49 protein-coding genes and 2 pseudogenes (2 of these 51 only partly in view) are annotated in these 56343 nt (G+C 72.6%); 31 read left to right on the forward strand and 20 right to left on the reverse strand.

Translation table 11 applies throughout. From position 1 onward, the window contains the following. Positions 1–346, forward strand: the 3' portion of a protein-coding gene (gene bioD / locus ACWCXC_RS05335; protein ID WP_450886724.1) for a dethiobiotin synthase. It extends 344 nt beyond the left edge of the window; the window shows 346 of its 690 coding nt (coding positions 345–690); its start codon lies off the left edge, out of view; its stop codon occupies positions 344–346. Between the two features lie 140 nt (positions 347–486). Then, positions 487–1185: a class I SAM-dependent methyltransferase gene (locus tag ACWCXC_RS05340; RefSeq protein ID WP_450680059.1), complete on the forward strand. Its 699-nt coding sequence runs from the start codon at positions 487–489 to the stop codon at positions 1183–1185. A 49-nt stretch (positions 1186–1234) separates the two neighbouring features. Here the strand turns inward: ACWCXC_RS05340 and ACWCXC_RS05345 are convergent, their stop codons facing one another. Both ACWCXC_RS05345 and ACWCXC_RS05350 read right to left on the reverse strand, forming a co-directional pair. After that, the gene (locus tag ACWCXC_RS05345; protein ID WP_450680058.1) at positions 1235–1606 is read right to left on the reverse strand and encodes a fic family toxin-antitoxin system, toxin component; all 372 of its coding nucleotides are present in this window, start codon (positions 1604–1606) and stop codon (positions 1235–1237) included. Beyond that, positions 1603–1830, reverse strand: a complete 228-nt coding sequence (locus ACWCXC_RS05350; protein WP_450680057.1) for an antitoxin — start codon at positions 1828–1830, stop codon at positions 1603–1605. The genes ACWCXC_RS05345 and ACWCXC_RS05350 overlap by 4 nt, the downstream gene beginning before the upstream one ends. 187 nt (positions 1831–2017) lie before the next feature. Between ACWCXC_RS05350 and ACWCXC_RS05355 the strand changes: the two genes are divergently transcribed. From ACWCXC_RS05355 to mug, 7 genes and pseudogenes are all read left to right on the forward strand, one after another. Beyond that, positions 2018–3346, forward strand: a complete 1329-nt coding sequence (locus ACWCXC_RS05355; protein ID WP_450886727.1) for a cytochrome P450 — start codon at positions 2018–2020, stop codon at positions 3344–3346. 42 nt (positions 3347–3388) lie between these two features. Further along, positions 3389–3808: a GNAT family N-acetyltransferase gene (locus ACWCXC_RS05360; protein ID WP_450680055.1), complete on the forward strand. Its 420-nt coding sequence runs from the start codon at positions 3389–3391 to the stop codon at positions 3806–3808. A 222-nt stretch (positions 3809–4030) separates the two neighbouring features. After that, on the forward strand, positions 4031–5368 hold the full coding sequence (locus tag ACWCXC_RS05365; RefSeq protein WP_450886730.1) for a hemolysin family protein: 1338 nt from the start codon (positions 4031–4033) through the stop codon (positions 5366–5368). Continuing rightward, on the forward strand, positions 5365–6384 hold the full coding sequence (locus ACWCXC_RS05370; protein WP_450886734.1) for a hemolysin family protein: 1020 nt from the start codon (positions 5365–5367) through the stop codon (positions 6382–6384). The genes ACWCXC_RS05365 and ACWCXC_RS05370 overlap by 4 nt, the downstream gene beginning before the upstream one ends. A 163-nt stretch (positions 6385–6547) precedes the next feature. Then, positions 6548–7390 carry an SGNH/GDSL hydrolase family protein gene (locus ACWCXC_RS05375; RefSeq protein WP_450886736.1) on the forward strand — a complete coding sequence of 281 codons (843 nt, stop codon included), beginning with the start codon at positions 6548–6550 and terminating at the stop codon, positions 7388–7390. A 158-nt stretch (positions 7391–7548) separates the two neighbouring features. Continuing rightward, positions 7549–8991 carry an adenylosuccinate lyase gene (gene purB / locus ACWCXC_RS05380; RefSeq protein ID WP_450680051.1) on the forward strand — a complete coding sequence of 481 codons (1443 nt, stop codon included), beginning with the start codon at positions 7549–7551 and terminating at the stop codon, positions 8989–8991. Positions 8992–9010: 19 nt separating this feature from the next. Further along, positions 9011–9553: pseudogene (gene mug / locus ACWCXC_RS05385) on the forward strand (G/U mismatch-specific DNA glycosylase); the annotation flags it as partial. Between the two features lie 232 nt (positions 9554–9785). Here the strand turns inward: mug and ACWCXC_RS05390 are convergent. Then, positions 9786–10223, reverse strand: a complete 438-nt coding sequence (locus tag ACWCXC_RS05390) for a hypothetical protein (protein ID WP_450680050.1) — start codon at positions 10221–10223, stop codon at positions 9786–9788. Between the two features lie 473 nt (positions 10224–10696). Between ACWCXC_RS05390 and ACWCXC_RS05395 the strand changes: the two genes are divergently transcribed. Next, positions 10697–11245, forward strand: coding sequence for a DUF1062 domain-containing protein (locus ACWCXC_RS05395; protein WP_450886739.1), 549 nt, complete (start codon positions 10697–10699; stop codon positions 11243–11245). A gap of 316 nt (positions 11246–11561) precedes the next feature. Continuing rightward, entirely contained in the window at positions 11562–12749 is a 1188-nt protein-coding gene (locus ACWCXC_RS05400; RefSeq protein ID WP_450886741.1) for a serine hydrolase domain-containing protein, read from the forward strand. Between the two features lie 405 nt (positions 12750–13154). Here ACWCXC_RS05400 and ACWCXC_RS05405 read toward each other — a convergent pair whose 3' ends face one another. Both ACWCXC_RS05405 and ACWCXC_RS05410 read right to left on the reverse strand, forming a co-directional pair. Beyond that, positions 13155–13895, reverse strand: a complete 741-nt coding sequence (locus ACWCXC_RS05405; RefSeq protein WP_450886743.1) for an ABC transporter permease — start codon at positions 13893–13895, stop codon at positions 13155–13157. A 2-nt stretch (positions 13896–13897) separates the two neighbouring features. Continuing rightward, a complete protein-coding gene (locus tag ACWCXC_RS05410) occupies positions 13898–14836 on the reverse strand; it encodes an ATP-binding cassette domain-containing protein (protein ID WP_450886745.1) in 939 nt (312 codons plus the stop codon). A gap of 107 nt (positions 14837–14943) precedes the next feature. Between ACWCXC_RS05410 and ACWCXC_RS05415 the strand changes: the two genes are divergently transcribed. The 3 genes from ACWCXC_RS05415 to ACWCXC_RS05425 all read left to right on the forward strand — a co-directional run bounded on the left by ACWCXC_RS05415 (position 14944) and on the right by ACWCXC_RS05425 (position 18031). After that, entirely contained in the window at positions 14944–16119 is a 1176-nt protein-coding gene (locus tag ACWCXC_RS05415; RefSeq protein WP_450886747.1) for a sensor histidine kinase, read from the forward strand. Positions 16120–16123: 4 nt separating this feature from the next. Beyond that, a complete protein-coding gene (locus tag ACWCXC_RS05420) occupies positions 16124–16774 on the forward strand; it encodes a response regulator (RefSeq protein ID WP_450680044.1) in 651 nt (216 codons plus the stop codon). Positions 16775–16873: 99 nt separating this feature from the next. Then, the gene (locus ACWCXC_RS05425; protein ID WP_450680043.1) at positions 16874–18031 is read left to right on the forward strand and encodes an ROK family protein; all 1158 of its coding nucleotides are present in this window, start codon (positions 16874–16876) and stop codon (positions 18029–18031) included. A gap of 54 nt (positions 18032–18085) precedes the next feature. Here the strand turns inward: ACWCXC_RS05425 and ACWCXC_RS05430 are convergent, their stop codons facing one another. Then, positions 18086–18853, reverse strand: coding sequence for a GntR family transcriptional regulator (locus ACWCXC_RS05430; RefSeq protein WP_450680042.1), 768 nt, complete (start codon positions 18851–18853; stop codon positions 18086–18088). Between the two features lie 356 nt (positions 18854–19209). Beyond that, on the reverse strand, positions 19210–20094 hold the full coding sequence (gene sigJ, locus ACWCXC_RS05435) for an RNA polymerase sigma factor SigJ (protein ID WP_450886750.1): 885 nt from the start codon (positions 20092–20094) through the stop codon (positions 19210–19212). Between the two features lie 149 nt (positions 20095–20243). Here sigJ and ACWCXC_RS05440 point away from each other — a divergent pair, with 149 nt between their 5' ends. After that, positions 20244–21071, forward strand: coding sequence for an alpha/beta fold hydrolase (locus ACWCXC_RS05440; protein ID WP_450680040.1), 828 nt, complete (start codon positions 20244–20246; stop codon positions 21069–21071). 489 nt (positions 21072–21560) lie between these two features. Here the strand turns inward: ACWCXC_RS05440 and ACWCXC_RS05445 are convergent. After that, a pseudogene (locus tag ACWCXC_RS05445) lies at positions 21561–22022 on the reverse strand (EamA family transporter); the annotation flags it as partial. A 2-nt stretch (positions 22023–22024) separates the two neighbouring features. Here ACWCXC_RS05445 and pdxR point away from each other — a divergent pair. From pdxR to ACWCXC_RS05470, 5 genes are all read left to right on the forward strand, one after another. Then, positions 22025–23482: a MocR-like pyridoxine biosynthesis transcription factor PdxR gene (gene pdxR / locus ACWCXC_RS05450; protein ID WP_450886752.1), complete on the forward strand. Its 1458-nt coding sequence runs from the start codon at positions 22025–22027 to the stop codon at positions 23480–23482. 119 nt (positions 23483–23601) lie between these two features. Further along, complete coding sequence (locus tag ACWCXC_RS05455) at positions 23602–25182, forward strand: alkaline phosphatase D family protein (protein ID WP_450886754.1); 1581 nt, start codon at positions 23602–23604, stop codon at positions 25180–25182. 104 nt (positions 25183–25286) lie between these two features. Continuing rightward, the gene (locus ACWCXC_RS05460; protein ID WP_450886756.1) at positions 25287–26660 is read left to right on the forward strand and encodes an SWIM zinc finger family protein; all 1374 of its coding nucleotides are present in this window, start codon (positions 25287–25289) and stop codon (positions 26658–26660) included. Next, positions 26657–29335, forward strand: a complete 2679-nt coding sequence (locus ACWCXC_RS05465; RefSeq protein ID WP_450886758.1) for a DUF7824 domain-containing protein — start codon at positions 26657–26659, stop codon at positions 29333–29335. Before ACWCXC_RS05460 ends, ACWCXC_RS05465 begins: the two co-directional genes overlap by 4 nt. Positions 29336–29732: 397 nt before the next feature. Then, positions 29733–31157: a GNAT family N-acetyltransferase gene (locus ACWCXC_RS05470; protein WP_450887016.1), complete on the forward strand. Its 1425-nt coding sequence runs from the start codon at positions 29733–29735 to the stop codon at positions 31155–31157. 176 nt (positions 31158–31333) lie between these two features. Here ACWCXC_RS05470 and ACWCXC_RS05475 read toward each other — a convergent pair whose 3' ends face one another. Continuing rightward, positions 31334–32566, reverse strand: coding sequence for a trans-sulfuration enzyme family protein (locus tag ACWCXC_RS05475; protein ID WP_450886760.1), 1233 nt, complete (start codon positions 32564–32566; stop codon positions 31334–31336). A gap of 60 nt (positions 32567–32626) precedes the next feature. Here ACWCXC_RS05475 and ACWCXC_RS05480 point away from each other — a divergent pair, with 60 nt between their 5' ends. After that, entirely contained in the window at positions 32627–33124 is a 498-nt protein-coding gene (locus tag ACWCXC_RS05480; protein WP_450680034.1) for an Lrp/AsnC family transcriptional regulator, read from the forward strand. Between the two features lie 83 nt (positions 33125–33207). After that, positions 33208–34893, forward strand: coding sequence for a DUF885 domain-containing protein (locus ACWCXC_RS05485; RefSeq protein WP_450886762.1), 1686 nt, complete (start codon positions 33208–33210; stop codon positions 34891–34893). Between the two features lie 209 nt (positions 34894–35102). Here the strand turns inward: ACWCXC_RS05485 and ACWCXC_RS05490 are convergent, their stop codons facing one another. The 4 genes from ACWCXC_RS05490 to ACWCXC_RS05505 all read right to left on the reverse strand — a co-directional run bounded on the left by ACWCXC_RS05490 (position 35103) and on the right by ACWCXC_RS05505 (position 42290). After that, on the reverse strand, positions 35103–38279 hold the full coding sequence (locus ACWCXC_RS05490; protein ID WP_450886764.1) for an AAA family ATPase: 3177 nt from the start codon (positions 38277–38279) through the stop codon (positions 35103–35105). After that, on the reverse strand, positions 38276–39442 hold the full coding sequence (locus ACWCXC_RS05495; protein WP_450886766.1) for an exonuclease SbcCD subunit D: 1167 nt from the start codon (positions 39440–39442) through the stop codon (positions 38276–38278). The genes ACWCXC_RS05490 and ACWCXC_RS05495 overlap by 4 nt, the downstream gene beginning before the upstream one ends. A gap of 293 nt (positions 39443–39735) precedes the next feature. Next, positions 39736–41412 (reverse strand): sigma-70 family RNA polymerase sigma factor, encoded by a 1677-nt coding sequence (locus tag ACWCXC_RS05500; RefSeq protein WP_450680030.1) that lies wholly within the window; start codon positions 41410–41412, stop codon positions 39736–39738. A gap of 251 nt (positions 41413–41663) precedes the next feature. Further along, positions 41664–42290 carry a YigZ family protein gene (locus tag ACWCXC_RS05505; RefSeq protein ID WP_450886768.1) on the reverse strand — a complete coding sequence of 209 codons (627 nt, stop codon included), beginning with the start codon at positions 42288–42290 and terminating at the stop codon, positions 41664–41666. Between the two features lie 59 nt (positions 42291–42349). On the opposite strand from ACWCXC_RS05505, the gene ACWCXC_RS05510 reads away from it, so the two are divergent. Together ACWCXC_RS05510 and ACWCXC_RS05515 are read left to right on the forward strand one after the other, a co-directional pair. Continuing rightward, positions 42350–42760 (forward strand): CoA-binding protein, encoded by a 411-nt coding sequence (locus tag ACWCXC_RS05510; protein WP_450680028.1) that lies wholly within the window; start codon positions 42350–42352, stop codon positions 42758–42760. Between the two features lie 175 nt (positions 42761–42935). Next, positions 42936–43763, forward strand: a complete 828-nt coding sequence (locus ACWCXC_RS05515; RefSeq protein ID WP_450886770.1) for an aminoglycoside N(3)-acetyltransferase — start codon at positions 42936–42938, stop codon at positions 43761–43763. Between the two features lie 18 nt (positions 43764–43781). Here the strand turns inward: ACWCXC_RS05515 and ACWCXC_RS05520 are convergent, their stop codons facing one another. Both ACWCXC_RS05520 and ACWCXC_RS05525 read right to left on the reverse strand, forming a co-directional pair. Further along, the gene (locus tag ACWCXC_RS05520) at positions 43782–44342 is read right to left on the reverse strand and encodes a YbaK/EbsC family protein (protein WP_450886772.1); all 561 of its coding nucleotides are present in this window, start codon (positions 44340–44342) and stop codon (positions 43782–43784) included. A 78-nt stretch (positions 44343–44420) separates the two neighbouring features. After that, complete coding sequence (locus ACWCXC_RS05525; RefSeq protein ID WP_450680025.1) at positions 44421–44993, reverse strand: helix-turn-helix domain-containing protein; 573 nt, start codon at positions 44991–44993, stop codon at positions 44421–44423. A gap of 94 nt (positions 44994–45087) precedes the next feature. Here ACWCXC_RS05525 and ACWCXC_RS05530 point away from each other — a divergent pair, with 94 nt between their 5' ends. Then, positions 45088–45954 carry an EamA family transporter gene (locus tag ACWCXC_RS05530; protein WP_450886775.1) on the forward strand — a complete coding sequence of 289 codons (867 nt, stop codon included), beginning with the start codon at positions 45088–45090 and terminating at the stop codon, positions 45952–45954. A gap of 29 nt (positions 45955–45983) precedes the next feature. On the opposite strand, the gene ACWCXC_RS05535 is transcribed toward ACWCXC_RS05530, so the two are convergent. Then, positions 45984–46721: an acyltransferase gene (locus ACWCXC_RS05535; protein WP_450680023.1), complete on the reverse strand. Its 738-nt coding sequence runs from the start codon at positions 46719–46721 to the stop codon at positions 45984–45986. Between the two features lie 171 nt (positions 46722–46892). Here ACWCXC_RS05535 and ACWCXC_RS05540 point away from each other — a divergent pair, with 171 nt between their 5' ends. Further along, positions 46893–47441 (forward strand): gamma carbonic anhydrase family protein, encoded by a 549-nt coding sequence (locus ACWCXC_RS05540; RefSeq protein WP_450680022.1) that lies wholly within the window; start codon positions 46893–46895, stop codon positions 47439–47441. Positions 47442–47494: 53 nt separating this feature from the next. Here ACWCXC_RS05540 and ACWCXC_RS05545 read toward each other — a convergent pair whose 3' ends face one another. Continuing rightward, the gene (locus ACWCXC_RS05545) at positions 47495–48154 is read right to left on the reverse strand and encodes a DedA family protein (RefSeq protein WP_450680021.1); all 660 of its coding nucleotides are present in this window, start codon (positions 48152–48154) and stop codon (positions 47495–47497) included. Positions 48155–48308: 154 nt separating this feature from the next. Next, entirely contained in the window at positions 48309–48746 is a 438-nt protein-coding gene (locus tag ACWCXC_RS05550; RefSeq protein ID WP_450680100.1) for a DUF4442 domain-containing protein, read from the reverse strand. A gap of 153 nt (positions 48747–48899) precedes the next feature. Here ACWCXC_RS05550 and ACWCXC_RS05555 point away from each other — a divergent pair, with 153 nt between their 5' ends. Together ACWCXC_RS05555 and ACWCXC_RS05560 are read left to right on the forward strand one after the other, a co-directional pair. Then, positions 48900–49979 carry a hypothetical protein gene (locus ACWCXC_RS05555; protein WP_450886778.1) on the forward strand — a complete coding sequence of 360 codons (1080 nt, stop codon included), beginning with the start codon at positions 48900–48902 and terminating at the stop codon, positions 49977–49979. Between the two features lie 79 nt (positions 49980–50058). Next, positions 50059–51366 (forward strand): MFS transporter, encoded by a 1308-nt coding sequence (locus ACWCXC_RS05560; protein WP_450886780.1) that lies wholly within the window; start codon positions 50059–50061, stop codon positions 51364–51366. On the opposite strand, the gene ACWCXC_RS05565 is transcribed toward ACWCXC_RS05560, so the two are convergent. Beyond that, a complete protein-coding gene (locus tag ACWCXC_RS05565) occupies positions 51328–52173 on the reverse strand; it encodes a spermidine synthase (RefSeq protein WP_450886782.1) in 846 nt (281 codons plus the stop codon). The two genes, ACWCXC_RS05560 and ACWCXC_RS05565, sit on opposite strands and share 39 nt — an antisense overlap. Before the next feature lie 206 nt (positions 52174–52379). Further along, a complete protein-coding gene (tuf, locus tag ACWCXC_RS05570; protein ID WP_450886784.1) occupies positions 52380–53549 on the reverse strand; it encodes an elongation factor Tu in 1170 nt (389 codons plus the stop codon). 513 nt (positions 53550–54062) lie between these two features. On the opposite strand from tuf, the gene ACWCXC_RS05575 reads away from it, so the two are divergent. The 3 genes from ACWCXC_RS05575 to ACWCXC_RS05585 form a co-directional block, all read left to right on the forward strand. Beyond that, entirely contained in the window at positions 54063–54776 is a 714-nt protein-coding gene (locus ACWCXC_RS05575; RefSeq protein ID WP_450680016.1) for a TVP38/TMEM64 family protein, read from the forward strand. A 188-nt stretch (positions 54777–54964) separates the two neighbouring features. Then, entirely contained in the window at positions 54965–55837 is an 873-nt protein-coding gene (locus tag ACWCXC_RS05580) for an undecaprenyl-diphosphate phosphatase (RefSeq protein ID WP_450680015.1), read from the forward strand. A 70-nt stretch (positions 55838–55907) separates the two neighbouring features. Beyond that, positions 55908–56343, forward strand: the 5' portion of a protein-coding gene (locus ACWCXC_RS05585) for a phosphotransferase enzyme family protein (protein ID WP_450886786.1). The gene runs 431 nt beyond the window's last position; only the first 436 of its 867 coding nucleotides appear in the window; the start codon lies at positions 55908–55910; its stop codon lies beyond the right edge, outside the window.

Below are 56343 nucleotides of genomic sequence, written 5' to 3' on the forward strand. Positions count from 1 at the left end.
GCGCTTCGACGACGAGGGCGCCACGCTCGCCGACGCCGCCCGGCTGCTGGGGGCGCCCGTGCTGGTGGTGGCCCCGGCCGGGCTCGGCACCCTCAACTCCACGGCGCTGACGGCGGAGGCGCTGCGCGCGCGGGCACTGGAGTGCGCGGGCGTGGTGATCGGCAGCATGCCCGGGACGCCCGGTCTGGCGGAGCGCTGCAATGTGGCGGACCTCCCCGTGGCGGCGGGAGCGCCGCTGCTGGGCGCGGTGCCCGCGGGTGCGGGGGCGCTGGCCCCGGCGGACTTCCGGGTCCGGGCCCCGAGTTGGCTGGACGCGCGGCTGGGCGGAAGCCGGGCCCCGGAGTAGAACGCGAACCGATGGTGCGCGGCGCAGGACGGGGCCGTGCGAACGGGGCAGAATCGAGGTAGCCGAACCTTTCCGGCCGTACGGGGCGCGCGGTACGCCGCCCGGCCCGCGCCGGCCGGTGCCCGTCGAGGAGGTCCGTCATGCGACTGCGCAGCACGAAGATTCCGAGGGACGCGGTCCACCATCCCGTGTTCGCCCGCTGCTACGCCCGGCTGAGCGTGGCGGCGGAATCCGCCGCGGGTCTGGCGGCCCTCCGGTCCGAGCTGCTGACCGGGATGTCGGGGCGGGTGATCGAGATCGGCGCGGGCAACGGGCTGAACTTCGCGCACTACCCGCCGGCCGTCGCGGAGGTGGTGGCCATTGAACCGGAGCGCACGCTGCGTCAGTTGGCGGTCCGGGCGGCGCTGCGCTCCGGTGTTCCGGTGGACGTGGTGCCGGGCACGGCGGAGGCGCTTCCGGTGAAGAGCGAGGCATTCGACGGGGCGGTCGCCTCCCTGGTGCTGTGCACCGTACGCGAGGTGCGGCGGTCGCTCGCGGAGATCGGGCGGGTGCTGCGGCCGGGTGGGGAACTGCGGTTCTTCGAGCACGTACGGGCCGAGGGCCGGGCCATGGCGGCGACGCAGCGGGCCCTGGACCGGACGGTCTGGCCCCTGCTGGCCGGGGGCTGCCACACCTCGCGGGACACGCTCGCCGCGATCGAGGAGGCGGGGTTCGAGATGGTGGCCTACCGGCGTGTCCGCCTCCCGGAGCGCGGTGTCCCGCTCCCCACGTCCTCGTGTGTCCTGGGTGTGGCCCGGAGGCCGGCCGTGGTGGACCGGGGACGGTCCGGGCTCGGCTGAACCGTGGGACGGGCCGCGCCGGTCGGTCCTCGGCCCGCCCCGTCGCCGGTCACAGGCTCCACTGGCGCAGCTCGTCGGCGATGGCCCGCACGTCCGCCTTGCCCTCCTTGACCAGCAGCGCCAGATCGCGCACCTGTTCCGGCGAGGTGACGAGCTTCAGCCCGGAGGCGACGAGATAGGCGTAGGCGACGGCGGAGGCGAACATCGCGTTCGAACGCTCCAGCGCGGGGACGTGGAGCAGCAGTTGCAGCAGGGAAGCGGCCCGGGAATGCGGGTCGCTGTAGACCGGGCTGCCGAAGATCTCCGCTTCGTGGCGCGCGACCGCAGCCACGAGTGCGCCCCAGTCGGTCACCTGCGGATCGCCGGGCGTGTGGTGTTCGGCGACCATGAGCAGCCAGGAGAGGTGGATCCGCAGGTTCAACGGGTGCCTTTGCGCTCCGGGCCGAACTCCTCGGCGAACACCGAGGCGTACTGCTTCATGAAGTCGGCCGCGGCTTCGACGAAGGTGTGGCCCACCTCGCCCGCGTCCCGCATGACCAGTTCCTCTATGTAGCGGTTCACGCTCATCCCCCTCTGGAGCGCGCGTTGCCGCGCGGCCTCGGCGGTTGCCTCGTCCACTCGAACGTTCAGCTGCGTCTTGGGCACCCGCTCACGCTAGCGCGGGTCCGCTAGCACCGGCAAGGGGACCGGGACGCGGGTGCCGGATCCCGGACCCGGTCCTCCGGAGCGCCGGAAACCTGGTCATAATTCCTGGCCTGGCAGCCGTGGTGGGCGCGTCAGGCCATGTTCCGGCGGCAACGGCCCGCCATTCGACCGGTTCTCGCGACGACCCATGGGGTGCACATTGAGTACGACGTTCCGTTCCCGCATCACCGCCCGGCTCGGGCGCACCTATCTGGCCAGGATCCAGCGGCACGGACTCGGCTCCTCCACGGTCCGGCTGCTGCCCGAGGACCTGCTCATGCTGCTGCGCCGGGACGGCCTCGATCCGGTGCGCCGGGTGGCCGCCACCCGGGCGAAGGCGCCGGTGAGCCGGGTCGCCCTGCCCTTCGGCATGGACGCCTGGGTGGTCACCGGGTACGAGGAGTCGAAGGCCGTGCTCGGCTCCGCCGACGGCTTCAGCACCGATTTCGCGCATCTCGCGGGCAACGCCGGAATAGGCGCCGAGCAGAGCCCCGGTGGCCTCGGTTTCAGCGACCCGCCGGTGCACACACGGCTGCGGCGCATCCTCACCCCGGAGTTCACCATGCGCCGGCTGCGCCGGCTGACGCCCCGGATCGAGGCGATCGTCGAGGAGCGGCTGGACGCGATGGCGGCGGCCCCCGGCCCGGTCGACCTGGTGCACGCCTTCGCCCTGCCCGTGCCCTCGCTGACCATCTGCGAGCTCCTCGGCGTGCCGTACGGGGACCGGGAGGACTTCCAGCGGCTGGCGATGGACCGCTTCGACCTGTTCGGCGGGACGAGCGCCCCGTTCGGTGCCATGTCCGCGTCGCTCGACTACTTCCGCGGGGTCGTGCGGGCTCAGCGGCGCAGCCCCGGCGACGGCCTGCTCGGCATGATCGTGCGGGAGCACGGGGACAGCGTCGACGACGAGGAGCTGGCGGGTCTGGCCGACGGGGTGCTCACCGGCGGTTTCGAGACGACGGCCAGCACGATCGCGCTGGGTGCCCTCGTCCTGCTGCGCGATCCCGAGGTCGCGGAGCGGCTGCGTACGGACGACGCGGCCGCCGCGCCGTTCGTGGAGGAGGTGCTGCGCTACGTCTCGGCGGTCCAGACGGCCTTCCCCCGGTTCGCCCGCCGCGACATAGAGATAGCCGGGGTGACCATTCCGGCCGGCGACATGGTGCTCTGCTCGCTGAGCGGCGCCAACCGCGATCCCGCGTACGTCTCGGACGACGGGGGATTCGCTCCGGGGCGCACGACACCGGCCGGGCATCTCGCCTTCGGTCACGGCATCCACCGCTGCATCGGCGCCGAACTGGCCCGGATGGAACTGCGCGTGGCCTTTCCCGCCCTGGCGCGGCGCTTTCCGGCGATGCGGCTCGCGGTCCGCCCGCAGGACCTCGCCTTCCGGAAGCTGTCGATCGTGTACGGCGTCGAGTCGCTGCCCGTGGTCCCGGGTCGGGCGGCGGGCGGTGTCCCGCGCGCGACCGCATCCTGAAATCCTTCGCGCCGGGGGGCGGGCGTCTGCTTGGCTCGCCGCATGAACGATCTCCGCATCCGCCCTGCCGCCTTCTCCGACATCGACGCCGTCCTGCGCTTCTGGCGCGAGGCGGCGGAGGGCACGAGTGTCAGCGACGACCACGACGGGGTCACCCGGCTGATCGAACGCGACCCCGAGGCGCTGCTGCTCGCCGAGCGCGACGGTGTGCTCGTGGGCAGCGTCATAGCGGGCTTCGACGGGTGGCGCTGTTCGGTGTACCGCCTGGCCGTGCATCCGGGGTTCCGGCGGCAGGGAATCGCCACCGCATTGCTGGACGCGGTGGAGAAGCGTTTCTCCGCGCTCGGCGGACGCCGGGTCGACGCCATGGTCCTGGAGGTCAACGAGCGGGCGCACCACACCTGGGCGGCGAGCGGCTACGAGCGCCAGGACCGGTGGCGGCGCTGGGTGAAATCGCTCTAGCCCCTCCGGGCACCTCGCCTCCCGGCCGCGTGGGGCGCACGCGCGTGAGCGTGCGCCCCACGCCCACCACGCAACTTTGCCGATCCTTTACTATGGATGCTCCACTGCCGATCCTTACGAAAGGTGTGAGCGTCCGCCGATGGGCGAGCCTCCGAGTAGCCGATATCGCCGACACCGCGCGATCCTCCTGCCCCTGCCCGATCATGGGACGGAGGTGAACCGATGACCGAAGTGCTTCTGCTCCTCGTGGCGGTCCTGCTCTCCCTGGCCTGCGGCGCCTTCGTCGCGGCCGAATTCTCGCTGACCACGGTCGAACGCGGACAGCTGGAGCGGGCCGTGGAGCGGGGGGAGCGCGGCGCGCCCGGCGCCATGAAGGCCGTACGCAGCCTGACGTTCCAGCTCTCCGGCGCCCAGCTGGGCATCACCGTCACCAATCTGGTCGTCGGCATGCTCTCCGAACCCTCGATCGCCAAACTCATCCGGGGCCCCGTCGAAGCCGTCGGACTCTCCCCGAGCGTGGCCTCCTCCCTGGCTCTGGTCATCGGAACGGCCCTGTCCACGGTGTTCCTGATGGTCGTCGGCGAGCTGGTCCCGAAGAACTGGGCGATCTCCTCGCCGCTCGCCGTCGCCAAGGCGGTGGCGACCCCGCAGCGGGCCTTCACGGCGGTGTTCCGGCCCTTCATCAGCCACCTCAACAACACGGCCAACCGGATCGTGCGCCGGTTCGGGCTCGAACCGGCGGAGGAGCTGGCCTCGGCCCGCAGCCCGCAGGAGCTGGTCGCTCTGGCCCGCCACTCCGCCAAGGAGGGCGCCCTGGAGGCCGACACCGCGGAGCTGTTCGTCCGCACCCTCAATCTGGCGGAGCTGACCGCGGAGAACGTCATGACCCCGCGCGTCCAGGTCACCGCCCTGGACGTCCGGGCCACCGCCGAGGACGTCGCCAACGCCACCCGCGCGACCGGACTGTCCCGTTTCCCGGTGTACCGGGGCAGCCTGGACACCGTCGTCGGCGTCGCCCACATCAAGGACGTCCTGGCGATCCCCGCCGAGCGCCGCCCGCGCACCCGCGTCTCCGAGATGCTGCGCGAACCGCTGCTCGTTCCCGAGACCCTGACCGTCGACCGGCTGCTGGACCGGCTGTCCGGCAAGCTCGCGATGGCGGTCGTCATCGACGAGTACGGCGGCACGGCGGGCGTCGTGACCCTGGAGGACATCGTCGAGGAGGTCGTCGGCGAAGTGCGCGACGAGCACGATCCGCACGAGACGCCGGACCTCGCCCCGGCGGGCGAGGACGCGGACGGCAGGACCCTGTGGTCGGCCGACGGCGCCGCCCGCACGGACCAGCTGGAGAGGATCGGTCTGCGGGTGCCGGACGGACCCTACGAGACCCTGGCCGGGCTGGTCGCCACATCGGTGGGCCGCATCCCCGCCGTGGGCGACACCATCGAGCTGGCCGGCTGGCGCGTGGACGTCGTGGACGCCGCCGGGCGCCGCGCGGCACGGGTGCTGCTGCACGCCCCGCTGCCGGGTGCCGACGACTCCGCGGAGGACGAGCGATGACCGCCGTACAGCTGTTCATCGGTCTGCTGACCCTCGTGGTGAACGCGTTCTTCGTGGGCGCGGAATTCGCGCTCATCTCGGTCCGGCGCAGCCAGATCGAACCGCAGGCCGAACAGGGGAACCGGCGGGCCCGGAGCGTGATCTGGGGCCTGGAGCACGTGTCGGCCCTGCTCGCCGCGGCTCAGCTCGGCATCACCCTGTGCACCCTGGTGCTGGGTATCGTCGCCGAGCCCGCCATCGCGCACCTGCTGGAGCCGGTCTTCGACGCCGTGGGCGTGCCGCACGGGCTGGTCCATCCGATCTCGTTCGTGATCGCCCTGACGGTGGCGACGTATCTGCACATGCTGCTGGGCGAGATGGTGCCGAAGAACATCGCGCTGGCCGAACCGGTGCGGACCGCGCTGCTCCTCGGTCCGCCCCTGGTCACGCTGGCACGGGCCCTGCGTCCGGTGATCTTCGCGATCAACGCCTTCGCCAACGCGCTGCTGAAGCTGTTGCGCGTGGAGACCAAGGACGAGGTCTCGGCCACGTTCTCCGACGACGAGCTGGCCCGTCTGGTCAAGGACGCGGGCGACGCGGGACTCGTCGACGACCGTGCCGCCGAGCGGCTGCACCACGCGCTGGAGCTGGGCCGCAGGCCGGTGCGGGACGTGGTGCTGCCGGTGGACCGGGTCATGTACACGCGGGTCGGGACGACCCCGGAGGAGCTGGAGCGGCTGTCGTCGCAGACCGGGTTCTCCCGTTTCCCGGTGATGGACAGCGAGCAGCGCATCCTGGGCTACCTCCATGTGAAGGACGCCCTCGACGTCACCCCCCGGGACATGCCCTTCCCGGTGACGGCGATGCGGCCCATCGCCCGGGTCCGCGCGGCGACGCCGCTGGACGACGTGCTCACCGCCCTCCGGCGCAGCCGAACGCACCTGGCGGCGGTCCTGGACGAGGACGACCGGCTGGCCGGCATGGTGACCATGGAGGACGTCCTCAGGGAACTGGTCGGACGGCCGCAGGCGCGCTGACCGGTGCCCGGCCCCGGGGTGGGATTCCCGCCCGGGGCCGGGCGCGTCCGCGCTCGCGGTGGGGGCAGACCACGGCGGTCGCGGCCGACGGCCCCGTGCTTCCGGGGGGCGCACAGCGGACCACGGCAGAGGCCGCCCCCACCGCGATACGATCGGCGGCGCCATGGAATTGAATGCCGAATACACCAGTCTTGTCGCGGTCGGCGACTCGTTCACCGAGGGCATGTCCGACCTGCTGCCCGACGGCTCGTACCGGGGCTGGGCCGATGTCCTCGCCGCCCGTCTCGCGGCCCGCACCCCCGGCTTCCGCTACGCCAATCTCGCGGTGCGCGGCAAGCTCATCGGCCAGATCGTGGACGAGCAGGTCGACGCGGCGGCCGCGCTGCGGCCGGACGTGGTGACCCTGGTCGGCGGTCTCAACGACACCCTGCGCCCCAAGTGCGACATGGGCATGGTCCGGGGACGGCTGGAGGAAGCCGTGGAACGCCTGGCGCCCTCGTGCAAGAAGCTGGTGCTGATGCGCAGCCCGGGACGCAACGGACCGGTGCTGGAGAGGTTCCGGCCGCGCATGGAGGACCTGTTCTCCCTGGTGGACGATCTGGCGGCGCGGCACGGCGCGGAGGTCGTCGATCTGTACGGCGCTCCGTCGCTGGCCGACCCCAGGATGTGGGACGTCGACCGGCTCCACCTCACCGCCGAGGGCCACCGCCGGGTCGCCGAGGCCGTCTGGCAGCAGCTGGGGCTCCCCGCGGAGAGCGACTGGCGGACGCCGCTGCCCCCGTCGGCCCCGCCGCGCTGGGCCGCTCGGCGCGTGGAGGACGTGCGGTTCGCCCGCCGGCACCTCCTGCCGTGGATCGGCCGGCGTCTGACCGGCCGCTCGTCGGGCGACGGCCGGGCGGGGGCGCAGTTCAACGCCGAACTGGGACGCGCCTTCTGGGTGACCCCTGCCGACGCGGGAAACCCCGGGCCGGTGACGGGATGGCTCAGGGCGGACGCCGACTTCTGAGCGGCTGCCGCAGGCCGCCGCCGCGGACCTCGGCCGGCCGCGCGCCCCGGCGCGCACCGTCCAGCAGATGAGACGGGCGCCCGCGCCGCTCTGACCTGGGCCTTACGGCCCCTGTCCGCGCCACGGAGCACCCGGGCCGCCAGGTAAGCTCTGGACACGTGACTGCTGTGTCTGCGAAGCCTCGCATCCCCAATGTCCTTGCCGGCCGCTACGCCTCCACGGAGCTGGCCGTCCTCTGGTCCCCCGAGCACAAGGTGAAGCTGGAACGCCGGCTCTGGCTGGCGGTGCTGCGCGCCCAGAAGGACCTCGGGATCGAGGTGCCGGATGCCGCTCTCGCCGACTACGAGCGCGTGCTCGACCAGGTCGACCTGGTCTCGATCGCCGAGCGCGAGAAGGTGACCCGGCACGACGTCAAGGCCCGCATCGAGGAGTTCAACGCCCTCGCCGGCCATGAGCAGGTCCACAAGGGCATGACGTCCCGCGACCTGACGGAGAACGTCGAGCAGCTCCAGATCCGGCTGTCCCTGGAACTCATGCGCGACCGCACCGTCGCCGTCCTGGCACGGCTGGGCCGGCTCGCGGGCGAGTACGGCGAGCTGGTCATGGCCGGACGCTCCCACAACGTCGCCGCGCAGGCCACCACGCTCGGCAAGCGCTTCGCCACGGCGGCCGACGAGCTGCTGGTCGCCTACGGGCGGCTGGAGGACCTGCTGGACCGCTACCCGCTGCGCGGGATCAAGGGTCCGGTCGGCACGGCCCAGGACATGCTCGACCTGCTCGGCGGCGACGCCGCGAAGCTGGCGGAGCTGGAGCAGCGCATCGCGCGGCACCTGGGCTTCGCCCACGCCTTCACCTCGGTCGGCCAGGTCTACCCGCGCTCCCTCGACTACGACGTGGTGACGGCCCTGGTGCAGCTGGCCGCCGCACCGTCCTCGGTCGCCAAGACCATCCGGCTGATGGCGGGCCACGAGCTGGTCACGGAGGGCTTCAAGCCCGGCCAGGTCGGCTCGTCCGCGATGCCGCACAAGATGAACACCCGCTCCTGCGAGCGCGTGAACGGCCTGATGGTCATCCTGCGGGGCTACGCCTCGATGACGGGCGAGCTCGCGGGCGACCAGTGGAACGAGGGCGACGTCTCCTGCTCCGTGGTGCGCCGCGTCGCGCTGCCCGACGCGTTCTTCGCCTTCGACGGCCTGCTGGAGACCTTCCTGACGGTCCTCGACGAATTCGGCGCCTTCCCGGCGGTCGTCGCCCGCGAGCTGGACCGCTACCTGCCGTTCCTCGCCACCACCAAGGTGCTCATGGGCGCCGTCCGCGCCGGCGTCGGCCGTGAGGTCGCCCACGAGGCCATCAAGGAGAACGCCGTCGCCTCCGCGCTGGCCATGCGCGAGCAGGGTACGGAGCGCAACGAGCTGCTGGACAAGCTGGCCGCCGACGAGCGCATTCCGCTCGACCGCGCCCAGCTCGACGAGCTGATGGCCGACAAGCTCTCGTTCACCGGTGCCGCCGGCGACCAGGTCACGACCCTCGTCGCCCGGATCGAGGAGATCACCAAGCAGCACCCCGAGGCTGCCGGCTACACGCCCGGGTCGATCCTCTGACCCCCGGCGCGTCCGGCCGATGACACCCGAGGAACTCCGGGCCGCCCGTGACCGCATCGTCCCCGATGTGGTCACGGGCGGTCTGCGTGTCCTGTTCTGCGGCATCAACCCGAGCCTCACCACAGCCGCCACGGGCCACCACTTCGCGTTCCCCGGCAACCGTTTCTGGCCCGTGCTCCACCGGTCGGGGTTCACCCCGAGGCAGCTGAAACCCAGCGAGCAGTCGGAGCTGCTGCACTACGGTCTCGGCATCACGAACGTCGTCGCCCGTGCCACCGCCCGAGCCGACGAACTCTCCGCCGAGGAGTTCCGCGCCGGCGGCCGCATCCTCACGGCCAAGGTGGAGAGGCTCCACCCCCGCCTGCTGGCCGTCGTCGGCATCACGGCCTACCGAACGGCCTTCGGCGCACGCACGGCGCGGATCGGACGCCAGGACCGCACCATCGGCGGCGCCCAGGTCTGGGTCCTGCCCAACCCCAGCGGCCTGAACGCCCACTGGACCCTCGACTCCATGGCCGAGGAGTACGCCCGCCTCCGCGCGGCTCTCGCGGACCCTGCTGGTGCGGATGACACCACAGCCCCCGCCTCGGACGCGGCGACCGGAGCCCCCGGAGCCCCCGGAGCCCCCGGAGCCCCCGGAGCCGCGGAACTCCCTGTGCCGGGGCCCGGTTCCCTGCGCCGGGGACCCAGCTGAGCCGGCACGCCCCCTCGTTCCTCCGCCCCGCGGTCTGACGACGCCCCTGTCCCGCCCAACCGTTCTGCCCGCCCGCACCGTCCGGATGGCTTCGAGCGCCTCATGGCGGGTCGATCTCGGTCACCACGACGCCGAGCTCGCAGCCCAGTCCGTCCTCCTCCAGGTACAGCGCGAGGGCGATCCAGCGCTGCTCCTGACGCCATAGCCGCAGATACTCACACCCCGCCACGGTCTCCGCCCACGGGTCGGGAATCTCCTCACCCGCCATCATCCGCTCCTGCGTGCTCCACAGACTGACCTTCTGCGGGTCGCCCCACCGCGCCTCCAGCAGGGTGATCAGCGCCTCGTGCTCGGCCAGGCACTGCGCACGGTGGTCGAACCTCGTGGCTTCGTCGTCGTCCCAGTGGTCGACGTCGGCGTGCAGGAACGCCGTGTGGTAACCGGGCCCGCTGACGCCCGAACCCGATCGAACGCGCTCCGCGGGGAAATCTCGGGTGCGCATCCCGTCGATGAGGCGGAGGTGATGTGCGGTCGTCATGCCGTCAGTAAACCGTCCTGCACTGACAATGCGGCATCCGCCCTCCCCTTTTGCTGCTGTATGAGCCTGTCTGCCCTTCCTGGCACCGCTCACGGGCGTGGCGCACCGGGACGCTCGGCAGCGCACTTCTGGCGCCGCACTTCGGGCGTCGGGCGTCGGGCGTCGGGCACCTGACCAGAGGCGTGCAACAGGTTCGGGCGGCTGTCCGGGAGTTGGAACCGGCATCCCGGCAGACGCGGATCGAGGATCGCCGCCGGGCGGTGTTGGGCCCGGGAAGCCCAAGGTCCGCCGCCCCGGAATCCGGTGGCTGCCCACCGCGCACGCAGCTACCGTGCTCTCCAACTCGTCGTCCAGCCAAAGGCGTGCCGTTGTACACCGTGTGAGACCTCCCAAGCGCTGACTCGTCGCGCGTCGTATCCGTGCGCCGCGCCCCTTTCCGCTGCGGATTTCTCACGGGAAACCGGTGTATCCACATGCTCAACACCTGGGTCGTCACGCCCACCTGCCTTCCTCTCGTCGCCCGCCGCTGCCACACATGCGGCTCCGACCGGTTCCGGCCCGACGGCAAGTTCCGCGTCAACGCGAACCACAAACTCCTCGACGTCTGGATTCTCGTGCTCTGCACAGGATGCGGTGAGACCGCGAAGCTCACCATCCTGGAACGCACCCACATACGGTCCATCCGCCCCGAGTTCCTGGACCGCGTCCACCACAACGACTGTGCCCTGACCCGTGAACTGCTTGAGGACCCCCTCATCCAGCACCGCAACCGCCTCACGCTCGACTGGAGCACCAACTGGCGGCTCGACACCGGTGGATCGGACCACCTGGACAGCACCGTGATCGACGTCGCCGTGCGCTTCGCCGCGCGGATCCCGATCCGTCCGACCCGGCTCATCGCCCAGGGTTGCGCCCTCTCACGCGCAGAGGTCGAGCGCCTGCTCGCCAAGGGAAACGTCGTCTCGGCAGTCCGGCTGAGCAGCAAGCTCGCCGCAGACTTCACGTTCATCCTCAAGCGCTGAGCAATCCCCCGCGGGGCCGGTCGGCCCGAGAGCTCTCGCATTCCCCCGGAACCGGCCCCGCTCTCACCTCCCTCGTCTCCCCCATCCCTCTCACGATTCCCTCCGGTTCTCTCCTGCGCGAAACAGTGACCACCGGCTCCTCCCACGGATGAGGCCCCGCCCGGGGCGGGGTGGGGTTGCCCTCACCCCGCCCAGGAGGCCAGCAGGGCCCCAAAGCAGGGGGACATCCGGCTGGGCCGGCCCCCTGCGCCACTGATGCCATGGACACCCGTCGCCCAACGGCCCGTGCAGTGGCCCCGGTCGTAGCTCCCCAGCCATGCCAGATCTCAGGAAGGACGAGTCCGCCATGCGTCTCTTAGCCCGTGCCCGCCGAAGTGCCGTCACACTCACCGTCACAGCCTCCGCCCTCCTCGCCGCCTCTGCGGTTCTGCCCGCCGCCGCATCGCCCCGCCCGACCGGCCAGCTCCAGAACGAGGTGGACGCCGTCCACCGGACCGGGACCGTGGGTGTGTCCGCCGAGGTGACCTCCCCCGGCAGGCGGGAGGTCGCACGAGCCGGCACCGCGGTGCAGGGCGGCAACGCCCCCATGCCTCATGACGGTCGGTTCCGAGTCGGCAGTGTCACCAAGACCTTCACCGCCACCGTGATCCTGCAACTCGTCGGCGAAGGACGCATCGCGCTGGACGACACCGTCGACCATTGGCTGCCCGGCATCGTTCACGGAAACGGCAACGACGGCCGCCTCGTCACCGTGCGCCAGCTCCTCCAGCACACCAGCGGTATCCCTGACGCCCTCCCCGACATCCCTTCCCTCGCCGACGCGGACGGCTATCGCACGCAGCGCTTCCGCACCTACGCGCCCTCGCAGGTGGTCGCCCTGGCCATGCGACGCACCCCGACCTTTCCACCGGGCAGGGACTGGTCGTACTCCAACACCAACTACGTTCTGGCAGCGATGATCATCGAAAGGGCCACCGGCCGGACCTGGGACCACGAAGTAACGGACCGGATCATCCGCCCCTTGGGCCTGCGTGGCACCAGCATCCCCGGCACGTCCTCCTCCGTCCCCGGCCCGCATGCTCGTAGCTACTCCACTTTCGGCGACGCCACAGGACCCGCCCTCGATGTAACCGCTCTCGACACGACCATGGCCACCGGCTCGGGCTCGATCATCAGCACCACCCACGACCTCTCCCTCTTCTACTCCGCTCTTCTCGACGGCCGTCTCATCGCGCCCGCCCAGTTCGACGACATGACGACCACCGTGCCGGCACCCGCGCTCGGGGTGCGTTACGGACTCGGAATCGGTTCGATCCCGCTCTCTTGCGGTGGCACCTACTTCGGCCACCCCGGCGAACTCCTCGGCTACCGCACCTGGATCGGCATCACCCCCGACGGAACCCGGACCGCTGTCGTGTACGCCACCAGCGAGGGCGACGAGGCCACCCAGGCCGCGATGAGCACACTTGTGGACCGGGAGCTCTGCCGCGGCCGCGACGCGTAAGCCGCTGGACGAAGAGCCCGTTTCGCGTCGCCGGGACGTGGGTGGGGCCAGCCGATCCCTCGTGGGCCCGCGCCACGCTGAGTCCTGGCGGTAGCAGCACGGTCGAGGTACCGCGAAACGGTATGTGGGCAGCGTTGCCCCAGAGCATCCGCGCGGCAGGACGGCCCGTGCCTCGATCCGTACCCGACCGGTACCACCGCCGGAAATCGACCAGCGGCCAGTCGGACCATGCGGAACACTCGCCGCGTGAGCGTGATGCAGCCAGTCGTGGAGGCCCACAATCTTGAGGACTTCGTGGCCCACAGCCCTGATCGATCCATCCGGCTTCCTGCCGCTCCACCGTGCACTCTCGTCCGCCGAGGTCGGATCCGTGGTGATGTGCATCGCCGCGTGCAATGACATCGCTCAGACGTCCCGACGTCGTATCGCCCAGCATCCGCCCAGCAGGGCAGCCGCAGTCCACCCGGCCGTGACGGCCAGCCCCGCCCAAGGCCCCAGGCTGCCGCTCTCCTGCTGCTGGTGGACTACCAACTGACCGGCACGGTCGGGCAGGTAGTCGGCTGCCCCGCCCGCAACATCGCCCACGACGAACGAGGCGATCAGAATGAAGGGGATCAACACCCCGAGCACAGCTGCGGCACTCCGGAGGAGGACGGCCAGACCGGCCGCGAGGAGGGCCATCAGTGCCAGGTATATGCCGCTGCCGAAGGCCGCACGCAGTGCGCCGGGCTCTCCGAGGCCGATGGCGTGGTCGCCCATGAACAGTTGGCCGACCAGAAAGCTGCTGAAGGCGGTGAACAGCCCGGCCGCCAACGCCGTGCTCCCGATGAGGGACATCTTGACGGCGAAGAGCCGCGTGCGGCGTGGGACGGCGGTCAGCGAGATCCGGAGGCCGTCGTTGACGTACTCCGTGGAGATCGCCATCGCGCCGAAGCTGATGGCTGCGATCTGGGCGAAGTTCAGGGCGTAGAAGGCGCCGAACACCAGATCGGCGCCGTCCTTTTCCGCCTCGGCCTGCCCGATGGTTGCGGAGACCAGGACGGTGATGGCCAGGGTGGCCAGGAAGATCGCGGCCAGGGATCCGGTAACGGATCGCACCGATCTCATCTTGATCCACTCGGAACGCAGGATCGCGGTGGTCGTCATGGTCAGGCCTCCTGACAGGAAGGGTTGAGGTATGCGGCCGAGGCGAACTCCGCAGCCTCTGAGGTGAGGTCGATGTATGCCTGTTCGAGCGTGGTCCGCTCGTCGACGAGTTGGAGCAACGGGATGCCTTCCGCCGCCGCAAGGCCCCCGATCTCCTCGGCCCGCGCACCATCGACGGTCCACAGCCCGTCTGCGCCCTGCTGGGCGTGGAATCCCGCGCGATCCAGCGCCTCGCCGAACCGCACCGGCTCCGTCGTGCGCACTCGCACCCGTGGCCGGCTACGGGAGTCCAGGAACTCCTGCATCGGGAGGTCGGCAAGGAGTCGGCCTCCGCCCAGGACGATCAGATGGTCGGCGAACGAGGAGGTCTCGTTCATCAGATGGCTGGAGACCAGTACGGTCCGGCCCTCCCGGGCCAGTCGCCTCATCAACTCCCGGATCCAGATGATGCCTTCCGGGTCCAGGCCGTTCGACGGCTCGTCGAGCATGACGACATCGGGGTCTCCGAGGAGGGCAGCGGCTATGCCCAGGCGCTGGCGCATGCCGAGTGAGAACGTTCTGATGCGCCGGCCTCCGACAGGCCCGAGTCCTGCTTCCTCCAGTACGGCCTCGACGCGTGACTTCCCAACCCCGTTGCTCGTCGCCAGCGCCAGGAGGTGGTCGCGCGCGGTGCGGGAGCCGTGAGCGGCCTGGGCGTCGAGGAGCGCTCCTACGCGGCGCAGCGGGTGGCTGAGGCCGACGTACGGCTGCCCGTCGAAGGTCGCCGTACCGGCGGTGGGGCGGATCAAGCCGAGCACCAATCGCATGGTGGTCGACTTTCCCGCTCCGTTCGGCCCCAGGAACCCGGTGACGCTGCCCGGCCGCACGCTGAACGTGAGTCGGTCGACAGCGCGGGTGCTGCCGTAGTCCTTGGTGAGTTCGTGGACGTCGATGCTGGTCATGTGCTTAGCGTCGCCGCCGCGCCCCGGGTCGGGCCTCCCCCGCAGGGGTAGGTCATCTCCCTCGCTCGGGGGAGCCGCCGGGTGAGCCACGCTGGCACGATGGCGGCATGCACAGCTTCGTCCGCCGGTTGGCCGACCCCGTCACCTACACCCGATGGTTGCACCTGCTCCTGCCGGGCGCCGTCGTGAGCGTATGGCTGTACATCTCGACGGACCTGCCGTGCGTGCCTGTTGCGCTGGCCGCGGCCGTGGGTCTGATACCGGGCATGCGACTCGCGGAAGGCGTCCAGGCCCAGCTGCTGCTCACGCCTCGCGAGCGCGGTGATCCCGAGTCGTCCATCTCCGTCGCCTCTTCGTCCTCCTGGTCCGAGCGCTGGCGCACCGCCCTCTGGCTGGAGGTCCGGTTGGTCTGCTCCGGGCTGGCCGGGATGAGCACGGTGTGGCTGCTGGCCACGACGGTCGACCTCATCAGGTCGTCGGCGGGATTCGAGACCAGTGACGCCTGGCTCGTTTCCGGTCTCGGCGCGCGGTGGTGGTCGGCGATCCTGGCACCCATCCCCCTCGCGGTGCTGCTCGCCGTCGTCGTGGTCTGTGGTGACCTGATCACTGCGGCTGCCCGATGGCTGCTCGGACCGACGCCCGCGCAGCGGCTGACCGCATTGGAGGCACGCACAGAACAACTCCTCGAACGGAACCGCATCGCGCGCGAACTGCACGACTCGATCGGACATGCCCTGACGGTCGCGGTGGTCCAGGCTGGCGCTGCCCGCACAGCGGGCGATCCGGTCTTCACCGAACGTGCGCTGGCGGCGATCGAGGAGACGGGACGCAACGCGCTGGACGATCTGGAACGGGTGCTGAGGATCCTGCGCGAGACGGACGTGCCGCCGGGGCGGCGGCCGTCGCTGAGCGAGGCCGACCGGCTGCTGGACTCGGCACGCGGTTCAGGCGCCGAGGTGGACGCTCATGTCTCCGGTCCACTGGACCGGGTGCCCGCGCCGGTGTCGCGTGAGGGCTACCGGATTCTTCAGGAGGCACTCACCAATGTGTTGCGGCACTCCGGATCGGTTCCGGTGCGGGTCCGCATCAGCGTGACGGAACGAGCACTGGATCTGAAAGTGACCAATCCACTGATATCCGGCACTGCGGTCGTGTCCGAGGGCGGCAGTGGTCTGCGTGGGATCAGGGAACGGGCATCGCTCCTTGGCGGCAGCGCCAGGACGGGCCCGCACAAGGGGGAATGGATGGTGCACGCGAGCCTTCCGCTCGACCGCATAGGGTGAGCCGATGCCGGTAACCGTTCTTCTCGTCGACGACGAGCCATTGGTCCGCGCCGGACTCCGTGCGGTCCTGGATGCCCAGCCCGACATCGAGGTCGTGGGTGAAGCGGGTGACGGTGCGGCGGTGATTCCCCTTGTGCGTCGGCTGCGCCCCGACGTGGTCGCGATGGATGTCCGGATGCCGCTCATGGACGGCATGGAAGCGACGCGCGTCGTACTGCGATCGGTGCCGGATCCGCCGAAGATTCTGGTGGTGACGACGTTCGAGAACGACGAGTACGTGTACGAGGCGCTGCGCGCGGGGGCGGACGGTTTTCTCCTCAAGCGCGCTCGGCCCGCCGAGATCGTGCACGCGGTGCGGCTGGTGGCGGAAGGGGAGTCACTGCTGTTCCCCGCAGCCGTCCGGCAGCTGGCCGCGGAGTACGGCACGAACAGGGCCAGGAAGGTCATGGAGCGGGCGTCACTGACCGAGCGGGAGGGGGCTGTGCTGCGACTCATGTCCCGCGGTCTGTCCAACGCGGAGATCGCCACGCATCTGGTGGTCAGTGTGGAAACGGTGAAGACCCATGTCAGCGCGGTTCTCGCCAAGTTGGGCGCCCGGGACCGCACCCAGGCGGTGATCGCCGCATTCGAGTCCGGCTTCGTCTCGCCGAGCTGATTCGGGGCGTTCCGGGGCGGTGTCGGCGCCCGCGGTCGCCACGCCCCTGAGCAGCGAGTACCATCCGCCTGACATGCGCGCGAGCTGGGAGGACACACCGTGGGCCGGCTGACCGGTGGGGACCCGTCGTTGCTGCGTCGGATCAATTCCGCGGTGGTGCTGCATGCCCTCCGAGGTGCGGGGTCTCCTACGCTCACGGATCTGACGCGGATCACGGGCCTGTCCCGGCCGACGGTCGAAGGCGTCATGGAGGGCCTCTTCGAGGCGGGCCTCGTTGTCGAGTCGGCGCCGGACGGCGCGGAGGCGCGGCGGCAGGGACGTCCGGCCCGCCGTTTCCGGTTCCGGGCCGAGGCGGGACACCTGCTGGGTATCGAGATCGGTCCTCACCGGGTGTCGGCGCTGTTGTCGGGCTTGGACGGCCGGATCATCGGGGCGGGGTCGCGTGAGGTGTCGGAGACGGCGAGTGCGGACGACCGGCTCGACAAGGTGCGGGCCGTCGTCGCGGACGTCCTGCGGCGGACGGGTGTGGCGCGGAGCAGTCTGCGGGCGGTCGGTGTGGGCAGCCCCGGCATCGTCGAGGCCGATGGCACGGTGCGGCTCGGCACGGCGCTGCCGGGCTGGACGGGGCTGGCACTCGGTGAACGCCTCGGTCGCTCGTTCCGTTGTCCCGTGCTCGTCGAGAACGATGCGAACGCGGCGGCCGTGGCCGAGCACTGGAAGGGTGCGGGCAGGGAGTCCGACGACATCGTGTTCGTGCTGGCCGGCCTGAGCCCCGGCGCCGGGTCGCTGATCGGGGGCCGGTTGCACCGCGGATTCGGTGGGGCGGCCGGGGAGATCGGCGCACTGCATCTGCTGGGTCGCGAGGTGACGCCGGAGAGGCTGCTGTCGACGACGGACACGCCTCTGGACCCGCTGGACGAGCAGGCGGTCGCCGCGGTGTTCGCGAAGGCGAGACACGGTGACGAGCAGGCGCAGGCAGCTGTCGAACGGTTCATCCAGCGGCTGGTCCACGACGTGGCGGCACTGGCGCTGGCGCTCGATCCCGAGCTGGTGGTCGTGGGGGGCTGGGCAGCCGGCCTGGACGGCGTTCTGGACCCGCTGCGCAACGAGCTGGCCCGTTACTGTCTGCGCCCCCCGCGGGTGGCTCTGTCGCTCCTCGGGGAGGCCGCAGTGGCCACGGGGGCGCTGAGGCTGGCGCTCGACCATGTCGAGGAGGAGCTGTTCGCGGTGGAGGGAACGGTGACGGCCCGCCGCTGACGCGACGGGCCGTGGGTGCCCGCCCCGGCAGGGGCGGGCGGAAGCGAGCGTGGGTCAGGACGCCTGGCGTGCGTCCTCGTGGTGGCTGATCTCCAGGCCACCGGAGTCGCCGAAGGTGAGGCGGCAGGTGTCGGCCCTGTAGGTGGCGACGGAGACGGCCGCGGTGCCGCCGGCCGCGAGGTAGCGGGTGGTGACGACGAGGACGGGAGCCCCGGGGAGCCGGTCGAGTTCCTTGGCGTCGTCGACGCGGGCCGAGCCGAGTTCGACGGAACGGTCCTGGCCGTCGAGGCCCAGCCGGTGCAGTTCGCGCACGACGTTGCGGGCCCGGGCGGGTCCGGACGGCGTCTCTATGGCCGAGAGGTCCGGGACGGAGGCGGAGGGCACGTAGAGCAGCTCCGCCGCCACCGCCTGCCCCTGGGTGACGCGGATGCGGCGCACGATGTGCACGGGCTCGTCGACACCGATGTCGAGCATGCCGGCCACGGCGGCCGGTGCCGCCGCGCTCTCGCAGTCGACGGCCTGCCATGCCTCGCCCGCACCGCCGCCGGTCCAGTCGTGCCGGGCCGTGGAGACGGCGACGCCCACACGGGGCGGGGCGACGGTGGTGCCCACGCCGCGGCGGCGCTGCAGCCTGCCCTCCAGTTCGAGCTGTTCCAGGGCCTGCCGGAGCGTGGCTCTGGCGACGCCGAACCGGGCGGCGAGCTCACGCTCGTTGGGAAGGATCTCCCCCACCGCAAAGTCCGAGTCGAGTGCCTCACTGAGCACGGTCTTGAGGTGCCAGTACTTCGGCTCCTGCACCGTTTCCAGCTGCGTGGTCCCCACCCTGTCCTCCGCAATCGCCCAGCGGCTTTTCCGCGACGTTATTTATTAAAGGTTCCTGTCTTAACGTTGAGACCATAGGACGACGCACCCCCTTGGTCAAGACCAATCCTCGGCCCGCGAAGCTGTGAATCGAAGGTCCGCCGCACAGCGTTCACAGGACGTTCGCGGACCTGAGGACCGCGCGCAGCGCAAAGCCCCACGTCCGGGGCGGGTCGTGGGGCTCGGGGTGCGCCTCGGAGCGGGAGCGCGGCAACCGTTCCGGCGCCTCCGGTTCTCGGCGGGGTAACGGGAGACGGGGGCCGTGGCGGGCGGGACCCTGGCGACAGCTCGCGGTCGGCGCCCCGACGTACGTGTGGCTAGTCGACGGCGAGGGTGGTGAGCTTGTCGGGGTTGCGAACGATGTAGACGCACTGGACTACGCCGTTCCGCATCTCCACCTGGCACACGGAGTCCGGACGTCCGCCGGAGAGGAACAGGGCGCCCGGCGCGCCGTTGAGCTCCATCAAACGGATCTCCATGCCCAAGACCTCCCCGTGGGCGACCGCGAAGAGGAACCTGCCGACCTTGTCCGCGCTCTCCACGATCCGGAGCGGCGCCTTGGACCTGCCACCGCTGTCACTGACGAGCCGTACGTCGGGCGCCAGGAGCGCCAGCAGTTCCTCGATGTCGCCTCCGGCCGCCGCGGCGAGGAAGCGCTCGGTGAGATCGCGGCGCTGGGCGGGGTCGACGTCGTACCGGGGCTTGCGTTCCTCCACATGGCGCCGGGCCCGCCCCGCGAGCTGGCGCACGGCCGCCTCGCCCCGGTCGAGCGTGGTCGCGATCTCCGCGTACGGGAATCCGAAGGCCTCGCGCAGCACGAAGACCGCGCGTTCCAGCGGGGAGAGCGATTCGAGGACCACGAGCACGGCGACGGAGACTGACTCGGCGAGAACGGCCCGCTCCGCCGTGTCGGGGACGGTGGGCCCGAAGTCGGTGACCAGGGGCTCCGGCAGCCACGGTCCGACGTAGGCCTCGCGTCGCGTGCCGATCTGGCGCAGCCGGTCGATGGCGAGACGGGTCACGATCCGAACGAGGAAGGCACGCGGCTCACGCACGCCCTCCCGGGAGGCGGCCGACCACCGGAGCCATGCCTCCTGGACCACGTCTTCGGCGTCGGCGATACGGCCGAGCATCCGATAGGCGACCCCGATCAGAACGTGGCGGTGCTCCTCGAAGACGTCGGTCGCGGTTTCGGCTGTCACCGGACCATCCCAGCCGACGCGTCGCGCGGTGTCCAGTTCCTCTCGCGCATGCCCCTTGTACTGCAAGCTACCTGGCGGTAATTGTTGTTGACATCCCGTCTACCGGTCGGCGCGGCACCTGTCGCGCCGCGTCCCCCAGGAGTGTGCCCATGGCCGCTGCCTCGTTCACCGTCGAGTCGCCCCGAGGACCGCGCACAGTTTCCGTGGCCTACGAGCGTTCGGGTTCCGGGGCGCCCCTGGTGCTGCTCCACGGCATCGGCCACCACCGCCAGGCGTGGGACCCGGTCATTCCGGTCCTCGCCGTCGAGCGGGATGTCATAGCCGTCGACCTGCCCGGATTCGGCACCTCACCCGGCCTGCCCGACGCCCTCCCGTACGACCTCGGCACCGTGGTCCCCGTGCTCGGGGCCTTCTGCGAGGCCATCGGGGTGGCCCGGCCCCATGTGGCCGGGAACTCCCTCGGCGGGCTGCTCGCCCTGGAACTGGGACGGGTGGGACTCGCGCGTTCCGTGACGGCCCTGTCCCCCGCCGGTTTCTGGAACGAGAGCGAGCGCCGGTACGCGTTCACAACGCTGCGCGCCATGCGACGGGCGGCCTTGTCCATGCCGTTGCCCCTCATAGAACGACTGTCCCGCAGCGCCGCCGGGCGTACGGTCCTCACCAGCACCATCTACGCTCGGCCCGGTCGCCGCTCCCCCGAGGCGGCGACGTCCGAAACCCTGGCCCTGCGCGAGGCGACCGGCTTCCACCAGACGCTCGCCGCCGGACGGAACACCCTGTTCCGCGACGACGTAGCGGGCCTACCGGTGACCATCGCCTGGGGCGACCGCGACCGGCTGCTTCTTCGCCGCCAGGGCGTCCGGGCCAAGCGCACGCTGCCCGAGGCCCGGCTCGTCCGGCTTCCCGGCTGCGGTCACGTCCCCATGAGCGACGACCCCGCTCTCGTCTCCCGCGTGATCCTCGACACGAGCCGCTGAATCCGCGGCCGGCCCACCCCCGCGCCGCCGCAGCAGACCTGAGCCGATCGCCACGCCGAACCCGACCAGACAGCTCCCGGCGGCCTGGGCCGGCCCGTACGTACCGACGCCGACCAGCGGAGCCGTGACAGCGGCGGAGACGGGGATCAGCCCGGAGAACAGCGTGGCCCGCTCGGCGCCGATGCGCTGGATCCCCCGGTACCAGCAGACGAACCCGATGACCGTGACCACGGCCGCCTGCCAGAGCAGTGCCACCGTCTCCTCACCCGTGGGCACGCGCATGAACCCCGCCCCGTCGAGGACCACGCCCAGGACGGCGGACTCCGCCGCGGCCAGTGCGCACGCGGTCGCGGACAGGAGCCGGGGTCCCAGCGGGCGCAGCACGGGTACGGCGATCAGCGCGAATCCGACCTCACCGGCCAGCGCGCCGACGGACAGCACGATGCCCGCGGTGTCCGTGCGGCCCCATCCCTGCACGGTGAAGGCGCCGGCGGCGACCAGGGTGGCCGCGAGCAGGACGGTTCGCGTCGGCCGACGGCCCTCGCCGAGCGGCACGAGAACGGCGACGACAATCGGGGCGCAGCCGACGAACACGCCCGGAACTGCCGGTTCCGCCGAGCGTTCCGCGGTCAGGACGGCCAGGTTGAACCCGACCATTCCCACGGCGGCCAGTACGGCGAGCCGCGCCCACTGGCGGCGGGTGAGCGCGCGCAGCACCTCCGTCGGCCCGGGCCCCTCGGGCGGCCTGAGGAGAGGGATGAGCAGCAGGGCGGCGAGGCCGTAGCGCAGGGTCTGTCCCCCAGCGTAGGGGTAGTTGCCGAGCACGCTGTTGGCGGTGAAGGAGGCACCGACGAGGACGCAGGCGAAGGCGGCGAGTACGGCGCCGCGCAGTGAGTTCGTATTCATGTCAATGACGCTAGGCAACCGGGCGGCTCGGATTAAGGTCCACATTCATGACGTCTTCGAGGACCAATCCAGAGCATGTCCATGCCGCTGACGTGCACAAGTCCGTATCGGCGGCCTGGGAGCTGCTGCTGCCGGCCGCGGCGGCGCCGGCTCGCGGCCGGGGGCGTGCCCTGCAGTCGGCGCTGCGCGAGGCCGTGCGTTCCGGCCGTCTGGTGCCGGGCACCCGGCTGCCGTCGAGCCGTGCGCTCGCTGCCGATCTGGGTGTGTCGCGCGGACTGGTCACGGAGGCCTATGAGCAGCTGACCGCGGAGAGTTATCTGCGCAGTGGCCGCGGGGCGGGAACCTGGGTGAGCGGATCGGTGCGCGCGGCGGCCGACGGGGCCCGTGATCTGGCGCCCCGGGGACCGGGCACGGTCGTCGACTTCCGCCCGGGCACTCCCGATCTCTCGCTGTTCCCCCGCAGCGCCTGGGCCGCCACGCACCGTTCGGTCATCAACCGGCTGCCGCACAGCGCCCTGGGGTATCCGGACCCGCGCGGTCTGCCCGAACTGCGCATCGCGCTCGCCGCGCTGTTGACGAGGCGCCGCGGGGTGGTGGCCGATCCGGAACGGCTGCTGGTCTGCTCGGGCGTCGCCCAGGCCACGACCCTGCTGGGTCTCGTCCTGCACGGACGGGGGCAGCGCACCGTCGGTGTCGAGGACCCCGGGAGTCCCGAGCACGCCGCGCTCTTCGCCTCCGCCGGGCTGGCCACGAAACGGCTTCCTCTGGACGACGAGGGGCTGGCGATCGAACCGCTCGCCGCGTCGGGGGTGCGGGCCGTGGTGACGACGCAGGCCCACCAGTTCCCCACCGGAATCGCCTACTCCGCCGCCCGGCGCAGCCGACTGCTCGACTGGGCCCGGAAGACCGACGCGGTGATCATGGAGGACGACTACGATGGTGACTTCCGCTATGACCGCGCCCCGGTCGGCGCCCTGCAGGGGCTGGACCCCGAGCATGTCGCGTACACCGGGTCGGTGAGCAAGTCGCTCGCGCCCGGGCTGCGGCTGGGCTGGCTGCTGGCTCCGGCGTCCATGACGGACGAGCTGGTGGACCGCAAGCGGACGATGGATCTCGGAAACCCGAGCCTGGACCAGGCGGTGCTCGCCGACTTCGTCGTCCGGGGCGACTACGACCGTCAGCTGCGGCGCTGCCAGCGCGCCTACCGGGAGCGTCGCGACGCCATGACGACGGCGCTGTCCACGTACTTCCCGGGCACCGCCGTCAGCGGAATCGCCGCCGGACTGCACATCATCGCCCGGCTGCCCGAGCGCTTCGGGCCCGAGGCGGACTTCCTGGCCCGCGCGGAGGCGGCCGGGATCGCCCTGCGTCCGCTGAGCGACTGCGGGACGGCGGCGCCGACGGACCGGTCGATCGCTCTGGTGCTCGGGTACGCGCATCTGCCGCCCGCCGAGATCGGGCGCGGGGTACGGCTGCTGGCGGAGGCTCAGGGCGATGGTGCCTGAACGCCCTCCGGCGGTGCCGGGCCCGGGTGTTCACCTCGCGTTGGTCTGGGGGTCTCCGGCGGGCGCGAGGGTGGGCGCGTCGGTCAGCAGATTCGTTCCGTCGCCCCGGAGGTCCCTCGATGCCGTTCCGTCCGCGCGTTCCCTCCCCCGGCCGCCGCACCGTGCTGCGCGGCTCGCTGGCGGTCCCGGCCGCTCTCGCCCTCCCCGCCCTCGGTTCCTCGGCCCCCGCCTTCGCGCAGTCGGGCCGCCCGGACGCGGCATGGGGCGTGCAGGTCGGTGACGTCACCGCGTCGACCGCCCTGGTGTGGGTGCGTTCCGACCGTCCGGCACGAATGCTGGTGGAGACCTCGGCGACGGAGTCCTTCCGCCGTACGCGCACCTGGCACGGCCCGCTGCTGGGTCCGGGTACGGATTTCACGGGGACGACACCGCTGCACGGGCTGCCCGCCGGCGAGCAGGTGCACTACCGGGTGACCCTCGCCGATCCGGAGGACCCCCGCCGTACGGGCCGGCCGGTCTACGGCACGTTCCGGACGGCTCCGGCCCGACGGCGGGACGGGGTGCGTTTCGTGTGGTCCGGTGACATCGCGGGGCAGGGCTGGGGCATCAACCCGGACATCGGGGGCTACCGGGTGTACGACGAGATGCGCCGCCTGGATCCGGACTTCTTCCTGTGCAGTGGTGACAACATCTACGCGGACGGGGTGATCGAGCCGAGCGTGACGCTCCCCGACGGGCGGGTCTGGCGGAACCTGACCACCGTGGAGAAGTCGAAGGTCGCCGAGACACTGGCGGAGTACCGGGGGAACTTCCGGTACAACCTGCTCGATGACAACCTGCGTGCCTTCAACGCCCAGGTGCCCTCGGTGATCCAGTGGGACGACCACGAGGTGCGGAACAACTGGTATCCGGGCCAGATCCTCGACGACGCCCGGTACACCGAGAAGAACGTGGACGTATTGGCCGCTCGCTCGATGAGGGCGTTCCGCGAGTACTTCCCGGTGTCGACCCTGCACACCGCGAATCCGGAGGGCCGTGTGCACCGAGTGGTGCCGCACGGTCCGCTGCTGGACCTGTTCGTGCTGGACATGCGCACCTTCCGCAATGCCAACTCCCCCGGACGGCAGGCCGACGACACCACCGGAATCCTCGGCGCCGAACAGCTGCGGTGGCTCAAGCGCGCGTTGTCGACGTCGCGGGCCGTGTGGAAGGTGATCGCCGCCGACATGCCGCTCGGCCTGGTCGTCGCCGACGGCGCCACGGACTTCGAGGCGGTGGCGCAGGGGGATCCCGGTGCCCCGCTCGGCCGTGAACTCCAGATCGCGGAGCTGCTCCGTCACATCAAGCACGAGCGGATCACCGGAACGGTGTGGCTGACGGCCGATGTGCACTACACCTCCGCCCAGCACTACCGACCGGAGAAGGCCGCGTTCCAGGACTTCGCCCCCTTCTGGGAGTTCGTCACGGGGCCGCTGGCCGCGGGCCAGTTCCCGGCCAATGCGCTCGACCGGACCTTCGGCCCTGACCAGGTCTTCGTCAAATCACCTGATCGAGCGAATGTCTCCCCGATGGAGTCGCCGTCGCTGTTCGGCGAGGTGGACATCGACGGCGTCAGCGGCGAGTTGACGGTCCGCCTCCGTGAACAGGGGGGATCCGTTCTGTTCACCAAGGTCCTCCAGCCCGGTCGAGTAGGCCAGTGACCCCGGCGGACGCCTGACGGACGCGAGGGGGGACGGAGTACCCGGACACGTTTCGGCACTCCTCGCCCGGCCGATTGTCAGTGGTGGGTCCTACGGTTTTTTTCATGACCCGATCCGTACAGGCGCTGGCCTACTCCCGTCCCTCCGCACTGCGTTCCTCGCAGGCCGGGCAGCTGCTCGGCCTGGAGACCTCGGGCGGCCACACACCGCGCGGCGCCGAACCCCACCCCCGCTTCTTCGAGGGCTTTCTGGCGGCGCCGCACATCGCCGCGCGCGGCCTGCTGGCCGTGGCGGACGTGGCGGCGGCCCGGTACTACCAACGGAGTCTCCTCGCATCACTGGACCCCGTGGTGACGGGGAACGGCGACCGGCTGCGCTTCGAGTCCTTCTCCGGCTGCTGCGGGGTCTACGCGCGCCTCGACATACTGAGCGAGGGCCTGGAGGGCGTCGAGACGGGTCACGGCACCACGAACGTGGATGTGAACAACCCCCTGCGGGAGGCCCTGTCCCGGACGGCCGGTGACGATCCGCTGCATCTGCGGGTGGGTCCGGAGGAGCTGGCGGTCACCACGGTCCGCGAGCGGATCGTGGAGAAGAAGATCCCGCTCCCGGACCGGTGGCTGCGGGGCTTCGCCGAGGCCCAGGTGGCGTCCGCGGCATTCGATCTGCGGGCCGAACTCCCGGCTGCCGAAGCCGTCCGGTTCCTGCGGTCGCTCTCTCGCGCGCCCGGTGCTGCCTCGCGCGGTGTGCAGTGGGTGGTTCCGGCGGGCCGTGTCCTGCGGCCCACGACGCGTCCGGTGGCCGGGGCGGTCTGCCTCCCGGGCCCCCAGCGCCTGGCAGCCCTGCAGCGTGTCCTGCGGTACGCGACCGCGCTACGGGTGTACGGGCCTGCGGCCGACGGCGCCCCGGCCGCCAGCGCCTGGGAGGTAGTGCTGCCCGGCATGCGGCTGACGCTGACCCTGTCTCCCGACGTGTCGCGCGGATTCTCCGGGGAGGGCGGCGTCCTGGAAGCGCTCGCCACGGACGATGCCGCCGCCGACGCCGAACTGGTCTCGGTGCTGCTGGCCTGGGAACCGCGTATCGAGCCGGCGGTGCTGGCGCAGCGGTCGGGGCTTCCGGTTCAGCGCGTACGGGCCGCGCTGACCCGGCTCGGAACAGCGGGCCGGGTCGGCTACGATCTCGCGGACGCGGCGTACTTCCACCGCGAGCTGCCCTACGACGCCGATCGCGCCGAGCGCCACAATCCGAGGCTGGTGGCGGCCCGTCAGCTGGCCGGGTCCGGCGCGGTCACCCTCGACGGCGACCTGGCCGCAGTGGCGTCCGGCGACCGGCGCTACCAGGTCCGAGAGCGCGACGGCGCGCTGAGCTGCACCTGCCCGTGGTGGGCGGACTACCGGGGCCGACGAGGTCCGTGCAAACACGCCCTGGCCGTCCGCATGGTCCGCCGTGGCTCCGTTACCGCAGGAGGCGCACGATGAGCGAGCTGCTCACAGCGGTCAACGAGGGCCGCCTGGACGACATCCCCGCTCTCCTCGCTTCTCTGGACAAGGCCGAACGCCGTTCGGCCCTGGCCGAGTTGAAACAACTCCGCACCCAGGCGCGCACCTGGACGTGGGGCGAGCGCACCAGGACCCGGAAGGCGATCCTGATCGCCGGCGCCGGATGTCACGGCGGCGCCGCCGGATGCGCCACCTGGATCGGTGCACGGGACATGCGCGAGTGGGTGCATTCCCCGTACCCGAGGCTGCTCGGGGTCCTGGCCGACCGCGATCCCGACTGGCTCGCCGACCTCGCCCGCCGGCTGAGCGCCCGCAGCATCGAGTCCGACGCCGAGTTCCGCCTGGTCGCAGAGCTGGTACGGATGGCGGGCTGCCCCCTGCCCGTGTCGGACGGGCTCGTGCGCGGCTGGTCGGAGCGCGTCAACGCGACACGGTGGGGCCACCGCCGGTCACGGCCCCTGGTGGACGTCCTGCGCGACGAACCCCATCTCCCCGAACTGGTGCCGCACCTCTTGGAGATGCCGGAGGTGCCCACCCAGGTGACATGGACCAACACCCACGACCCGACGGACGACTGGCCCGCCTCACTGGCCGTGCTCACCAAGGACGGCCTGCTGGATCGCGGTCCTCTCCTGGACCGCTGCGTCACCCGCCTGCTCCGTGGCGGAAAACCCGCGGACCAGCGATTCTGCCTGCGTCTGTTGCAGGGGCTGGAACCCACGGCCGAGGAGGAACGCGCGCGCATCTCGGACTGGATCGCGATGGCGTCGGACGGCACGTCCGCCGTGGCGAGTCACGCCCAGTCCGTGCTCACCCGGCTCGACGCCATGGGCGCGGTCTCGGTGCGCCAGTGGGCCGAGGTCTCGGGGCCCGTCCTCTTCCGTCCCGAGAAGAAGCTGGTGCGCGCCCAACTGGTACAGCTGGGCAAGGTACTGCGCCGCGCGCCGGAGGCCGCCGACGAACTCCTGCCGCTGGTCGCGGAGGTGTTCGGTCACCCGGACATCGCCCTCCAGGAGCAGTCCCTGAAGCTCGTGGCCCGTCGTCTCTCCGCCACGAAACCCGCCGTGCGCGAGGACATCCGGGATCTGGCGGCCCAGTTGGGTCCGGTGCATCAGCCGGCTGCCCGCGCCCTCTTCGGTGAGACGCGGGCCGAGACTCCCCCGGCCGACGCCTACGAGGAGATTCTGCCGTCCGCGCCGGTCGCGCGGCGCCTGGGGCCTCCCGTGTCCGGCGCGGCGGAACTGGTGGAGGAGTACGTGGCCCTGAGTCGCACCGGCGCCGGGGAGGTGACCGCGTTCGAGAGAGTGCTGGACGGACTGATCCGCTGCGCCCATGACGACCGGAAGAGTCTGAGCGAGGCGCTGCCGACCGCCCTCGCGGGGCACTGGTGGGCGGATCCGGCGATCCAGTTGTCCCAGGCGGAAACGGACCGCCGCTTCTCGCGGAACCACGACGGAGTGCAGATCGTCGTGGCCGCGTTCCTCGGCCGGGTCTCCGACACCGCGATCGACGACGGCCGCAGCCGGTGGACGGCCACGGGCAGTTGCTGCCACGCGGCCCTCGACGGAGTGCTCTACGCCCGGCTGTGGGAAGCCGCGGCCGCGATACGGAAGAGCGAGCTGCCGTTTCTCCTCGCCACCCCCACGTGGCATACCGGCTCCCTGGACCCCGCGGAGCTGGTCGAGCGACTGACCGTCTACCGCGATCGGGGGCTGACACCGGGCCCGGCCGACTTCGGTCAGGCACTGCTGAGGGTGCGCCGGACCGGCGAGGCGCGTGCGGCGGACGCGGCAGCGGCTCTCGGCACGCGGGAGGGCGACCGGCTGGCCGCCTGGATCCGCGCGGACGCACCGGTGGCCCCAGTCCTCCGACGCGCCGTAGAGGTGGAGCCTCGGCAGGAGCGCAGCTGGCTCCAGCGTTCGGTCGTGGGCACGCGCAGGCTCCTGCTGGCCACGAAGGAACGGCTGGTCATCCAACAGGAGTTCCCCCGCACCTTCCACTGGCTCGGGCGCCCGCACTCCCCCAGACAGCAACGGTGTTACCACTGGGGCGACAGGTCACCGCACTGGATCGCGACCTTGCCCGAGGACGCCGACACCTTGGCCGCCTGGCTGCTCCCCTCTCTCACCGATGTCGAGGAACAGCGGGGCATGGCCTGGCCCCTGCCCGATCTGGTCGAGACCGAGGGGCCGGCCGGACGCGCCGTCCATCTCGCGCTGGCCTACGGGCTCGGGGCGCGTTTCGCCGAAGACCGGCTGTCGGCAGTGGACGCGCTGCTGGTGCTGGCCGCGCGGGGCAGGCTGGACGCGGAGCTGCTGTCCGGCCAGTTGGGTGACCTCATCGAGCGGGAGTCGGTGAAGCCGGCGAGGCTGGCGGACTCCGCCCGTACGGCGGCGTTGACGGGGGCCTGCCGGACGGTGCTGTCTGTGCTGGTCCCCGTGCTTCCCGCGCTGCTCGGGAGGGAGAAGGCGCCACGGGGACTGAGCGATCTGCTCGCGGTGGCCGCCGAATGCGCGGAGCGGAGCGGGCCTCCGCAGACCGGGCGGATACCCGGCCTGGCCGCTACGGCGGCGCGCGGCGGCTCGACCCAGCTGGTGCGACAGGCGGCGCGGCTGGAAGCGGCGTGCGGGGAGGGGGCGGCCGCCTCCCCGTAAGAAGGACCCAGGCGGGCGGGGTCCAGCCCCCCGACCGGCTGCAACGCACCCGGCCGGGGGGCTGGACCCCGCTTGGCCGGGAGGGACCCATACCGCCTCGGGCCCGGAGCCCACGGCACCCCGGACGCTGAGCCACGGCACCTCGGACGCCGAGCCCTCGGCCCGGACGTTGAGCCCCCTCAGCCCGGACGCGGAACCAACCCCAGCCCCGGCCGGGCACCTACCGGGACGGAACGCCCGAGGACGAGAGCCTGTCCTCGTCCAGAACTCCAGGAGAAGTCCGCATGACAACCAATGGGAAACAGACGATAGGCGACCAGACCGACACTTAACCGATCGGTCACAGAGCGTTCGTGATCAGGCAACACCGTTCCACCACAGTGAGGTCATGACTGATATGACATCCGCGAAGAATGCCCGCCGCCCCCACCACTGGCGGCGGGATCTGATCGAGCTGGCCGCTCTGTTCACCGCCGTCGCCGTGGCCGATGCGATCGCGAACCTGATCGGGCACCAGCCGGACGGCCCGTACCTGCTCATCGCCTCGGCCGTGGCGCTCACGGCCACGGCCGCGTTCCACACGTGGTGGGCCCGGCGCCACAGTCACGCCCCTCCGCCGGACACCGGGGACGCTGCGGGCGGGACCGCCTCGTCCTGGGCTGCGCGTACCGGGGCCGTGCCGGCACAGGGGGTGCGTGACGCGGCGGAGGAGACGGAGCGCGAACCGGGCGAGACGGTGCTGTGGCGGATGCGCACCACGGTCCGGGACGCGCCGGGCAGTCTGGCGGCGCTGTGCATGGAGCTGGCACGTCACCATGTCGACATTCTGACCCTTCAGACGCACCCGCTGGCGGAGGGTACGGTCGACGAGTTCCTGCTGCGGGCCCCCGTCGCCCTTCCGGCCGCGCGACTGACCCGGGCCGTGTCCGAGGCGGGCGGCAGCTCGACCTGGATCGAGCGGGCCGATGCCCATGACTTGGTGGACGCCCCGACCCGGGTTCTCGGCCTGGCCACGCGGACCGCGTTGGATGCCGCGGAACTCCCACTCGCGCTCAGGCAGTTGCTCGGCCGGTGCACCATCCACTCACTGCCCGCCGTATCGGTCAGCGGACGGTCCACCGGAGAGACCGCACCCGTCGAAGGGGTCCTGGAGGAGACGGTGATGCGGCTGCGCGATCCGTCGGGCGGCGTCATCACCGTGGAGCGGCCCTATCTCCCCTTCACGCCCACGGAGTTCGCACGAGCGCGCGCCCTGGTCGAGCTCGATGCCCGGCTCGGCCCCCGGGTTCCGCGCGGGAAGCACGTGCTCACCCTGCCCGAGGGCAATGCGATCACCGTCCGCCGCGCGGACCGGAGCGATCTCGAAGCGGCTCGGGCCATGCACGACCGCTGCTCCGAGCAGACCCTGCGCCTGAGGTACCACGGCCCCGTCGGCGATGCCGACCGCTACCTCGACCACCTGCTGAGCCCGCGCTTCGGCCGTACGCTCGCCGCGCAGACCGCGTCGGGGCGGACCGTGGCCCTCGGCCACCTCCTGTGGGACGGGGACGAGACCGAGGTCGCGCTGCTCGTCGAGGACGAGTGGCAGCGGCGGGGCATCGGCTCGGAGCTGCTGGCCCGGCTGGCGGGGCTCGCAGCCGAAGCGGGCTGCGAGAGCGTGTACGCGGTCACGCAGGCGTCGAACACCGGCATGGTCGCGGCGATGCGCGCGCTCTCACTGCCCCTGGACTACCAGATAGAGGAGGGCACCCTGGTGATCACCGCCCGGCTGGGCGCGACGCCGGCCCCGGCTCTGCCCCCGTACGAGCAGATCGAGCACTGACACCGACGCCGCGACCAGCCCTCGGCACCGGGCACGAGACACCAGGCACCAGCGCCGTCATCGGCACCGGAGTTCGCGACCGGGGCCGATGACGGCGTCCCCGGAGAGCGGCCTCGGCGGGTGCCCCGGGGGCCCAGGCAAGGGGCGGCCCCGGCAGGCGATTCGGAGGCCCGGCGTTACCGGACCGCCGTGCCGGCCGTCGCCGCCCGCACCGGAGAGGCGTCCTCGGCGCGGCCGGCGGCCGGCACGACGTCCCCGCCGAGGGCCTGGCAGAGGTCGCTCCACAGGTCCTCGACGTCTTCGAGGCCGACGGAGAGACGAAGGAGCCGGTCGCCCACACCGGAGGCATGCCGGTCGCCCTCGTCCACGATGCGGTGGCTGATGGAGGCGGGGTGCTGGATGAGGGTGTCGACGCTGCCGAGGCTGACGGCGGGGGTGATGAGCCGCACCGCCGCGGTCACCCGGTGCGGGTCGCCGTACACCTCGAAGGAGACCATGGCGCCGCCGATCTCCGGATAGTGGACACGGGCGACGCGCGGGTCGACGGAGAGACGGCGGGCGAGTTCCGCGGCGCTGCCGGAGGCGGCGCGGACCCGTACCGGGAGGGTGGAGAGGCCGCGCAGCAGGAGGTATCCGGCCATGGGATGGAGGACGCCTCCGGTGGCGAAGCGCACCTGCCGGAGGCGGGCGGCGAACGCCTCGTCGCAGGCGACGACTCCACCCATCACGTCGCCGTGGCCGCCGAGGTACTTCGTGGCGCTGTGGAGCACGAGGCGTGCCCCGTGCTCGACGGGACGCTGGAGGACGGGGGTGGCGAAGGTGTTGTCGACGAGCAGCGGGACCGAGCCGCAGGAGTGGGCGACGGCGCGGATGTCGACCTCGGCGAGGGTCGGGTTGGCGGGCGTCTCGACGATGACCAGTCCGGTGTCGGGGCGGAGGGCGTCGGTGATCCCGGCCGGATCGGTCCAGGTGACCTCGGTGCCGAGCAGACCGGCGCCGAGCAGGTGGTCACTACAGCCGTACAGGGGGCGTACGGCCACGACGTGGCGCAGTCCCTCGGCGGCGCGGGCGAGGAGGACGGCGGTGAGGGCGGCCATGCCGCTGGCGAAGGCGACGGCGCTCTCGGTCCCTTCGAGGCGGGCGAGCGCCGTCTCGAAGCGGGCGTTCGTCGGATTGTCGAGACGGGAGTAGACGGGCGGGCCGTCGAGCCGGGCGCCGTTGGCGGCGAAGGCGTCGATGCGTTCGGCCTCGCCCCGGGAGTCGTGGGAGGGGTAGGTGGTGGACAGGTCGATGGGCGGGGCGTGCAGGCCGAGGGCCGCGAGGTCGTCGCGGCCGGCGTGCACGGCTTCGGTGGCCTGTGCCCGGGACGGGGGTGTCGTCGAGGGCGCGAGCGAGGGTTCGGTGTCCATGGACCCGAGCTTGAACACCGCCCGGGAAGTACGGGGATGGCCCCGTGTTACGTTCGGCGGATGACCGATTCCGTCGCCCTGGACACGGTGGATCTGCATATTCTGCGGCTGCTGCAGAACGATGCCCGGACCACTTATCGCGAGCTCGCGGCCGAGGTCGGGGTCGCGCCGTCGACCTGTCTGGACCGGGTGGCGCGGCTGCGTCGCTCGGGGATCATTCTCGGCCATCAGTTGCGGCTCGATCCGGCGCGTCTCGGACGCGGTCTGGAGGCGCTGCTGTCGGTTCAGGTGAGACCGCACCGGAGGGAGCTGATCGGGCCGTTCGTCGAGCGGATCAGGGCGCTGCCCGAGTCCCGGGCGCTGTTCCATCTGACCGGCCCCGACGACTATCTGGTCCATGTGGCGGTGACCGGGACGGCCGATCTCCAGCGTCTGGTGCTGGACGAGTTCACCTCGCGGCGGGAGGTGGCCCGGGTCGAGACGCGGTTGATCTTCCAGCAGTGGGACTGCGGCCCGTTGCTGCCGCCGGCCGCCGCGCCCCGGCCCGGATCGGGGTGAGTGCCGGCCGGCTCCCGGCCGAGTCAGGCCCATGAGGCCGATTGATAGTGACTCGGGGGCCGTCCGTGTATGAGGATGTCCACATGTCAGACTCCACCAGCAGCGCGCTGCCCCGCCAGGTCGCCGACGCCTACGTCGACGCGTTCATCGAACTCGACCCGATCTCCGGCACCTATCTGGGTGTCGCGGAGAGCTCGCGCCGCCTTCCCGACTTCTCCCCGGCCGGCCAGGAAGCCCTGGCCGAGCTGGCCCGCACCACGCTCGCACGGCTGGACCGGGCGGAGGAGCTGCCGGGCGCCGCCGATGACGCCGAGCGCCGCTGCGCCCGCCTGCTGCGTGAGCGGCTGACGGCGGAACTCGCCGTGCACGAGGCCGATGAGGCGCTGCGCGCCGTGTCGAACCTGCACTCCCCCGCGCATGCGGTGCGCGATGTCTTCACGGTGACGCCCACCGAGACGGACGAGGACTGGGCGGCCGTGGTGGAGCGGCTGCGTGCCGTTCCGGGTGCGCTGTCGGGGTACCGCGCCTGCCTCGCCCAGGGTCTGGAGCGCAAGCTGTTCGGCGGTCCGCGCGCGACGGCCACGTTCGTCGGCCAGCTCGACGAGTGGATCGGGGCGGACGGGACCGGCTTCTTCCAGGAGTTCGTGGCCCCGGGTCCCGAGGCGCTGCGCGCCGGACTGGACGAGGGCGCCGCGCTCGCCACCGCCGCGCTGGTGGAACTGCGCGACTGGATGCGCAACGTCTACGCGCCGGCCGTCGAGGGCGAGCCGGACACGGTGGGCCGGGAGCGGTACGCACGCTGGTCGCGGTACTTCAACGGTACGGATCTGGATCTGGACGAGGCGTACGCCTACGGCTGGTCGGAGTACCACCGGCTGCTGGCGGAGATGCGCGTCGAGGCGGAGAAGGTGCTGCCGGGTTCCGGTCCGTGGGAAGCGCTGGCCCACCTCGATGTGCACGGCAAGCACATCGAGGGGGTCGACGAGGTCCAGGCCTGGTTGCAGAACCTGATGGACGAGGCGATCGAGGCCCTGGACGGCACGCACTTCGAACTCGCGGAGCGGGTGCGCCGGGTGGAGTCCCGTATCGCGCCTCCCGGCGGCGCGGCCGCCCCGTACTACACGGGTCCGTCCGAGGACTTCTCGCGTCCGGGGCGCACCTGGCTGCCGACCATGGGTGAGACGCGGTTCCCGGTCTACGACCTGGTCTCGACCTGGTACCACGAGGGCGTTCCGGGGCACCACCTCCAGCTCGCGCAGTGGGTCCACGTCGCGGACAGCCTGTCGCGCTACCAGGCGTCGATCGGCATCGTCAGCGCCAACGCCGAGGGCTGGGCGCTGTACGCGGAGCGGCTGATGGACGAGCTGGGTTTCCTGCCGGACGCCGAGCGCCGTCTCGGTTATCTGGACGCGCAGATGATGCGCGCCTGCCGGGTGATCGTCGACATCGGCATGCACGCCGAGCTGGAGATCCCGGCGGACTCGCCGTTCCATCCGGGCGAGCGCTGGACGCCGGAGCTGGCGCAGGAGTTCTTCGGCAACCACAGCGGCCGTCCGGCGGACTTCGTGGAGAGCGAGCTGACCCGCTACCTCTCGATGCCGGGTCAGGCCATCGGCTACAAGCTGGGCGAGCGGGCGTGGCTGCTCGGCCGCGAGAACGCCCGCGCCGCGCACGGGGACTCCTTCGACCTCAAGGCCTGGCACATGGCCGCGCTGTCCCAGGGGCCGCTGGGTCTGGACGACCTGGTCGACGAGCTGTCGAAGCTCTGACGGCCGGCCGGGGCGGGTCCGAACGGGGGTTCCGGACCCGCCCCGTCGTGCGGCGGGGCGCCTCGGCCGTAGATGCCGACAGCCGCGCTCGTCCGGGGCGGCCGACGGGGCGGGGGCGGTGCTCGGTCCCCTGCCGGGAACCGGTGCGCGCCCCCTGCGCGGAGCCGTCGGGTTCGGCCGGGGGTGTGCCGTCGCGTCCGGCGGGGCGGTCAGTCGCCGGCCGGGTCCACCGTCCGGTGCCGTACGGCGGAGCCGTTCCGTTCCTTCACGACTTCGAGTTGGGCCGGGATGCGGCGGCGCAGATCGGCGACATGGCTGACGATGCCGACGCTGCGGTCCCGTTCGCGCAGGGAGTCGAGCACGTCGAGCACCTCGTCGAGCGTCTGCTCGTCGAGACTGCCGAAACCCTCGTCGATGAAGAGCGTGTCGAGGCGTACGCCGCCGGCCTCGTCGGTGACCACATCGGCAAGGCCGAGCGCCAGGGCCAGGGAGGCGAAGAACGTCTCTCCGCCGGAGAGGGTCGCCGTGTCGCGTTCGCGTCCGGTCCAGGCATCGATGACGTGCAGCCCCAGGCCGGCCCGGCGGCCGCCGGTGCGGGCGTCGGAGTGGACCAGCTGGTAGCGGCCGGACGACATCCGCTGGAGCCGGGCGGTGGCGGCCGCGGCGACCTGTTCGAGGCGGGCGGCCAGGACGTACGACTCCAGACGCATCTTGCGCTCGTTGTCCGCCGAGGTGCCGGCGGTGAGCCCGGCGAGCCGTGCGACGCGTTCGTACTCCTCGCGCACCGGGCCGAGGCGGCGCACCTCGTGCTCCGTCAGGGCGGACAGCCTGTCCAGTTCGGCACAGCGTTCGCGGGCCGAGGCGAGGGCCGTGGATGCCTCCCGCAGCAGGCGCTCGGTCGTGGCGTAGGCACGGTGCGCGGTGTCGGGGTCGGCGGGTTCCCGCTCGGCGGCGGCCCGGGTCCGGGTCTCGGCGAGCCGGTCGGCGACGGCGGCGGCCTCGGCCTGCCAGGCGTCGATGCGGTGCTGGAGTGCGCGTTGCGCGGCGTCGTCGAGGAGGGTGTCGGCGGCGGCCCGGGGGGTGTCGAAGCCGGCCCGGAAGGCGGCGTCGGCCAGCCGGTCGTCGGCCTCCTTCAGCCGGGCGGCGGCGCTCTCCTCCTCGCGTGCCGTCGCCGCCGCGTCGGCGAGCAGCTCGACTCTCCGCTGCAGCAGTGCGGCGTGCTCGGCGACGGTGCCCGAGGCGCCCCGTGCCTGGGCCAGCACCTCGGCCAGGGACGCCTGTTCGCGGTCGAGCCCCTCGCGCCGTGAGGTCCGGGCGGCGGCCCGGCGCTCCACCTGCCGGCGCTCGTCGGCCCGCCGGGCCTGTTCGCGCTCGGCGGCCGCCAGCGCCTCCCGGGCGGCGTGGGTGCCCGCGGCGGTCCGGTGTGCCTGGGCGTGCTCGCGGGTGAGGGTGTCGACGAGCGCGGCGAGTTCCTCGACGGTGGGGTCCGGCGGAGCGGCGGGGGACGTCGCGGCACGCTGACCGGACTGCGCCGGGACCTCGGGGTCGTGGCCGTCCGTGGTCCCGTCGGCGGTCGTCTCCGCGCCGCCCGCGCGCTGGGCCGGGGCATCGGGAGCGGGTCCGTCCGCCGCCGGGTGTTCCGGCTCGGCGCCCTCCCGGGCCTTGGCCCGTGCCGCCGCGTAGCGTTCGCGTACGGCGGAGAGGGCGTGTTCCGCGTCGGTACGCCACTGTTCGGCGCGGCGGTGGGCGGCCTCGGCGGCGTCCTCCGCCGCCTGGTCGACGTGTCCGTCCCCGGCGCGGGCGGGCCTCGGGTGGTCGGCGGAACCGCACACCGTGCATGCCTCGCCGTCGACGAGATGCCGGGCGAGTTCGGCCGCGATGTCGCGCAGCCGCCGCTCGCGAAGCCCCAGCCACTCCTCCCGGGCGCCCAGCGCGTGCTCACGGGCGGCGCCGAGCCGGCGCTCCGCCTCGGCGGTCTCGGTGGCGAGCGCGTCCCGGTGGCGGGCGGCGTCGAGGCGCCGGCGGGCCGGATCCAGGCGGCCGGCCAGGAGTTCGGCCCGGGTGGCGGCTTCCTGGGCCTCCTCGATCCGGGCGTGCAACGCGGCTCGGGCGGACTCCCAGTCGGCCAGCCAGTTCTCGCTCTCGCGCAGCAGGTCGTCGTCCACGCGGGCCTGGCGGTCCAGGGCGGCGCGTTCGTCGTCGATCTCCGCGCTCCGCCGCTCCGCGCGGCGGGCGGCGTCGAGCCCGCCCAGTTCCTCGCGGAGCCGGCGTTCCAGCCCCGCCAGCTGGTCGGCGCCGGCGTCGGCCAGGCTGCCGGGCAGCAGCCCGCGTGCGCGGTCGCGGGCGGCGCTCGCGCGCCGGTGCGCGCGGTCGGCCTCCTCCCTCAGCTCCAGGGCCGGGGCGACGAGGTCCGCCTTGCGTGCGCGATCGAGCCGGGCACGGGCCTCGTCGTGTCGGGGGCGGCCGGCCTCGGAGGCGTCGGCGCGGCGGCGGGTCTCGGCGTGGCGGTCCTGGAGCGCGGCGAGTTCGCGTGCCTCGTCCAGTGCGGTGCGGGCGGTGGTGTGCCGCTGCTCGGCGGCGGTCAGGTGGGCGCGGGCCAGGTCGAGCCGTTCCCGGGCCGCGCTGCGGGCGGTCGCGGCCCAGCCCAGGACCGCGTCCGCGAGACCGGGTTCGCCCGGCTGGACCTGAGGCATGGGGCATTCGCGTCCAGCCGGTCCGGCGGCCTGGGCGAGACGCTGGGCGAGGGCGAGGATCCGTTCGTCCCCGGTCCTGACCTGCTGCTCGGCGGTCCGGCGCAGTTCCGCGAGCCGTTCCTCGACGGCCGCGAACCGGCGGGTGTCGAAGAGCCGGCCGAGCAGTCTGCCCCGGGCCTCCGCGTCGGCCCGCAGAAAGCGCGCGAAGTCGCCCTGCGGCAGGAGCACCACCTGGCAGAACTGGTCCCGGCTCATCCCGATGAGCTGGGTGATCTCCTCGCCGATCTCCTGGTGGGAACGGCTGAGCGCCTGCCAGCCCCGCTCCGCGTCGTGGGCGCGCAGCCAGCTCTGCGCCTTCTCCGTGGTGTGGCCGCCGCCGCGCTTCTTGGGCCGGGGCTGAGCGGGGCGGCGGGTGATCTCCAGCCGCCGGCCGGCGACGGTGAGGTCGAGGCGGACCTCGGTGGGGAGGTCGGCCGGGGCGTGGTCGCTGCGGAGCGTCGTGCCGGGGCTCTGGCGGGTGCCGGGCACCGCTCCGTACAGGGCGTAGCAGACGGCGTCGAGGACGGAGGTCTTGCCCGCGCCGGTGGGCCCGTGGAGCAGGAAGAGACCGGCGGAGGAGAGGGCGTCGAAGTCGATCTCCTGGGTGCCGCCGAAGGGGCCGAAGGCGGTGACGGTGAGCCGGTGGAGCCTCATCGGTCCACCTCGTTCATCGCGTCGTCGACGCGGACGTGGTCGAAGGCCCGGCGCAGGACGGTCCGCTCGTGCTCGTCGGTTCCGTATCCGCCGCGGACGTGGGCCACGAAGTCCTCCGCGATGCTCTGGTCGTCGCGTCCGCGCAGGCGCTGGGCGTAGGAGGTGTGCGGGTCCTCCGGGGTGCGGTCCGGTTCCAGTACGAGGCTGAGGGTGTGCGGGAACCGTTGGGTGAGGCGGGCCATCGGCTCGGCGGGGCGCACCGGATCGGTGAGCGTGGCCTCGACCCAGGACCGTTCGTGGCGGTCGAGGGCGGGGTCGTCGAGCAGGTCGTCGAGCCGCCCGCGGATCCGGGCGATCCGGCGCGGGACGGGGCAGTCGACGCGCTCGGCGGCGATGCCGCCCGTGGCGTCGAGGTCGATCAGCCACATGGTCTTGCGGTGGTCGGCCTCGGAGAAGGAGTACGCGAGTGGCGAGCCGGAGTAGCGGACGCGCTCCGAGACGGTCTGGCAGCCGTGCAGATGGCCGAGGGCCACGTAGTCGACCCCGTCGAAGACCCCGGCGGGGACGGCGGCCACCCCGCCGACGGTGATGTCGCGTTCGCTGTCGCTCGGTTCGCCGCCCGCGACGAAGGCATGGGCGAGGACCAAGGACCGGGTGGTCGCGGGCCGCCCGGCGAGGTCGGCCCGCACCCGGTCCATGGCCGCCGTCAGAACGGCTTCGTGCCCGGCCCGGTCCGCCTTGAAGACGTCCTTGACGAGGGCCGGCTCCAGGTACGGCAGCCCGTAGAACGCCACGTCGCCGTGGGTGTCGGGGATGAGGACCGGGGTGCCGCAGCGCTCGGGGTCGGTGCGCAGGTGGATGCCGGAACGGCCGAGGAGTCCGGCACCGACGCCGAGCCGGCGGGCCGAGTCGTGGTTCCCGGAGATCATCACCGTGGGCACCCCGGCGTCGGCCAGCCGGTGCAGGGCGTCGTCGAACAGTGCCACCGCGGACAGCGGCGGCACGGCCCTGTCGTACACGTCACCCGCCACGACCACCACGTCGACCCGCTGCTCGCGGACGGTGTCCACCAGGTGGTCGAGGTAGGCGGCCTGCGCCTCGTGCAGCGAGACGCGGTGGAACGACCGGCCCAGGTGCCAGTCGGACGTGTGCAAGATCCTCAAGAGCCGGCTCCGACCTGCGTGTTCCGCTTCCCCGTGCACCGCGTGCGCGGCGGCGGCGAGGGACGCGCGGGCAGGGCGGCGGCGACGGTGCCCGTGCGGCCCGGGGCGGTGTCCGCCCCGGGTGCGTGCTTCTGCCCCTGCTCCCTCACGCACCACAGTGTCCCATCACCGCTGACGCGTTCGACACGAAGCCGAGAAGCAGGAGTAAACCAAAACGCCCATACATGAGTAAAGCGCTAGAAACACTGACGGAAGTATCGAAGTGGAACAAGTGCTCGGCTCGGCGGGCGGATTCAGAGCCCCGCGCCGAAGTCCTGGGTCCACCACGGGCCGCCGCCGCCCCGGTGGATGCCCACGCCGAGTTCCTTGAACGAGCAGTTGAGGATATTGGCGCGGTGGCCCGGGCTGTTCATCCAGGAGTTCATCACGGCCTCGGGGGTCTGCTGGCCGGCGGCGATGTTCTCGCCGTACGTGGACCAGCGGTAGCCGGCCGCGGTGATGCGCTGCCCCGGGCCGGCGCCGTCGGGGTTGGTGTGCTCGAAGAAACCGCGGGCCGCCATGTCGTCGGAGTGGCGCTGGGCGGCGGTCGTGAGCCGGGCGTTCTCGGTGACGGGGCCGCAGCCGGCGGCGGCGCGCTCCTTGTTGACGAGGGCCACGACCTGGGCCGCGGCGCCCGCCGGGGTGGGGCGCGGGGCGGGGGCGCTCGATGTGCGCGGGGCGGACGTCCGGGTCGGGGTGGCCGCCGGGCTCGGCTTCTTCGCCTCGGGGCTCGGCGGCGGGGACGTGCTCTTCTTCGCGGACGGCGAGGGCGAGGGGGACGGTGACGTCGTCGCGGAGGGGGGCGCGGTGCCGGGGGCGCCGGACGCCGCGAGGTCGGTGAGGGGGGCCGACGGGGTACCGGACGCGCTCTCGATCTCGGTCGCACCGCCGGGGCCGGGGCCGAGGGAGGCGTACCAGAGGCCCCCGCCGGCTATGCAGACCACGGCCACCGCGCCACCGGCGGCGCGCCGCCTGAGCCGTCGGCGCCGGCGCAGGTCGGCGCGGGAGGCCGTGCGCCCTCCCGGCCCGTGCGCGCCCCCGGAACGGTGTCGCCCGGGGGCGTGGGGTATCGCGGGCCCACCGGCCCGCGCCACGGGCACGGTCGCGTCGAAGGACTGCGCCACCGTGGCCGCCGAGGCGTCCGGGGCGGGCCACAGCGCGAACAGGGCGGCTGGCACGGGGACCAGGGCCAGCCCGGCCAGCAGACCCTCGGCCGGCATCAGCCCGGCCCCCAGACCCGAGCACCGCGGGCATGCGCGGGCGTGACGGGCTATCCGTTTGCGCCACAGAGCGGAGGGGCGGCCGTCCCACGAGCCGAGGACGACGCGCAGCTCCTCGCAGGAGGGCCGTGCGTCGAGCGCCCTGACGACGACCCGGGCCGTCTCCAGCTGGGCCTTCATCCGCTGCACCCGCACCGCCGTGTGCTGCGGGGACAGCCGCATGGCCTCGGCGACCTCGGAGCGGTCGAGCCGGCCCGCGCACTCCAGCCACCACAGCGAGAGCAGCCCCTGGTCCTCCGGCTCCAGCCAGCGTGTCGCCCGCGCGGTCTCCTGGCGCTGCCACGACAACTGCAGACGCGTCATCGTGAGACCGACGAAGTCGGCGCCCGGATCAGCGAACTCCCGGGCCTCCTCCAGCGCGCCCGGCGCGGACCGCCGGTCCTGCCGGTGCGAGCGGACCTGGTTCATCGCGATCGCCACCAGCCAGGAGCGGAAACGCTCCGGCGCCCTCAGCGTGTGCAGCCCGTCCAGCGCGCGCAGCATGGTCTCCTGCACCACGTCGTCCACATCCGCCGAACCGTTCAGCGCCCGGCCCACGACGTTGTACACCAGCGGGAGGTACGCCCCCGCGAGCGCGTCCCTCGCCCCCGTCTCCCCCCTGAGGGCGGCGGTCACCAGTGCCGCCGGATCCACCGTGTGCTGATGGGTCATATGAGAAGTTCCCTGTCGTGTGCGCCGCTGTTGATGCCCGATGACTGGGAGACCGGGGCGGGCGGCTGCGATAACAGTTCTTCCGTGACGGGTTTCCCAGAGGTGGGCGGGACGCTATCAAAGGGGTCCTCGTTTCGGCCGTGACCGATCAGTCACCGCCGCCGTACGGTCGCTCGGAGACCGCACTCGCCACCCCCAGCCCTCCCCTCCTCGGCGCCCTTCTCGCCCCGGGTCGACGGGCAGTGCGGCGGCTACGCGTCCCCGTATGCCTCCGCCCCCAGTTCCAGTTCCGCTTCGCCCGCCGTGACGTCCGCCAGCCAGCGGCGGAAGTCGTCGACGTCGGCGTCCGGGAGCCCGATCTCGATGGTCACGGCCTCGGCGTAGCGGACGTCGCGGACCTTGCGGCCGGTCGCGCGCAGCTCGTTCTCCAGGCGGCCGGCGCGCTGGTGGCCGACGGTGACGGTCGCGATCCGGTACCGCCGGCGGGTGAGGGTGCCGACGGCGTCCAGGGCCTCGCCGACGACTCCGCCGTACGCCCTGATCAGCCCGCCGGCCCCGAGCTTCACACCGCCGTAGTAGCGGGTGACGACGGCGACGGTGTACCGCATCTCGCGCCGGGTGAGCATCTGGAGCATGGGCACGCCCGCCGTGCCTCCGGGCTCGCCGTCGTCGCTCGCCTTCTGTACGGAGGCGTCGGCGCCGATCACGTACGCGAAGCAGTTGTGGGTGGCGGTCGGATGCTCCCTGCGGACGGCGGCGACGAAGTCCTGCGCCTCCTGCTCGGTGGCGGCGGGGGCGAGGGCGCAGATGAAACGCGACCGGTTGATCTCGGTCTCGTGCACGCCCGCGCGGGCGACGGTGCGGTACTGGTCCTGCATCCGGCCAGCCTATGCGCAGGGGCGGGAATGGTCCGGAGCGGCGGTCGGTTGTGCGGATCATGTACGCAGACAGCGAGACGATCCGCAGGATTCTCAAGGACACGGGCGACACCTGGGCCGTGGTGGGGTTGTCCAACAACCGCTCGCGCGCGGCCTACGGCGTGGCCGAGGTGCTCCAGCGCTTCGGCAAGCGCGTGGTCCCCGTCCACCCGAAGGCCGAGCGGGTGCACGGCGAGGACGGTTACGCCTCCCTGGCCGACATCCCCTTCCCGGTCGACGTGGTGGACGTCTTCGTCAACAGCGAGCTGGCCGGGGCGGTCGCGGACGAGGCGGTGGCGATCGGCGCCTCGGCCGTCTGGTTCCAGCTCGGGGTGATCGACGAGCGGGCGTACGAGCGGACGCGGGCGGCCGGACTCGACATGGTCATGGACCGGTGCCCCGCGATCGAGATCCCGGCGCTGGCCGGCTGACGGTCCCCCGCGCTCATCCGGCGTCGGCCGGCTGACGACCCCCGCGACCATCCGACATCGGCCGGCCGGTTCCCCCTTGCTCATCCGGCGTCGGCCGGCTGGCGGTCTCTCGAGTCCCCCGCGGTCAGATGTGCGGGGTGTCACACCGCGGTCCCGGCTGGGATGATGGCGCGCTGTGACCCACCCCCGGACCGCGAACCCGTCGGCCGCGCCCCACACCGGTGCCCTGCTGGCCGCGCAGCTGACCGCGCTCGGTGTCGAGCGGGGCGGTGTGCTGATGGTGCATGCCTCACTGCGTGCGGTGGGGCGGGTGGACGGCGGGGCGGACACGGTCGTCCGCGCGCTGCGGGAGGCCCTGGGGCCGGAGGGCACACTCGTGGTCCCGGCGTTCACCCCCGAGAACTCCGACACCTCCCCGCACTACCGCGCCCGCGTCCACGGCTTGGACGCCGACGCTCGCGAGGCGGTACGGGCGGCGATGCCCGCGTTCGACCCCGCGACGACCCCGGCCCCGTCGATGGGCCGGCTCGCCGAGACGGTCCGCCGCTCCCCCGGCGCCGCCCGCAGCGCCCACCCGCAGACCTCCTTCGCGGCCGTCGGCCCGCTGGCAGCCGCCGTGCTCGCCGGCCACCGCCCCGACTGCCACCTCGGCGAGGACTCCCCGCTCGCCCGCCTCGACGACCTCCACGCCCAGGTCCTCCTCCTCGGCACCGGCTATGCCACCTGCACCGCCTTCCACCTCGCGGAGTACCGCGCCCCCTCCCCGCCGCGCCGCACCTACCGCTGCGTCGTCCGCGACGGCACCCGGCGCCGCTGGTGGACGTACGAGGACGTCGCCCTGGACGACAGCGACTTCGCCACCCTCGGCACGGACTTCGAACGCTCCGGCGCCCCCGTCCGCACGTCCCCCGTCGGCTCCGCACCGGCCCGCCTGTTCCGCCTGCCGGCGGCGGTGGAGTTCGCCAGGGGGTGGCTGCCGGCGCACCGGGGCGCGCGCTCCTGAGGCATCGCGCCCGGAGCGTCAGCCCCCGACCCCCAGCCCCTCCACCACCACAGCTCCGGGCAGGGCCGCCAGGGCCTTGCCCGGGAGGATGAGTTTGCCGCGGCGGGTGCCGCTGCCGATGAGGATCCAGTCCTCGTCGGCGACGGCGGGGTCGATGAGGAGGGGCCAGGTCGCGGGGAGGCCGACGGGGGTGACGCCGCCGTACTCCATGCCCGTCTCGGCGATGGCGGTGTCCATGGGGGCGAACTGGACCTTGCGGGCGCCGAGGTGTTTGCGGGCGGCGCCGTTGACGTCGACGCGGGAGCGGGAGAGGACGAGACAGGCGGCGAGGGTGGTCTCGCCGCCGCGCTTGGCGCGGACGACGATGCAGTTGGCGGAGCGGTCCAGCAGGTCGGCGCCGTGGTGTTCGACGAAGACGGCCGTGTCGGCGACGGCGGGGTCGGTGTCCACGTGGATGATGTGGTCGACGGGCACGCCGCCCCAGCCCTCGCGTACGGCCGCGGCGACCGGGGCGGTGAGGAGTGCGAGGCGGTCGACGGCGGGGGCGGCGTCCTCGAAGGAGCCGATGGGTGCGCGCATGCGCGCCACGCTAACAGCCGCTGCCGGGGAGACGGTTGGGCGTCTCGGCATGCGGGGCGGGCGAGGGCGGGACACCCCTCAACCAACCGGGGGGATCGACACCGCCATGGTGGCCTCGACCGGTTCCGTGCCGTCGTTGCGGTAGGCGTGCGGGTGGTGGGCCTCGAAGGTGGCGGAGGTGCCGGCGGGCACGGCGAAGGTCTCGTCGCCCACGACCAGGGTGAGTTCGCCCGCCGTGACGTGGATCAGCTCGACCGTGCCCTCCGGGTGCGGGTCGGAGCGGCTGGCGTCGCCGGGTGCCAGGCGCCAGGACCACAGCTCGAGCGGGCCGCGTGCCTCGGTGCCCACCAGGAGCGTCGTGGCACTGCCCGCCTCCGTGGACCACAGGCGGACGGCCTGGGCCTCCGGGACGAGACGGACCGGGGAGCCCTGTTCGTAGTCGAGCAGGGTCGTGATGCTCACGCCGAGCGCGTCGGCGAGCTTGACCGTGGTGCCGACGCTCGGGTTGGTGCGGGCCTGTTCGATCTGGATGATCATTCCCCGGCTGACCCCGGCACGGGCCGCCAGCGCGTCCAGGGTGAAGCCCCGCTCGCCGCGCCAGCGCTTGAGGTTGCGCGCGAGGGACTGGGTCAGCTGGTCGAGATCAGTCACATTCCGTCCAATATTCTGAATGACGCAGTCCAATGCAGTGCACTACGGTGACGTACACCCCATCGTTCACCGCACTGTACTGCGAGGCGCGCCCATGACCGCACTGTTCGCCCTGGCCACCAGCCTTCTCTGGGGCCTGGCCGACTTCGGGGGCGGGCTGCTGACGCGGCGCACGCCCGCGCTGACCGTGGTGGTGGTCTCGCAGGTCATCGCGGCCCTCGTGCTCGGGGCGATCGTGATCGCGACCGGCGGCTGGAGCGAGGCGGGCGGCCGGCTCTGGTTCGCCGTCGCGGCGGGCGCGGTCGGGCCGGTCGCGATGCTGAGCTTCTACAAGGCGCTGGCGCTCGGCCCGATGGGTGTGGTCTCGCCGCTCGGATCGCTGGGCGTCGCGGTGCCGGTCGGCGTGGGGCTGATGGTCGGCGAGCGGCCGGGGCTGCTCCAGTGCGCGGGGGTGGCCGTGGCGGTGGCCGGCATCGTGATGGCCGGCGGACCGCAGCTGCGCGGGGCCCCGGTGCAGCGGCAGGCGGTGCTGCTGACGCTGCTGGCCGCGTTCGGATTCGGCGCGGTGATGGCGCTGATCGCGGAGGCGTCCACCACGGTGACCGGGCTGTTCCTGGCCCTCTTCGTCCAGCGGGTCACCAATGTCGCGGTGGGCGGCGCGGCCCTGTACGCCTCCGTGCGGCGCGGCGCCCGTGCGCTCCCCGAGGAAGGCGGCGCACGGGTGGTGACCGCCGCGCTTCCGGCGCTGGCCTTCGTGGGGCTCGCCGATGTCGCGGCGAACGGCACCTATGCCGTGGCCGCCCAGCACGGACCGGTCACCGTCGCCGCCGTGCTGGCCTCCCTCTACCCCGTCGTCACGGCCCTCGCCGCACGCGGCGTCCTCGGCGAACGGCTGCGCGGCGTCCAGGCCGCGGGCGCCGGCCTCGCTCTGCTGGGCACCGTGCTGCTCGCCACCGGCTGACGGACGGCGGACGGCGGACGGCGGACGGCTCAGTCCTCGTCCAGTTCCGCCACGGCCAGCAGTTGCTCGGGGGTGATCCCCTCCGGGATCGGCACCGGGGCCGGGGTCCGCAGCGGCGGCTGCCAGCCCCGCTCCTCGTCCCAGCTCCGCACGACGCGGGCCGGGGCCCCGGCCACCACCGCGTGGTCGGGCACCTCGCCGCGTACCACCGCACCGGCGGCGACCACCACGTTCCGCCCGAGCCGGGCGCCCGGGAGGATCACCGCGCCCGTCCCGATCCAGCAGCCGGGCCCGATGGCCACCGGGTCCATCCTCGGCCACTGCTTGCCGACGGGCTGCGCCGGATCGTCGTAACTGTGGTTGGTCGAGGTGATGTAGACGTACGGCCCGCAGTACGTGTCCGAGCCGATCGTCACCGTCGTGTCCGCGACGACATGGCTGCCGCGCCCCAGCACCACACCGTCCCCCAGCGTGAGGATGGCCTCGGGTCCGAGGTCCAGGTCGGGCATGAGTCCCGCCGTGAGGGTGACCTGTTCGCCGATCACGCAGTGCGCGCCCAGTTCTATCCACGGCTCGCCGAAGACGGTGCCCTGGGGGAAGGCCAGCCGGGTCCCCTCGCCGATGCGGCGGAACCGGAGCCCTCCGGGGTGTGCCGCCGTCACCGCGCCCGTCTCGCGCACCCAGCGCCAGCCTCGGTGGACCGCCGCGGACAGCACGCGCCGCCGCCAGGCGGTCAGGAAGGAGAACGTGTTTCTGTTCTTCGGCACCCGCTCACGGTAGACGCCGGGCCCGTGGCCCATCACCGCGCCCACCTGTGATCTTCACCCCACCGTCCACCGGCGGCGCCTTCGCGTCGCATACGGTCGTGCGGGGCGCGACCGCCCCGCCGGGCCCACGGACAGTGCGGTTCCGGCCCCGCGGACGAAGAGGAACGCGCGATGGCGGACAAGGCGTTGATCACGGCCATGGGCGGCAAGGAACCGGTGCTCGATCCGGGCGCCTTCACCGCTCCGACCTCGGTCGTCATCGGGGACGTCACCATGGCCGCCGGCTCCAGCCTCTGGTACCAGGCGGTGCTGCGCGCCGACTGCGGCCCCATCGTGATCGGGGCGGACTCCAATGTCCAGGACAACTGCAGCGTGCACGTCGACCCGGGTTTCACCGTCACCGTGGGCGAGCGCGTCTCCGTCGGGCACAACGCGGTCCTGCACGGCTGCACCATCGAGGACGACGTCCTGATCGGTATGGGCGCCACCGTCCTCAACGGCGCGCACATCGGCGCCGGTTCGCTGGTCGCCGCCCAGGCCCTCGTCCCGCAGGGCATGAACGTCCCGCCGGGCTCGCTGGTCGCGGGGGTCCCCGCCAAGGTCAAGCGGCAACTGACCGAGGAGGAGCTGGAGGGCGTCCGGTTCAACGCCGTCGGTTACGTCGAGCTGGCCGAGGCCCACCGCCGGGCGCACGAGGACGACGAGAGCCACCAGGACTGAGAGCCGGACCGCGGCCCCGGGGAGCGGCGTCCCGTCCCCGCCCGGGCCGTGCGTCAGTCGGCCACCGGCAGCACGCCCGGCTCCGGGGCCGGTCCGGCCTCGGCGTGGGCGGCCGCCTTCTTGGCCCGGTTCTTGATGATCAGCATCGAGGCGAGGCCGAAGAGGACGGCGATGCCCAGGCCCAGGTAGGAGAAGCGCTTGAGCCATGCCTCGGCGACCACGCCCACGTAGTAGATGACCGCCGTCGTGCCGCCGGCCCAGGCGATGCCGCCGAGCACGTTGGCGACGAGGAACTTCCAGTACGGCATGTGCAGCACACCGGCCAGCGGTCCGGCGAAGATGCGCAGCAGGGCGACGAAGCGGCCGAAGAAGACGGCCCACATGCCCCACTTCTGGAAGGAGCGTTCGGCCAGGGCGATCTGGCTCTCGCCGAAGTGCCGGGGGAACTTCCCGCCGAGCCAGGCCAGCAGCGGCCGTCCGCCCCTGCGCCCGATCGCGTAGCCGATCGAGTCACCGATCACCGCGCCCGCCGTGGCGCAGGCACCCAGGATCCACGGGTTGATGCCGTCGTGTCCCGAGGCCAGGAGTGCCGCGCTGACCAGCACGATCTCGCCCGGCAGCGGAATGCCGAGGCTCTCCAGTCCGATGACGACGCCCACCAGGAGGTAGACGCTGATCGCGGGGACGGTCTCCAGCCACTCCTGGATGTGCAACGCCGGTTCCTCCGTAGTGATGTCCTGGGCGCCCGCCGGACCACTCCTCGGCGCACGGCGGGAAGCCTACCCGCCGCCTCCCGGCCCCGGACAGCGCGAAGGGCCGCCCCGTGCCCCGCGAGGGCATCGGGCGACCCCGGGCGCACGCGCTGGATCAGGAGTTCGGGCGCAGCGTCCAGATCACGGTCATCTCGCCGGTCACCGCGCCGTCCGCGCGGCGTATCTCGATCTTCACCGGGAATTCGGGGCGGGCGCCCGCGTCGAGTTCGGCCACGACCTCGGCGGCCGGGCGGCCCAGCGTGGCGGTCGCCGTGACCTCGCCCATGGCCAGCTTCTTGTAGCCGATCTCCGCGCTGACGGCGAGCGGGACGGCCCGGCCCAGCTGGTCGCCGAAGGCCGCGATGACGATGGCGCCGCTCGCCGACTCGGCCAGCGTGAACATGGCGCCGGCGTGCGGACCGCCGAGGTGGTTGTGGAAGTCGCCCTGGTCGGGCATGCGGAGCACCGCGCGTTCGGCGGTGGTCTCCAGGAACTCCAGGTTGAGGGTCCGGACCATGGGAACGGTCGCCGCGAGCATCTCGCCGGCAGTCATCTGTTCAGCGCTCATGAGCCCGATGTTACTCACGGGTAGGGCGTTTTGGCCATGGCTTCGCGGTCGCGCGCCGGAGCCGGCCCGCGTCCTTCACGGACCGCACCCGGGGGCGGGCGTAGCCGCCCGCCCGGCGCCCCTCTATCGTTACTGGCCATGTGGCCAGGACAGCAGCCGCCCGGGGGCGAGCAGAACCCGCAGGACCAGAGTCAGAATCCGTACCAGCAGCCGGGGTACCAGCAGCCGAACCCGTATCAGCAGCCCGGGTACGGCTATCCGCAGCAGGGCCAGCCGGGGCAGCCGGGCGGGTATCCGCAGGCGGGGCAGCCGGGTCAGCCCGGTTACGGCCAGCCGAACCCGTACCAGCAGCCGACCGTCCCGCAGTACGCGGTGCCCGGTCCGCCCGGTGCTCCGCAGCCCGGCAACGACAAGAAGAAGACGACCGTCATCGCCATCGTCGCGGCGACCGCGGTCGTCGTGGCCGCCGCGGTCACGGGCGTCGTGGTGCTGAACAAGGACGACGACAAGGACGGCAAGAACGTGGCGGACGGCACGAAATCGTCGGCGCCGGCCAAGCCCTCCGAATCGGCCTCCCCGTCCGAGGCGAACCCGCGCGGCGACGACTCCGACCCCAAGCCGGTGATCCCGGGCTGGAAGGTCGTCACCAACCCCAAGTGGGGCACGCAGTTCGACGTGCCCGGTGACTGGGAGGTCGCGTCGCCCGGCACGTTCTCGTACTTCGAGGACGACGCGAAGGGCGACGGCTCGCCGCTGATCGGCTTCTCCGCCCCGGCGGACCTCAAGGGCAAGTGGTGCGTCGACGACCACGACAAGGACGGGGTCAAGGAGAACTACAGCCTCGCCGGCGCCGGTACGCGCGGCGCGGAAGGCGCCACGGACGCGGCCGTGAACGCCCGCAACGAGGCGGGAACCTGGGCCTGGGCCGCGTACGCGCAGCACATGCCCAAGAAGACCATCAAGATCAGCAAGGCCAAGCAGTACACCACCAAGTCGGGTCTGACGGGCAGCGTGGTCACCGCCACCGCCCCGAACGTCACGAAGAAGAAGAAGTGCGACAGCGACGGCAAGACCATCGCGTTCACCTTCAAGAACAGCAAGGGCGCCTTCTCGTCCTGGGTGCTGTACGCCGCCGCGGGCGTGCCGGACGAACTCCCCGACGACACGATCCAGAAGATCCTCAGCACCGTCCGGCTGGTGCAGATCCCCGAGTCCTGAACCGACACGTCGAACGCCACGGACGCGTCGGACAGAAACGCGTTTGGCATGACGGGGCCGCTGCGGGGATAGTCCCCGGGTGACCGACGCACTCTCCTCCGCGCCCCCGACGGACCGCCCCACCCCGGCGGGCCGCAACTACCGGCTGCTGACCGCCGCCGCGATCATCACGGGCCTGGGCACCCATGGCGCGCTGATCGCGGCGGCGTTCGCGGTGCTGCAGGCGGGCGGGGACGGTGGGGACGTCGGTCTGGTCGCCGCCGCCCGGACCGTTCCGCTGGTCCTGTTCCTGCTCATCGGCGGGGCGGTGGCCGACCGGCTGCCGCGCCACCGGGTGATGGTCGCGGCCAACACGCTGAACTGCGTCTCCCAGGCCGTGTTCGCCTGGCTGGTCCTGGCCGGCGATCCGCAGCTGTGGCAGATGATGCTGCTCACCGCGTTGTGCGGCACCGGGCAGGCGTTCTTCAGCCCGGCCGCCGAGGGCATGCTGATGTCCAGTGTGGGGACGGAGTCGGCGGCCCGCGCCTTCGCCCTGTTCCGCATGGCGACCCAGGGCGCGACGATCGGCGGCGCGGCGCTCGGCGGTGCCATGATCGCCGCGATGGACCCCGGCTGGGTGCTGGCCGTGGACGCGGCGGCCTTCGCCGCGGCCGGTGCGCTGCGCGCCTTCCTCGACGTCAGCCACATCCCGGAGCGCGCGCCGGGGTCGGGGCTCCTGGCCGATCTGCGCGACGGCTGGCGGGAGTTCGTCGGACGGCCCTGGCTCCGGGCCGTCGTGGCGCAGTTCTCCGTGGTCGTCGCGGCCGTGGGTGCGGCGGAGGCGGTGTACGGGCCGCTGGTCGCCCGGGACGAACTGGGCGGCGCCCGCCCCTGGGGCTTCGCGCTCGCCGCCTTCGGCGTCGGCACGCTGGCCGGGGGGCTGCTGATGACCCGGTGGAGGCCGCGCCGGATGCTGCTGGCCGGCACCCTCTGCGTCTTCCCGCTGGCGCTGCCGTCGGCGGGGCTCGCCGTGCCGCTGTCGGTGACGGGGCTGTGCGTGGTGATGTTCGTCAGCGGCACGGCCATCGAGGTGTTCGGCGTCTCGTGGATGACGGCCATGCACCAGGAGATCCCCGAGGAGAAGCTGTCCCGGGTCTCGGCCTACGACTGGTTCGGCTCGGTGGCGATGGTCCCCCTGGCCACGGCCCTCGCGGGCCCGGCCGAGTCGCTGATCGGCCGCGGGCCGGCTCTGTGGGGCTGCGCCGGGCTCATCGTGCTGGTCACCGCTCTCGTGCTGCTCGTACCCGATGTGCGGAACCTGACGCGCAGGACGTCCGCCCCCGCGGTCACGGGCGGCGGCGTTACCGCGTCAGCCGATGCCGAAGGCGCCCTCGGGCGGCTCGGGTGAGGCGACGGCGTCCTCGTCGCCGACCGGCCGGGCGCCCTTGAGGAACGGGGTCAGCGCGTCCCCGTGCGCGACCCGCGCGGGGAACGCGTCGGCCGCGCAGCGCCGGGTCAGGGCGGCGGTGCCGATCGGGGCGCGCGAGGCCACCAGCACCACGTTGCCGAAGCGCCGGCCGCGCAGCACGGCGGGTTCCGCGATCAGGGCCAGCTCGGGGAAGACCGCCGCGAAGGTGGCCAGTTGCGAGCGCAGGAAGGTGAACGGCGCCGCGTCGGCCAGGTTGGCGGTGTAGATCCCCTCCGGGCGCAGGGCGCGGGCGGCGGCGCGGGCGTAGGGCACCGTGGTGAGGTGCGCGGGGACCCGTGAACCGCCGAAGACGTCGGCCACGACCACGTCCACCGAACCCGGCGCGGTCGCCTCCAGCCGGGCGCGGGCGTCGTCGGCGCGCAGGGTGATCCCCGTGCCGTCGGGCAGCGGAAGGTGGGCGGTCACCAGGTCGAGCAGGGCCCGGTCCGCCTCGACGACCTCCTGCCGCGAGCCCGGCCGGGTCGCGGCGGTGTAGCGGGGCAGGGTGAGGGCCCCGCCGCCCAGGTGCAGGACGTCGAGCGGCAGGCCCGGCTCCGCCGCGCAGTCCAGCACATGGGCGAGCCGCCGCGCGTACTCGAACTCCAGGTGTTCCGGCGCGTCCAGGTCCACGTACGACTGCGGGGCGCCGTCGACCGTGAGCAGCCAGGCGCGGTCCCGGTCCACGTCGGGGAGCAGCCTGGCGGTGCCGTGGTCCACGTCGCGGATCACCGGTATCGACTCGTTCACTCCCCCATTGTGCGGCGTGGCACGGACTGATCCGGACCGCGCGGGCGTCGGACGCGCACCGCCGGCGGGGCCCGGCCCGCCAGGGGCGCGGTCGGGGCGCAGGGGCTCCGGTCCCGCCAGAACACGTGCGGAGCGCGTGTGCGACGGACACCGGTGCCGGGACCGCCTCCCGTGGATCGGGAGGCGGTCCCGGCGTTCCCGGGCGGTCAGAGCACTTCGGTGACCGTACCGGCCCCGACGGTCCGCCCGCCCTCGCGGATCGCGAAGCCGAGCCCGGACTCCAGCGGCACGTCCCGGCCCAGTTCGACGGTCATGGTGACCGTCTGGCCCGGACGGGCCACGGCCACCTCACCGAGGTCGACGTCGCCGACGACGTCCGCGGTGCGGATGTAGAACTGCGGGCGGTACCCGGTGGTGACCGGGGTGGTGCGGCCGCCCTCGCTCCCCGACAGGACGTACACCTGGGCGGTGAAGCGCCGGCGCGGGGTGACGCTGCCGGGCGCCGCGACGACGTGGCCGCGCCGCACGCGGTCCCGCTCGACGCCGCGCAGCAGCAGCGCGACGTTGTCGCCGGCCTCGGCGGACTCCATCGGCTTGCCGAAGGTCTCCAGGCCGGTGACGACCGTCTCGATGTCCGGACCGAGCACCGAGACGCGGTCCCCGACGCGCACCGTGCCGCGCTCCACGGCGCCGGTGACGACGGTGCCCCGGCCGGTGATGGTCAGGACGTTCTCCACGGAGAGCAGGAACGGCGCGTCGGTGTAGCGCACCGGCATCGGTACGTACGTGTCGACGGCGTCCAGCAGCGCCTCGACCGCGTCGGTCCAGCGCGGGTCGCCCTCCAGCGCCCGCAGCCCCGACACCCGCACGACGGGAACGGTGTCGCCGCCGTAGCCGTGCGCGGTGAGCAGCTCGCGCACCTCCAGCTCGACCAGGTCGGTCAGCTCGGGGTCGCCCGCGTCCGCCTTGTTGAGCGCCACCACGATGTGGTCGACGCCCACTTGGCGGGCGAGCAGCACGTGCTCGGCGGTCTGCGGCATGATCCCGTCGAGCGCCGAGACGACGAGGATCGCCCCGTCGAGCTGGGCGGCTCCGGTGACCATGTTCTTGATGTAGTCGGCGTGGCCGGGCATGTCGACGTGGGCGTAGTGCCGGGTGCCCGTCTCGTACTCGACGTGCGCGATGTTGATGGTGATCCCGCGCTGCGCCTCCTCGGGCGCGCGGTCGATGCGGTCGAAGGGGACGAAGGTGCCGCTGCCCCGGTCGCTGAGGACCTTCGTGATGGCGGCGGTCAGCGTGGTCTTGCCGTGGTCGACGTGGCCCATGGTGCCGATGTTGAGGTGGGGCTTGGTGCGCACGTATGCCGTCTTGGGCATGGTTCATTCCTTGGGTGCGAAGCTGAAGTGAGAGGACCCCGGGGCCCGGCCGACCCTCCCCACGCGGGGTCCGCCGGACGATCGGGGGAGGGTCAGCTTCGGGCGCCGCCGAGGGGCGCGGCGACAGCGGTGCACGCTGCCGCGACATCTGCTGCGAGGGGGCTCACGGCAGCCTTCGGCGCGTCCGCGACTGCGGACCGCGCTGCGAGGAAGGCGTACCGGAACATGGCTCGATCATGGCGCGGCGATTCCGGCCCGTCGAATGATTTACGGCGCCCGCACCGCGGTTGGGGCACGTGGGGCGGCCGGGAGGGAAGAGGAACGGGGACGAACGGCTCGGCTCCGAGGCCGTGGGCGGAACCGAGGCCGTGGGCGGGGCCGTGTTCGGGTTCGGGTCGGGGGCCGTCGGCCCCGGCGGAGTCCGTGCCGGCCTTCGTCCCGCGCGGTTCGGCTTCCTGGCTCATCACGGTCGCATGACGGCGATCACCCACGGGTGTCGGTTACTCTCCCCGAATGCTCGACCACGTCCCCGCCACCCGTCCCGCCGGTGGCTTCGCCGTGCGCTGCACGCGAGTGCTGCTCTCGCCCTGGTCCCGGTTCTCCCTGCTCGTGGCGGTCCTGGTGGGTGCCGCGACCACCATGCTGCTCCTGGAACCGCAGCGCCTGCTGGCCTCGGGATGGCCGGCCCAGCTGAGCGGCGGCGCGGCGGCGGTGGCGCTGTTCGCGCTGGCGTACGGCGTCTGCACGGTGGCGTTCGTGCCCAGACCGCTGCTGAACATCGCGGCCGGGGCGCTCTTCGGTGCGCAGTCGGGGCTGGCGGCCGCGCTGGCGGGCACGGTGCTCGGCGCGGGGATCTCGTTCATGCTCGGCCGGGTCCTGGGCCAGGACGCCTTGCGGACGCTGCTGCGCGGGCGCTGGATGCGGGCGGCGGACGGCCAGCTCAGCAGGCACGGCTTCCGGTCGATGCTCGCGCTGCGGCTCTTCCCCGGGGTGCCGTTCGCGGCGGCCAACTACTGCGCGGCGGTCTCCCGGATGGGCTATCCGCCGTTCCTGATCGCGACCGGGCTGGGCTCGATCCCGAACACCGCCGCGTATGTGATCGCGGGCAGCGAGGCCGCCTCGCCCACCTCGCCCGCCTTCCTGGCCGCGATGGGCTTCATCGTGGTGACGGGCGCGGGCGGGGCGGTGGTCGCGTGGCGGCGGCGCCACCGGCTGGGCGGACAGTAGCCGGGCGGCGGTGCGGGGTGCGCGGGGGCTGTCGTCACCGCGTTCATCCGGGGGCGATACGCTGCCCGCGACCGACCGACGATCTCCGGGCCCGGTGCGGCCCTGTCATCGCACGACCGCAATCCGCACGCAGCCGACGGCACCCCGCCCCGGCCGATGCATGATCTCTCCGGGATGGCCCAAGCCCCATGAGCTGGTTCGAATCGTTCGTCCTCGGCCTCGTTCAAGGACTGACCGAGTTCCTTCCGATCTCCTCCAGCGCGCACCTGCGGCTCACCGCCGCGTTCGCCGGCTGGCACGATCCGGGCGCCGCCTTCACCGCGATCACCCAGATCGGCACGGAGGCCGCGGTCCTCATCTACTTCCGCAAGGACATCGTCCGGATCGTCTCCGCCTGGTTCAGGTCGCTGACGGACCGTTCGATGCGCGGTGACCACGACGCCCAGATGGGCTGGCTCGTCATCGTCGGCTCCATCCCGATCGGCGTCCTCGGCATCACGCTCAAGGACCAGATCGAGGGCCCCTTCCGCGATCTGCGGCTCATCGCCACCACCCTCATCGTGATGGGCGTGGTCCTCGGCATCGCGGACCGTCTGGCGGCCCGCGACGAGACCGGCGGCAAGCACCGCGCGATCAAGGAACGCAAGTCCCTGCGGGAACTCGGCGTCAGGGACGGCCTGATCTACGGCTTCTGCCAGGCGATGGCCCTCATCCCCGGCGTCTCCCGCTCCGGCGCCACGATCAGCGGCGGCCTCCTGATGGGCTACACCCGTGAGGCGGCGGCCCGCTACTCCTTCCTCCTCGCCATCCCCGCCGTCCTCGCCTCCGGCGTCTTCGAGCTGAAGGACGCCGGCGAGGGTCATGTGTCCTGGCCGCCGACCATCTTCGCCACCCTCATCGCCTTCGGCGTCGGCTACGCGGTCATCGCCTGGTTCATGAAGTTCATCACCACGAAGTCCTTCATGCCCTTCGTCATCTACCGCATCGCACTCGGCATCCTGCTCTTCGTCCTGGTCGGCGCGGGTGCGCTGAGCCCGCACGCGGGCGAATCGGCCGGCTGACCCTCCTCCCGGCACACGGCCGGCCGCCGCTCCCCCGCGCGGCGGCGGCCGGCCGTGCCAGGATTCCGGGATGGATACGACAGACGTCACGCGTGCGCTCACGGCCGCGACCGCGATCGCCTCATCGCTCGGGCTGGCGGCGGACGACGCGGTCGTCCTCCACAACTCGAACAAGCTGGCCCTGCGGCTGACGCCGTGCGACGTGTTCGCCCGGGTCGCACGGGTGGGGCAGGAGGTCGCGGAGTTCGAGGTCGGGCTCGCCCAGCGGCTCGTCGCGGTGGGAAGCCCGCTGTGCGCCCTGGAGCCGCGCGTCGCTCCCCGTGTGTACCGGCGCGACGGTTTCGCGGTGACGCTGTGGACCTACCACGAGCCCGTGGCGCCGCGGACCCCGCCGGCCGACTTCGCCGAGGCGCTGGGGCGGTTGCACGCCGGCATGCGTGCGGTCGAGGTGCCCGGTCCGCGCTTCACGGACCGGATCACGGAGGCGGAGGCGGTGGTCGCGGATC

The organism is Streptomyces sp. NPDC001515, from assembly GCF_053597115.1.

What these genes read in the sequence shown, in the direction of transcription:
- ACWCXC_RS05340 (WP_450680059.1), top strand. Translation starts at nt 487, where the DNA reads ATGCGACTGCGCAGCACGAAGATTCCGAGGGACGCGGTCCACCATCCC.
- ACWCXC_RS05355 (WP_450886727.1), top strand. Translation starts at nt 2,018, where the DNA reads ATGGGGTGCACATTGAGTACGACGTTCCGTTCCCGCATCACCGCCCGG.
- ACWCXC_RS05360 (WP_450680055.1), top strand. Translation starts at nt 3,389, where the DNA reads ATGAACGATCTCCGCATCCGCCCTGCCGCCTTCTCCGACATCGACGCC.
- ACWCXC_RS05365 (WP_450886730.1), top strand. Translation starts at nt 4,031, where the DNA reads ATGACCGAAGTGCTTCTGCTCCTCGTGGCGGTCCTGCTCTCCCTGGCC.
- ACWCXC_RS05370 (WP_450886734.1), top strand. Translation starts at nt 5,365, where the DNA reads ATGACCGCCGTACAGCTGTTCATCGGTCTGCTGACCCTCGTGGTGAAC.
- ACWCXC_RS05375 (WP_450886736.1), top strand. Translation starts at nt 6,548, where the DNA reads ATGGAATTGAATGCCGAATACACCAGTCTTGTCGCGGTCGGCGACTCG.
- ACWCXC_RS05390 (WP_450680050.1), bottom strand. Translation starts at nt 10,223, where the DNA reads ATGACGACCGCACATCACCTCCGCCTCATCGACGGGATGCGCACCCGA.
- ACWCXC_RS05395 (WP_450886739.1), top strand. Translation starts at nt 10,697, where the DNA reads ATGCTCAACACCTGGGTCGTCACGCCCACCTGCCTTCCTCTCGTCGCC.
- ACWCXC_RS05400 (WP_450886741.1), top strand. Translation starts at nt 11,562, where the DNA reads ATGCCAGATCTCAGGAAGGACGAGTCCGCCATGCGTCTCTTAGCCCGT.
- ACWCXC_RS05405 (WP_450886743.1), bottom strand. Translation starts at nt 13,895, where the DNA reads ATGACGACCACCGCGATCCTGCGTTCCGAGTGGATCAAGATGAGATCG.
- ACWCXC_RS05410 (WP_450886745.1), bottom strand. Translation starts at nt 14,836, where the DNA reads ATGACCAGCATCGACGTCCACGAACTCACCAAGGACTACGGCAGCACC.
- ACWCXC_RS05415 (WP_450886747.1), top strand. Translation starts at nt 14,944, where the DNA reads ATGCACAGCTTCGTCCGCCGGTTGGCCGACCCCGTCACCTACACCCGA.
- ACWCXC_RS05420 (WP_450680044.1), top strand. Translation starts at nt 16,124, where the DNA reads ATGCCGGTAACCGTTCTTCTCGTCGACGACGAGCCATTGGTCCGCGCC.
- ACWCXC_RS05440 (WP_450680040.1), top strand. Translation starts at nt 20,244, where the DNA reads ATGGCCGCTGCCTCGTTCACCGTCGAGTCGCCCCGAGGACCGCGCACA.
- pdxR (WP_450886752.1), top strand. Translation starts at nt 22,025, where the DNA reads ATGACGTCTTCGAGGACCAATCCAGAGCATGTCCATGCCGCTGACGTG.
- ACWCXC_RS05455 (WP_450886754.1), top strand. Translation starts at nt 23,602, where the DNA reads ATGCCGTTCCGTCCGCGCGTTCCCTCCCCCGGCCGCCGCACCGTGCTG.
- ACWCXC_RS05460 (WP_450886756.1), top strand. Translation starts at nt 25,287, where the DNA reads ATGACCCGATCCGTACAGGCGCTGGCCTACTCCCGTCCCTCCGCACTG.
- ACWCXC_RS05465 (WP_450886758.1), top strand. Translation starts at nt 26,657, where the DNA reads ATGAGCGAGCTGCTCACAGCGGTCAACGAGGGCCGCCTGGACGACATC.
- ACWCXC_RS05470 (WP_450887016.1), top strand. Translation starts at nt 29,733, where the DNA reads ATGACATCCGCGAAGAATGCCCGCCGCCCCCACCACTGGCGGCGGGAT.
- ACWCXC_RS05475 (WP_450886760.1), bottom strand. Translation starts at nt 32,566, where the DNA reads ATGGACACCGAACCCTCGCTCGCGCCCTCGACGACACCCCCGTCCCGG.
- ACWCXC_RS05480 (WP_450680034.1), top strand. Translation starts at nt 32,627, where the DNA reads ATGACCGATTCCGTCGCCCTGGACACGGTGGATCTGCATATTCTGCGG.
- ACWCXC_RS05485 (WP_450886762.1), top strand. Translation starts at nt 33,208, where the DNA reads ATGTCAGACTCCACCAGCAGCGCGCTGCCCCGCCAGGTCGCCGACGCC.
- ACWCXC_RS05490 (WP_450886764.1), bottom strand. Translation starts at nt 38,279, where the DNA reads ATGAGGCTCCACCGGCTCACCGTCACCGCCTTCGGCCCCTTCGGCGGC.
- ACWCXC_RS05500 (WP_450680030.1), bottom strand. Translation starts at nt 41,412, where the DNA reads ATGACCCATCAGCACACGGTGGATCCGGCGGCACTGGTGACCGCCGCC.
- ACWCXC_RS05505 (WP_450886768.1), bottom strand. Translation starts at nt 42,290, where the DNA reads ATGCAGGACCAGTACCGCACCGTCGCCCGCGCGGGCGTGCACGAGACC.
- ACWCXC_RS05510 (WP_450680028.1), top strand. Translation starts at nt 42,350, where the DNA reads ATGTACGCAGACAGCGAGACGATCCGCAGGATTCTCAAGGACACGGGC.
- ACWCXC_RS05520 (WP_450886772.1), bottom strand. Translation starts at nt 44,342, where the DNA reads ATGCGCGCACCCATCGGCTCCTTCGAGGACGCCGCCCCCGCCGTCGAC.
- ACWCXC_RS05530 (WP_450886775.1), top strand. Translation starts at nt 45,088, where the DNA reads ATGACCGCACTGTTCGCCCTGGCCACCAGCCTTCTCTGGGGCCTGGCC.
- ACWCXC_RS05540 (WP_450680022.1), top strand. Translation starts at nt 46,893, where the DNA reads ATGGCGGACAAGGCGTTGATCACGGCCATGGGCGGCAAGGAACCGGTG.
- ACWCXC_RS05550 (WP_450680100.1), bottom strand. Translation starts at nt 48,746, where the DNA reads ATGACTGCCGGCGAGATGCTCGCGGCGACCGTTCCCATGGTCCGGACC.
- ACWCXC_RS05555 (WP_450886778.1), top strand. Translation starts at nt 48,900, where the DNA reads ATGTGGCCAGGACAGCAGCCGCCCGGGGGCGAGCAGAACCCGCAGGAC.
- tuf (WP_450886784.1), bottom strand. Translation starts at nt 53,549, where the DNA reads ATGCCCAAGACGGCATACGTGCGCACCAAGCCCCACCTCAACATCGGC.
- ACWCXC_RS05575 (WP_450680016.1), top strand. Translation starts at nt 54,063, where the DNA reads ATGCTCGACCACGTCCCCGCCACCCGTCCCGCCGGTGGCTTCGCCGTG.
- ACWCXC_RS05580 (WP_450680015.1), top strand. Translation starts at nt 54,965, where the DNA reads ATGAGCTGGTTCGAATCGTTCGTCCTCGGCCTCGTTCAAGGACTGACC.